72 protein-coding genes, 1 tRNA gene and 1 riboswitch (2 of these 74 cut by a window edge) are annotated in these 54,630 nt (G+C 45.9%); of the genes, 58 read left to right on the top strand and 15 right to left on the bottom strand.

The window, feature by feature from the left end; translation table 11 throughout:
- The 6 genes from pbpA to pstB (ABDB98_RS11835) form a co-directional block, all read left to right on the top strand.
- Window positions 1–31, top strand: partial view of a penicillin-binding protein 2A gene (gene pbpA, locus ABDB98_RS11860; protein WP_060964749.1) — the end only. It extends 2,117 nt beyond the left edge of the window; only the last 31 of its 2,148 coding nucleotides appear in the window; its start codon lies off the left edge, out of view; its stop codon occupies window positions 29–31.
- Between the two features lie 156 nt (window positions 32–187).
- Window positions 188–1,090: a phosphate ABC transporter substrate-binding protein gene (locus ABDB98_RS11855; RefSeq protein ID WP_016938944.1), complete on the top strand. Its 903-nt coding sequence runs from the start codon at window positions 188–190 to the stop codon at window positions 1,088–1,090.
- Between the two features lie 47 nt (window positions 1,091–1,137).
- Window positions 1,138–2,067, top strand: coding sequence for a phosphate ABC transporter permease subunit PstC (gene pstC / locus ABDB98_RS11850; protein ID WP_438420237.1), 930 nt, complete (start codon window positions 1,138–1,140; stop codon window positions 2,065–2,067).
- Window positions 2,067–2,951, top strand: coding sequence for a phosphate ABC transporter permease PstA (gene pstA, locus ABDB98_RS11845; RefSeq protein WP_438420236.1), 885 nt, complete (start codon window positions 2,067–2,069; stop codon window positions 2,949–2,951). The genes pstC and pstA overlap by 1 nt, the downstream gene beginning before the upstream one ends.
- Before the next feature lie 18 nt (window positions 2,952–2,969).
- A complete protein-coding gene (gene pstB, locus ABDB98_RS11840) occupies window positions 2,970–3,776 on the top strand; it encodes a phosphate ABC transporter ATP-binding protein PstB (RefSeq protein ID WP_060964752.1) in 807 nt (268 codons plus the stop codon).
- A gap of 11 nt (window positions 3,777–3,787) precedes the next feature.
- Complete coding sequence (pstB, locus tag ABDB98_RS11835) at window positions 3,788–4,570, top strand: phosphate ABC transporter ATP-binding protein PstB (RefSeq protein ID WP_060964753.1); 783 nt, start codon at window positions 3,788–3,790, stop codon at window positions 4,568–4,570.
- 96 nt (window positions 4,571–4,666) lie between these two features.
- On the opposite strand, the gene ABDB98_RS11830 is transcribed toward pstB (ABDB98_RS11835), so the two are convergent.
- Together ABDB98_RS11830 and ABDB98_RS11825 are read right to left on the bottom strand one after the other, a co-directional pair.
- Window positions 4,667–5,131 carry an endolytic transglycosylase MltG gene (locus ABDB98_RS11830; protein WP_060964754.1) on the bottom strand — a complete coding sequence of 155 codons (465 nt, stop codon included), beginning with the start codon at window positions 5,129–5,131 and terminating at the stop codon, window positions 4,667–4,669.
- On the bottom strand, window positions 5,128–5,481 hold the full coding sequence (locus ABDB98_RS11825) for a hypothetical protein (RefSeq protein WP_016938950.1): 354 nt from the start codon (window positions 5,479–5,481) through the stop codon (window positions 5,128–5,130). Before ABDB98_RS11825 ends, ABDB98_RS11830 begins: the two co-directional genes overlap by 4 nt.
- A 347-nt stretch (window positions 5,482–5,828) precedes the next feature.
- Here ABDB98_RS11825 and rpmG point away from each other — a divergent pair, with 347 nt between their 5' ends.
- The 3 genes from rpmG (at window position 5,829) to ABDB98_RS11810 (ending at window position 6,847) form a co-directional block, all read left to right on the top strand.
- Complete coding sequence (gene rpmG, locus ABDB98_RS11820; protein WP_003153056.1) at window positions 5,829–5,978, top strand: 50S ribosomal protein L33; 150 nt, start codon at window positions 5,829–5,831, stop codon at window positions 5,976–5,978.
- 78 nt (window positions 5,979–6,056) lie between these two features.
- A complete protein-coding gene (locus tag ABDB98_RS11815; RefSeq protein WP_438420235.1) occupies window positions 6,057–6,611 on the top strand; it encodes a 5-formyltetrahydrofolate cyclo-ligase in 555 nt (184 codons plus the stop codon).
- Window positions 6,612–6,673: 62 nt separating this feature from the next.
- Window positions 6,674–6,847 carry a hypothetical protein gene (locus ABDB98_RS11810; protein WP_101605444.1) on the top strand — a complete coding sequence of 58 codons (174 nt, stop codon included), beginning with the start codon at window positions 6,674–6,676 and terminating at the stop codon, window positions 6,845–6,847.
- A gap of 76 nt (window positions 6,848–6,923) precedes the next feature.
- On the opposite strand, the gene nhaC is transcribed toward ABDB98_RS11810, so the two are convergent.
- On the bottom strand, window positions 6,924–8,288 hold the full coding sequence (gene nhaC / locus ABDB98_RS11805) for a Na+/H+ antiporter NhaC (protein ID WP_188154563.1): 1,365 nt from the start codon (window positions 8,286–8,288) through the stop codon (window positions 6,924–6,926).
- Window positions 8,289–8,497: 209 nt separating this feature from the next.
- On the opposite strand from nhaC, the gene ABDB98_RS11800 reads away from it, so the two are divergent.
- The 5 genes from ABDB98_RS11800 (at window position 8,498) to ABDB98_RS11780 (ending at window position 12,320) form a co-directional block, all read left to right on the top strand.
- Window positions 8,498–8,710: a YqgQ family protein gene (locus ABDB98_RS11800; protein ID WP_235588381.1), complete on the top strand. Its 213-nt coding sequence runs from the start codon at window positions 8,498–8,500 to the stop codon at window positions 8,708–8,710.
- Window positions 8,711–8,728: 18 nt separating this feature from the next.
- On the top strand, window positions 8,729–9,691 hold the full coding sequence (gene glcK, locus ABDB98_RS11795; RefSeq protein ID WP_016938955.1) for a glucose kinase GlcK: 963 nt from the start codon (window positions 8,729–8,731) through the stop codon (window positions 9,689–9,691).
- 80 nt (window positions 9,692–9,771) lie between these two features.
- Window positions 9,772–10,896 carry a M14 family metallopeptidase gene (locus tag ABDB98_RS11790; RefSeq protein WP_438420234.1) on the top strand — a complete coding sequence of 375 codons (1,125 nt, stop codon included), beginning with the start codon at window positions 9,772–9,774 and terminating at the stop codon, window positions 10,894–10,896.
- Window positions 10,897–10,968: 72 nt separating this feature from the next.
- Window positions 10,969–12,006: a hypothetical protein gene (locus ABDB98_RS11785; protein ID WP_438420233.1), complete on the top strand. Its 1,038-nt coding sequence runs from the start codon at window positions 10,969–10,971 to the stop codon at window positions 12,004–12,006.
- A 5-nt stretch (window positions 12,007–12,011) separates the two neighbouring features.
- On the top strand, window positions 12,012–12,320 hold the full coding sequence (locus tag ABDB98_RS11780) for an MTH1187 family thiamine-binding protein (protein WP_438420232.1): 309 nt from the start codon (window positions 12,012–12,014) through the stop codon (window positions 12,318–12,320).
- 39 nt (window positions 12,321–12,359) lie between these two features.
- Here the strand turns inward: ABDB98_RS11780 and ABDB98_RS11775 are convergent, their stop codons facing one another.
- Window positions 12,360–12,533, bottom strand: coding sequence for a DUF2759 domain-containing protein (locus ABDB98_RS11775; RefSeq protein ID WP_003153076.1), 174 nt, complete (start codon window positions 12,531–12,533; stop codon window positions 12,360–12,362).
- Window positions 12,534–12,687: 154 nt separating this feature from the next.
- Between ABDB98_RS11775 and ABDB98_RS11770 the strand changes: the two genes are divergently transcribed.
- On the top strand, window positions 12,688–13,326 hold the full coding sequence (locus ABDB98_RS11770) for an MBL fold metallo-hydrolase (protein WP_016938959.1): 639 nt from the start codon (window positions 12,688–12,690) through the stop codon (window positions 13,324–13,326).
- A gap of 39 nt (window positions 13,327–13,365) precedes the next feature.
- Here ABDB98_RS11770 and ABDB98_RS11765 read toward each other — a convergent pair whose 3' ends face one another.
- Entirely contained in the window at window positions 13,366–13,611 is a 246-nt protein-coding gene (locus tag ABDB98_RS11765; protein ID WP_003153078.1) for a DUF2626 domain-containing protein, read from the bottom strand.
- A 236-nt stretch (window positions 13,612–13,847) separates the two neighbouring features.
- Between ABDB98_RS11765 and ABDB98_RS11760 the strand changes: the two genes are divergently transcribed.
- Entirely contained in the window at window positions 13,848–14,228 is a 381-nt protein-coding gene (locus ABDB98_RS11760; RefSeq protein WP_060964760.1) for a Spx/MgsR family RNA polymerase-binding regulatory protein, read from the top strand.
- Between the two features lie 64 nt (window positions 14,229–14,292).
- Here ABDB98_RS11760 and ABDB98_RS11755 read toward each other — a convergent pair.
- Window positions 14,293–14,363 (bottom strand) — tRNA-Gln (locus tag ABDB98_RS11755).
- Between the two features lie 73 nt (window positions 14,364–14,436).
- Between ABDB98_RS11755 and ABDB98_RS11750 the strand changes: the two genes are divergently transcribed.
- A complete protein-coding gene (locus tag ABDB98_RS11750; RefSeq protein WP_438420231.1) occupies window positions 14,437–15,267 on the top strand; it encodes an STAS domain-containing protein in 831 nt (276 codons plus the stop codon).
- A 38-nt stretch (window positions 15,268–15,305) separates the two neighbouring features.
- Here the strand turns inward: ABDB98_RS11750 and ABDB98_RS11745 are convergent, their stop codons facing one another.
- Window positions 15,306–16,607, bottom strand: coding sequence for a hemolysin family protein (locus tag ABDB98_RS11745; protein ID WP_438420230.1), 1,302 nt, complete (start codon window positions 16,605–16,607; stop codon window positions 15,306–15,308).
- 145 nt (window positions 16,608–16,752) lie between these two features.
- Between ABDB98_RS11745 and ABDB98_RS11740 the strand changes: the two genes are divergently transcribed.
- The 9 genes from ABDB98_RS11740 (at window position 16,753) to ABDB98_RS11700 (ending at window position 22,050) form a co-directional block, all read left to right on the top strand.
- Complete coding sequence (locus tag ABDB98_RS11740; RefSeq protein WP_438420229.1) at window positions 16,753–17,703, top strand: magnesium transporter CorA family protein; 951 nt, start codon at window positions 16,753–16,755, stop codon at window positions 17,701–17,703.
- 192 nt (window positions 17,704–17,895) lie between these two features.
- Entirely contained in the window at window positions 17,896–18,966 is a 1,071-nt protein-coding gene (gene comGA / locus ABDB98_RS11735) for a competence type IV pilus ATPase ComGA (RefSeq protein ID WP_045926720.1), read from the top strand.
- Entirely contained in the window at window positions 18,953–19,990 is a 1,038-nt protein-coding gene (gene comGB / locus ABDB98_RS11730) for a competence type IV pilus assembly protein ComGB (protein WP_438420228.1), read from the top strand. Before comGA ends, comGB begins: the two co-directional genes overlap by 14 nt.
- Before the next feature lie 4 nt (window positions 19,991–19,994).
- Window positions 19,995–20,303: a competence type IV pilus major pilin ComGC gene (gene comGC, locus ABDB98_RS11725; RefSeq protein WP_016938966.1), complete on the top strand. Its 309-nt coding sequence runs from the start codon at window positions 19,995–19,997 to the stop codon at window positions 20,301–20,303.
- Window positions 20,293–20,730 carry a competence type IV pilus minor pilin ComGD gene (gene comGD / locus ABDB98_RS11720; protein ID WP_438420227.1) on the top strand — a complete coding sequence of 146 codons (438 nt, stop codon included), beginning with the start codon at window positions 20,293–20,295 and terminating at the stop codon, window positions 20,728–20,730. Before comGC ends, comGD begins: the two co-directional genes overlap by 11 nt.
- A complete protein-coding gene (gene comGE, locus ABDB98_RS11715) occupies window positions 20,714–21,028 on the top strand; it encodes a competence type IV pilus minor pilin ComGE (RefSeq protein ID WP_438420226.1) in 315 nt (104 codons plus the stop codon). Before comGD ends, comGE begins: the two co-directional genes overlap by 17 nt.
- On the top strand, window positions 20,940–21,437 hold the full coding sequence (gene comGF, locus ABDB98_RS11710) for a competence type IV pilus minor pilin ComGF (protein ID WP_438420225.1): 498 nt from the start codon (window positions 20,940–20,942) through the stop codon (window positions 21,435–21,437). Before comGE ends, comGF begins: the two co-directional genes overlap by 89 nt.
- Window positions 21,438–21,815: a competence type IV pilus minor pilin ComGG gene (comGG, locus tag ABDB98_RS11705; protein ID WP_060964768.1), complete on the top strand. Its 378-nt coding sequence runs from the start codon at window positions 21,438–21,440 to the stop codon at window positions 21,813–21,815.
- 55 nt (window positions 21,816–21,870) lie between these two features.
- On the top strand, window positions 21,871–22,050 hold the full coding sequence (locus ABDB98_RS11700) for a YqzE family protein (RefSeq protein WP_022552966.1): 180 nt from the start codon (window positions 21,871–21,873) through the stop codon (window positions 22,048–22,050).
- A 40-nt stretch (window positions 22,051–22,090) separates the two neighbouring features.
- On the opposite strand, the gene ABDB98_RS11695 is transcribed toward ABDB98_RS11700, so the two are convergent.
- Window positions 22,091–22,420 (bottom strand): DUF3889 domain-containing protein, encoded by a 330-nt coding sequence (locus ABDB98_RS11695; RefSeq protein ID WP_438420224.1) that lies wholly within the window; start codon window positions 22,418–22,420, stop codon window positions 22,091–22,093.
- A 258-nt stretch (window positions 22,421–22,678) separates the two neighbouring features.
- Here ABDB98_RS11695 and tapA point away from each other — a divergent pair, with 258 nt between their 5' ends.
- The 3 genes from tapA to tasA all read left to right on the top strand — a co-directional run bounded on the left by tapA (window position 22,679) and on the right by tasA (window position 24,755).
- The gene (gene tapA, locus ABDB98_RS11690; protein WP_438420223.1) at window positions 22,679–23,350 is read left to right on the top strand and encodes an amyloid fiber anchoring/assembly protein TapA; all 672 of its coding nucleotides are present in this window, start codon (window positions 22,679–22,681) and stop codon (window positions 23,348–23,350) included.
- Window positions 23,322–23,906, top strand: a complete 585-nt coding sequence (gene sipW, locus ABDB98_RS11685) for a signal peptidase I SipW (RefSeq protein ID WP_049627012.1) — start codon at window positions 23,322–23,324, stop codon at window positions 23,904–23,906. The genes tapA and sipW overlap by 29 nt, the downstream gene beginning before the upstream one ends.
- A gap of 63 nt (window positions 23,907–23,969) precedes the next feature.
- On the top strand, window positions 23,970–24,755 hold the full coding sequence (gene tasA, locus ABDB98_RS11680; RefSeq protein ID WP_047475632.1) for a biofilm matrix protein TasA: 786 nt from the start codon (window positions 23,970–23,972) through the stop codon (window positions 24,753–24,755).
- 47 nt (window positions 24,756–24,802) lie between these two features.
- Here the strand turns inward: tasA and sinR are convergent, their stop codons facing one another.
- The 4 genes from sinR to ABDB98_RS11660 all read right to left on the bottom strand — a co-directional run bounded on the left by sinR (window position 24,803) and on the right by ABDB98_RS11660 (window position 28,008).
- Window positions 24,803–25,138 carry a transcriptional regulator SinR gene (sinR, locus tag ABDB98_RS11675; RefSeq protein ID WP_003226345.1) on the bottom strand — a complete coding sequence of 112 codons (336 nt, stop codon included), beginning with the start codon at window positions 25,136–25,138 and terminating at the stop codon, window positions 24,803–24,805.
- Window positions 25,139–25,171: 33 nt separating this feature from the next.
- Complete coding sequence (gene sinI, locus ABDB98_RS11670) at window positions 25,172–25,345, bottom strand: anti-repressor SinI (RefSeq protein WP_016938977.1); 174 nt, start codon at window positions 25,343–25,345, stop codon at window positions 25,172–25,174.
- A gap of 176 nt (window positions 25,346–25,521) precedes the next feature.
- The gene (locus ABDB98_RS11665; RefSeq protein WP_438420222.1) at window positions 25,522–26,316 is read right to left on the bottom strand and encodes a YqhG family protein; all 795 of its coding nucleotides are present in this window, start codon (window positions 26,314–26,316) and stop codon (window positions 25,522–25,524) included.
- Between the two features lie 21 nt (window positions 26,317–26,337).
- Window positions 26,338–28,008 (bottom strand): DEAD/DEAH box helicase, encoded by a 1,671-nt coding sequence (locus tag ABDB98_RS11660; protein ID WP_060964772.1) that lies wholly within the window; start codon window positions 28,006–28,008, stop codon window positions 26,338–26,340.
- Between the two features lie 144 nt (window positions 28,009–28,152).
- Window positions 28,153–28,253, top strand: a riboswitch (glycine riboswitch).
- Between the two features lie 178 nt (window positions 28,254–28,431).
- Here ABDB98_RS11660 and gcvT point away from each other — a divergent pair.
- The 3 genes from gcvT to gcvPB are packed head-to-tail and all read left to right on the top strand — an operon-like array spanning window position 28,432 to window position 32,361.
- On the top strand, window positions 28,432–29,532 hold the full coding sequence (gene gcvT / locus ABDB98_RS11655) for a glycine cleavage system aminomethyltransferase GcvT (RefSeq protein WP_438420221.1): 1,101 nt from the start codon (window positions 28,432–28,434) through the stop codon (window positions 29,530–29,532).
- Between the two features lie 14 nt (window positions 29,533–29,546).
- Entirely contained in the window at window positions 29,547–30,893 is a 1,347-nt protein-coding gene (gene gcvPA, locus ABDB98_RS11650; protein ID WP_438420220.1) for an aminomethyl-transferring glycine dehydrogenase subunit GcvPA, read from the top strand.
- Window positions 30,886–32,361, top strand: a complete 1,476-nt coding sequence (gene gcvPB / locus ABDB98_RS11645; RefSeq protein ID WP_438420219.1) for an aminomethyl-transferring glycine dehydrogenase subunit GcvPB — start codon at window positions 30,886–30,888, stop codon at window positions 32,359–32,361. Before gcvPA ends, gcvPB begins: the two co-directional genes overlap by 8 nt.
- 48 nt (window positions 32,362–32,409) lie before the next feature.
- Here the strand turns inward: gcvPB and ABDB98_RS11640 are convergent, their stop codons facing one another.
- Entirely contained in the window at window positions 32,410–32,793 is a 384-nt protein-coding gene (locus ABDB98_RS11640; protein WP_013352854.1) for a rhodanese-like domain-containing protein, read from the bottom strand.
- Between the two features lie 192 nt (window positions 32,794–32,985).
- On the opposite strand from ABDB98_RS11640, the gene ABDB98_RS11635 reads away from it, so the two are divergent.
- The 3 genes from ABDB98_RS11635 (at window position 32,986) to ABDB98_RS11625 (ending at window position 35,339) form a co-directional block, all read left to right on the top strand.
- Complete coding sequence (locus ABDB98_RS11635; protein WP_438420218.1) at window positions 32,986–33,822, top strand: lipoate--protein ligase family protein; 837 nt, start codon at window positions 32,986–32,988, stop codon at window positions 33,820–33,822.
- A gap of 99 nt (window positions 33,823–33,921) precedes the next feature.
- The gene (mntR, locus tag ABDB98_RS11630) at window positions 33,922–34,350 is read left to right on the top strand and encodes a transcriptional regulator MntR (RefSeq protein WP_013352852.1); all 429 of its coding nucleotides are present in this window, start codon (window positions 33,922–33,924) and stop codon (window positions 34,348–34,350) included.
- A gap of 113 nt (window positions 34,351–34,463) precedes the next feature.
- On the top strand, window positions 34,464–35,339 hold the full coding sequence (locus ABDB98_RS11625; RefSeq protein ID WP_438420217.1) for a patatin-like phospholipase family protein: 876 nt from the start codon (window positions 34,464–34,466) through the stop codon (window positions 35,337–35,339).
- On the opposite strand, the gene ABDB98_RS11620 is transcribed toward ABDB98_RS11625, so the two are convergent.
- Window positions 35,336–35,731 carry an SA1362 family protein gene (locus ABDB98_RS11620; protein ID WP_438420216.1) on the bottom strand — a complete coding sequence of 132 codons (396 nt, stop codon included), beginning with the start codon at window positions 35,729–35,731 and terminating at the stop codon, window positions 35,336–35,338. The two genes, ABDB98_RS11625 and ABDB98_RS11620, sit on opposite strands and share 4 nt — an antisense overlap.
- 36 nt (window positions 35,732–35,767) lie before the next feature.
- Window positions 35,768–36,724, bottom strand: a complete 957-nt coding sequence (locus tag ABDB98_RS11615) for a DUF1385 domain-containing protein (protein WP_438420215.1) — start codon at window positions 36,722–36,724, stop codon at window positions 35,768–35,770.
- A 220-nt stretch (window positions 36,725–36,944) separates the two neighbouring features.
- On the opposite strand from ABDB98_RS11615, the gene ABDB98_RS11610 reads away from it, so the two are divergent.
- The 23 genes from ABDB98_RS11610 to ahrC all read left to right on the top strand — a co-directional run.
- Window positions 36,945–37,475, top strand: a complete 531-nt coding sequence (locus ABDB98_RS11610) for a YqhR family membrane protein (RefSeq protein ID WP_438420214.1) — start codon at window positions 36,945–36,947, stop codon at window positions 37,473–37,475.
- Between the two features lie 131 nt (window positions 37,476–37,606).
- Window positions 37,607–38,668, top strand: coding sequence for a M24 family metallopeptidase (locus tag ABDB98_RS11605; protein ID WP_060964780.1), 1,062 nt, complete (start codon window positions 37,607–37,609; stop codon window positions 38,666–38,668).
- Window positions 38,669–38,692: 24 nt separating this feature from the next.
- The gene (gene efp / locus ABDB98_RS11600) at window positions 38,693–39,250 is read left to right on the top strand and encodes an elongation factor P (protein ID WP_003153123.1); all 558 of its coding nucleotides are present in this window, start codon (window positions 38,693–38,695) and stop codon (window positions 39,248–39,250) included.
- Window positions 39,251–39,401: 151 nt separating this feature from the next.
- Window positions 39,402–39,683, top strand: a complete 282-nt coding sequence (locus tag ABDB98_RS11595) for a YqhV family protein (protein WP_016938990.1) — start codon at window positions 39,402–39,404, stop codon at window positions 39,681–39,683.
- A 76-nt stretch (window positions 39,684–39,759) separates the two neighbouring features.
- Window positions 39,760–40,683, top strand: a complete 924-nt coding sequence (spoIIIAA, locus tag ABDB98_RS11590; RefSeq protein WP_060964782.1) for a stage III sporulation protein AA — start codon at window positions 39,760–39,762, stop codon at window positions 40,681–40,683.
- Window positions 40,677–41,192, top strand: coding sequence for a stage III sporulation protein SpoIIIAB (gene spoIIIAB, locus ABDB98_RS11585; protein ID WP_016938992.1), 516 nt, complete (start codon window positions 40,677–40,679; stop codon window positions 41,190–41,192). The genes spoIIIAA and spoIIIAB overlap by 7 nt, the downstream gene beginning before the upstream one ends.
- 22 nt (window positions 41,193–41,214) lie before the next feature.
- A complete protein-coding gene (gene spoIIIAC / locus ABDB98_RS11580; protein ID WP_003153142.1) occupies window positions 41,215–41,421 on the top strand; it encodes a stage III sporulation protein AC in 207 nt (68 codons plus the stop codon).
- Between the two features lie 12 nt (window positions 41,422–41,433).
- Window positions 41,434–41,823, top strand: a complete 390-nt coding sequence (spoIIIAD, locus tag ABDB98_RS11575; protein ID WP_076982559.1) for a stage III sporulation protein AD — start codon at window positions 41,434–41,436, stop codon at window positions 41,821–41,823.
- A gap of 26 nt (window positions 41,824–41,849) precedes the next feature.
- Entirely contained in the window at window positions 41,850–43,061 is a 1,212-nt protein-coding gene (gene spoIIIAE / locus ABDB98_RS11570; RefSeq protein ID WP_064777768.1) for a stage III sporulation protein AE, read from the top strand.
- A 16-nt stretch (window positions 43,062–43,077) separates the two neighbouring features.
- A complete protein-coding gene (spoIIIAF, locus tag ABDB98_RS11565; RefSeq protein ID WP_438420213.1) occupies window positions 43,078–43,698 on the top strand; it encodes a stage III sporulation protein AF in 621 nt (206 codons plus the stop codon).
- Window positions 43,691–44,383 carry a stage III sporulation protein AG gene (gene spoIIIAG / locus ABDB98_RS11560; RefSeq protein WP_438420212.1) on the top strand — a complete coding sequence of 231 codons (693 nt, stop codon included), beginning with the start codon at window positions 43,691–43,693 and terminating at the stop codon, window positions 44,381–44,383. The genes spoIIIAF and spoIIIAG overlap by 8 nt, the downstream gene beginning before the upstream one ends.
- Before the next feature lie 3 nt (window positions 44,384–44,386).
- The gene (locus ABDB98_RS11555; RefSeq protein ID WP_438420211.1) at window positions 44,387–45,037 is read left to right on the top strand and encodes a SpoIIIAH-like family protein; all 651 of its coding nucleotides are present in this window, start codon (window positions 44,387–44,389) and stop codon (window positions 45,035–45,037) included.
- 151 nt (window positions 45,038–45,188) lie between these two features.
- Window positions 45,189–45,668: an acetyl-CoA carboxylase biotin carboxyl carrier protein gene (accB, locus tag ABDB98_RS11550; protein WP_016938997.1), complete on the top strand. Its 480-nt coding sequence runs from the start codon at window positions 45,189–45,191 to the stop codon at window positions 45,666–45,668.
- Window positions 45,669–45,682: 14 nt separating this feature from the next.
- Complete coding sequence (gene accC / locus ABDB98_RS11545) at window positions 45,683–47,035, top strand: acetyl-CoA carboxylase biotin carboxylase subunit (RefSeq protein ID WP_438420210.1); 1,353 nt, start codon at window positions 45,683–45,685, stop codon at window positions 47,033–47,035.
- Between the two features lie 21 nt (window positions 47,036–47,056).
- Window positions 47,057–47,464, top strand: a complete 408-nt coding sequence (locus ABDB98_RS11540; protein ID WP_016938999.1) for an Asp23/Gls24 family envelope stress response protein — start codon at window positions 47,057–47,059, stop codon at window positions 47,462–47,464.
- A gap of 264 nt (window positions 47,465–47,728) precedes the next feature.
- Window positions 47,729–48,121 (top strand): transcription antitermination factor NusB, encoded by a 393-nt coding sequence (gene nusB, locus ABDB98_RS11535; protein WP_016939001.1) that lies wholly within the window; start codon window positions 47,729–47,731, stop codon window positions 48,119–48,121.
- An 11-nt stretch (window positions 48,122–48,132) separates the two neighbouring features.
- A complete protein-coding gene (gene folD / locus ABDB98_RS11530; RefSeq protein WP_016939002.1) occupies window positions 48,133–48,984 on the top strand; it encodes a bifunctional methylenetetrahydrofolate dehydrogenase/methenyltetrahydrofolate cyclohydrolase FolD in 852 nt (283 codons plus the stop codon).
- A gap of 123 nt (window positions 48,985–49,107) precedes the next feature.
- Entirely contained in the window at window positions 49,108–50,451 is a 1,344-nt protein-coding gene (gene xseA, locus ABDB98_RS11525) for an exodeoxyribonuclease VII large subunit (protein ID WP_049627001.1), read from the top strand.
- Entirely contained in the window at window positions 50,451–50,705 is a 255-nt protein-coding gene (locus ABDB98_RS11520) for an exodeoxyribonuclease VII small subunit (RefSeq protein ID WP_007408352.1), read from the top strand. The genes xseA and ABDB98_RS11520 overlap by 1 nt, the downstream gene beginning before the upstream one ends.
- Complete coding sequence (locus ABDB98_RS11515; protein ID WP_438420209.1) at window positions 50,695–51,585, top strand: polyprenyl synthetase family protein; 891 nt, start codon at window positions 50,695–50,697, stop codon at window positions 51,583–51,585. Before ABDB98_RS11520 ends, ABDB98_RS11515 begins: the two co-directional genes overlap by 11 nt.
- A 142-nt stretch (window positions 51,586–51,727) precedes the next feature.
- Window positions 51,728–53,629, top strand: a complete 1,902-nt coding sequence (dxs, locus tag ABDB98_RS11510; protein ID WP_016939005.1) for a 1-deoxy-D-xylulose-5-phosphate synthase — start codon at window positions 51,728–51,730, stop codon at window positions 53,627–53,629.
- A complete protein-coding gene (locus ABDB98_RS11505; RefSeq protein WP_438420208.1) occupies window positions 53,626–54,471 on the top strand; it encodes a TlyA family RNA methyltransferase in 846 nt (281 codons plus the stop codon). The genes dxs and ABDB98_RS11505 overlap by 4 nt, the downstream gene beginning before the upstream one ends.
- Window positions 54,472–54,567: 96 nt before the next feature.
- A protein-coding gene (gene ahrC, locus ABDB98_RS11500; RefSeq protein WP_003153173.1) for a transcriptional regulator AhrC/ArgR crosses the window boundary here: on the top strand, window positions 54,568–54,630 show its beginning. The gene runs 387 nt beyond the window's last position; only the first 63 of its 450 coding nucleotides appear in the window; its start codon is at window positions 54,568–54,570; its stop codon lies beyond the right edge, outside the window.

Genomic DNA, 54,630 nt, shown 5'->3' with positions numbered 1-54,630 from the left:
AGACGCTGCTAACGGCAATACAAATAACTGATAGATGAAACGCTCACAGTCTGTGGGCGTTTTTTTTATACAAAAAAACATCCGGATTTACAAAACCTTAACATTCGATTTATACGCATTTTACACGAACCCTTTACTCTATACGTGTAGGACAAATTACACATTAAACGCAGGGGGAATTCAGGAAATGAAAAAAAACAAATGGATGCTTATGCTTCTGATGGCTGCTGTTATGATCGTCGCTGCAGCATGCGGAAATGCAAAGGAAAGCGGCAAGACGGACGGCCAATCTGCAAGTGAGGATAAAAAAGCATCAGGTTCTTTAACCATTTCTGGTTCATCAGCCATGCAGCCGCTAGTACTGGCAGCGGCGGAAAAGTTTATGGAAAAACATCCGGATGCTGATGTGCAGGTGCAAGCGGGAGGTTCAGGAACAGGTCTTTCGCAAGTGTCTGAAGGCGCAGTGCAAATCGGCAACTCAGACGTCTTTGCTGAAGAAAAAGAAGGCATTGATGCGAAAGCCCTGAATGATCACCGTGTAGCGGTAGTTGCGATGGCGGCTGCGGTCAACCCGGGTGCGGGCGTAAAGGATATAACCAAAAAACAGCTGGCAGACGTCTTTACAGGCAAAATTAAAAACTGGAAAGAGCTTGGCGGCAAAGATCAAAAGATTACACTCGTCAACCGTCCTGATTCATCAGGCACACGCGCTACGTTCGTCAAATACGCGCTTGACGGAGCGGAGCCGGCAGAGGGCATCACAGAGGATTCCTCCAATACAGTCAAAAAAATCATTGCGGAAACACCGGGAGCAATCGGTTATCTGGCTTTCTCTTATATAAACGATGACAAAGTAACGCCTTTATCAATCGGCGGCATCAAACCTGAAGAGAAAAATGTCGTCACAGGCGAATATCCGATTTGGGCTTACGAGCACTCTTATACGAAAGGCGAAGCATCTGGCCTGACCAAAACATTTCTTGACTATTTGAACAGCGATGAAGTACAGAAAAGTATCGTGAAAGATCAGGGCTACATTCCGATCTCTGATATGAAAGTCACACGTGACGCAAAAGGCAAGCAAAGCTGAGGGGAGGGCGGGCTCCCCGTCCTTCTTCTTTATAGGAGTGTAAACAAATGATAAATCACAGAGAAAAAGAGTCTGTAAGCGAACGCTTAATAAGCTCAAAACAAAACAGGCAATTGGATGAAGTCCGCGGAAGAGTGATTGTGTCTGTATGTGCGGCGATTATCATTGCGGCATCAGCGGCAATCACAATCTTTCTCGGCATAAAGGGGCTGCAATCTTTTGTTGTAAATGGTGTAAGCCCGATTGAATTCTTAACAAGTCTGAATTGGAATCCAACCCAGGCAAAGCCTGAGTTCGGCGTGCTGCCTTTTATTTTCGGCTCATTCGCGGTCACGGTTCTTTCCGCTTTGATCGCGGCGCCCCTCGGGATTGCGGGTGCCGTGTTTATGACGGAAATTGCGCCGACTTGGGGAAAAAAGGTGCTGCAGCCGGTAATCGAGCTGCTTGTCGGCATTCCGTCCGTCGTTTATGGATTCATAGGTCTTACAGTATTGGTTCCGTTTATCGGATCTTTTAAATCAAGCGGAACGGGTCACAGTCTTCTGGCGGGAACGATCGTACTTTCGGTGATGATTCTGCCGACCATTACGTCGATTTCCGCTGATGCGCTTGCGTCATTACCGAAACATCTTCGTGACGGTTCATATGCGCTCGGTGCGACGAGATGGCAGACAATCAGGAAGGTGCTTATTCCGGCGGCGTCTCCGACATTGCTGACCGCTGTCGTGCTTGGAATGGCAAGAGCGTTCGGAGAAGCTCTCGCCGTACAGATGGTTATCGGAAATACAAAGCTTCTCCCGGAAAGCCTGCTTGATACGGCGGGGACATTAACGACGATTATCACGTTAAACATGGGCCATACCACATACGGAAGTATCGAAAATAACACGCTGTGGTCGATGGGGCTTGTTCTTCTTATCATGTCGTTTCTGTTTATACTGCTCATACGCTACTTGTCATCTAGGAGGAAAGTATAATGAACCGGAAAATAACGGATAAATTGGCCACCGGTGTATTCGGTTTATGCGCCGCTGTGATTGCGGCGATTTTGGCAGGATTGTTTTTGTATATTCTGATTCACGGCGTCTCAGAAATCACATTGCATTTTCTTACGTCAAAATCAAGTGCTATCGCGTCAGGCGGCGGGATACGGGATCAGCTTTTTAACTCCTTTTACATTCTGTTCATCACCATGCTGATTACGATACCGCTTGGTGTGGGGGGCGGCGTCTTTATGGCTGAATATGCGCCGCAAAATAAAATTACTGATTTTATCAGAACATGTATTGAAGTTCTGTCGTCGCTTCCGTCGATTGTCATCGGGATGTTCGGCATGCTGATGTTTGTGAACCTGACGGGGTGGGGATACACGATTATCGGGGGCGCACTCGCCTTAACAGTCTTTAACCTTCCCGTAATGGTCCGGGTGACAGAAGGCGCGCTCACTGCAGTTCCTAAAGAACTGAAAGAAGCTTCTCTCGCTTTAGGCGTATCGAGATGGCATACTGTCAAAACGGTGCTGATTCCGAGCGCGATTCCTTCAATTTTAACCGGAGCCATTTTGGCATCAGGAAGAGTGTTCGGAGAAGCGGCGGCATTGTTATTTACAGCGGGGCTGACAACGCCGCGGCTGAATTTTACCGATTTAAACCCGTTTTCTGAAGCATCTCCTTTAAATATTTTCAGGCCGGCTGAGACGCTGGCGGTTCATATATGGAGTGTCAATACCCAGGGGATCATTCCCGATGCAGAAGCAATAGCAAACGGAGGCTCGGCAGTGCTGGTGATTTCAGTGCTCTTATTTAACCTTTGTGCAAGATGGATCGGATCTGCTATTTATAAAAAGCTTACGGCAAATTAATCGGAAAGAGGCGAAAATATGATTGATCACATCGTCAGGGAACAAGCGGAACAGACAGAGCGTTCGCCGGGGCCGTCGATTTTGGAAGTGAATCATTTGTCCATTTACTACGGAGACAAACAAGCGGTTAAGCGTGTGAATATGGATATTGAAAAACATGCGGTGACGGCTCTGATCGGCCCGTCCGGCTGCGGAAAATCAACATTTCTGAGGCAGATTAACAGAATGAACGATGCCATCCCTTCTGCAAGAAGCGAGGGGGAAATCCTTTATGAAGGACTGAATATTTTGGGGGAAGAGATTAATGTCGTGTCTCTCAGACGGGAGATCGGTATGGTGTTTCAAAAACCGAATCCGTTCCCCAAATCCATTTACAATAACATCACACATGCGCTGAAGTATGCGGGTGAACGAAGAAAAGCCGTTTTGGACGAAGCCGTAGAGGAAAGCTTAACGAAAGCTGCGCTTTGGGATGAAGTCAAAGACCGTCTTCATTCATCGGCTCTTTCATTATCAGGCGGCCAGCAGCAGCGCCTTTGCATCGCCAGGACGCTTGCGATGAAACCTGCCGTGCTTCTTTTAGATGAACCGGCCTCAGCTCTGGACCCCATCTCAAACGCCAGAATCGAGACGCTTTTGACAGAACTGAAAAAAGATTATTCGATTGTTATCGTTACGCATAACATGCAGCAGGCGCTGAGAGTGTCTGACCGCACGGCTTTCTTTTTAAACGGAGAAGTGGTGGAGTACGGACAGACAGAACAGATTTTTACAAGTCCTAAAGAGCAAAAGACGGATGACTATATTAACGGAAAGTTCGGATAGGGGGAAGGACCGTGAGCGTTGTAAAAGAAGCGGTGCACACACAGAATCTATTTGATATTCAAGGCATGAACGTATGGTACGGAGCTCATCAGGCCTTGAAAAATATTACGATCGGATTTGAGGAGCGGAAGGTCACTGCCATCATCGGTCCGTCCGGCTGCGGGAAATCCACGTTTATTAAAACATTAAACTTAATGCTGCAAATGGCTCCGAATGTCAAAGTGACAGGCGATATGATTTATAACGGGCGCAATCTGCTGAAAGAAAAGACGGATGCGGCAGAATTAAGAAAGCAGATCGGTATGGTGTTTCAAAAAGGCAATCCGTTTCCGCAGTCCATATTTGAGAATGTCGTGTACGGACCGAGAATACACGGCGAAAAAAATAAAAAGAAACTGCTTGAAATCGCCGAAGAATCATTAAAGGCAGCAGCGCTCTGGGATGAAGTGAAGGATCGTCTCCATCAGCAGGCGCTTTCCCTGTCAGGCGGACAGCAGCAGCGGCTGTGCATCGCAAGGGCGCTCGCCACAAAACCGGATGTCCTATTGATGGATGAACCGACGTCTGCTCTTGATCCCGTGTCCACCCGGAAAATAGAAGAGCTGATTCTGACCTTAAAAGAGAAGTATACCATTGTCATTGTGACGCACAACATGCAGCAGGCTGCGAGAGTTTCTGATCAAACCGCGTTTTTCTATATGGGCGAACTTGTAGAGCGGGGCGACACGGGCAAAATCTTTTCCCAGCCGGATCATCAAAAAACACATGATTATATCAGCGGAAAATTCGGATGAAAAAACGGACCCGGCCATTGACCGGGTCCGTTTTATATTGTCTATTAAAAAAGCCTGCCGGCCGTATCCATGAATGGACGATGCCTGCAAGCTTTTTTAGCGGGTTAATGTTTTGACGATTTTTTTGAAGCTCATATCTGAGTCGACTTTGAAATGGCCGGCGCGGATTTCTTTGTGGTAGCCTGCGTCGATTACGTAATCATTAAAGTCCTTCGCTGAAGGAATAATTCCTTCTTTTTCAAGGATGGATGACACATCAGCCGTGCTCATTCCGTCTTTGATCGTCAGTTTGTATGTGACCTTTTTCTTTTTGGCGTCCGTGTTTTGATCGTTGTTTAACGATTTTTCTTTAGCGTCAAGCAGTTTTTGATAGTCATCCCGTTTGACGGAGACTTTTTGCTGAGAGTCGAGGTAGCTGTTTACTTCTTTTTCTGTCAATGCTGTTTTTTCAGTTTTAACGGCAGCTGCCCGGTCATGGTCAGTCAAATAGAAGACAGCGGCGAGGACGGCCGTCGCTAAAATCATACCTGCTGCAAAAGCCTGAATGCCCCGTTTTGTCATACGAGCACCTTCTCATTATCTTTAATAATGGTATTGACGTCCTCGACAGACACGTGTTCCGCTTTTGCGATGGCTTCGGCAGACATCCCGTTGTTATATTTTGAAATGATTTGTTTGGCGATTTTTTGGTTAATGCCGCTGCTTTTGGTTTTGCGGATGACGAGGTTGGTTTCCAGCAATTCTTCTTCAAGCACCGTCATTTTCTTTTTTAACTTGTAAATTTCCTGCATGGCGGAAAGCTGAAGCGTTTCAAGCTCCTGTTCCACGTCTTTCATCGGATCTCTTTGAGAATATGAGAATGCAATAAGCGCTATACTGACGATAAACAACGCAATAATAGCAATTTCCACGTTTCATCACCTTCTATTATTAATTTGCCCTTCTTTTTTATACCATAAAACGCCGCCATTCTAAAGGAAATAGAGAAAAAAACAGAATTTTGTCGGAAAATCTTTTTTATTCGGGGGGCAAACGGATATTTCTCTATAGATTTCGCATATGAAAGCCCTTTTTTGTCCTGTTTCGTCATTTTTTGTATGCGTCTTGCGCAAGACCATTCAGAGGATCAGAAACATAAACTGATGTTTTCTGCATTTAAACAACATTTCATGTAAATCAGCTCTAGCATTCCGTGCATTATAGTGGTATTATGTATAAGTCTGAATAAGTAAATGATATTTAGTTTGGAGGGAAAATAATGCGCGTTAATATTACTTTGGCTTGCACTGAATGTGGTGAGCGTAACTATATTTCTAAAAAGAACAAACGCAACAATCCGGACCGCGTTGAATTTAAAAAATATTGCCCACGTGATAAAAAATCTACGTTACACCGTGAAACAAAATAAGCTGTTTCAAACGGCGGAAAAAGCTGGAGCTTTCAATAAAGTTCTGGCTTTTTTGTCTTTCAGGGAGGTTTGAGAAACGTGAAAGCACAAATCAGAACCGATATAAAAGCAAAGCTTTCCGGCATAACAGAAAGTGAATGGGAGGCAAAAAGCCGCAGCATGCACAAAACGCTGTTTTCTTTAAAAGAATGGAAACAAGCCCGCATGATTGCCGTCACCATCTCGAAACGCTTGGAAATTCCGACACGGCCTATTATTGAACAGGCTTGGAAAGAGGGAAAACAAGTCTGTATCCCGAAATGTTTCCCCCAGACGGGAGCGATGGAATTCCGTACATTTTCTGCTGATGATCAGCTGGAAACCGTATATGCCGGTCTCAGTGAACCGATCGAAAGCCTGACTGAAAAAGCGGCTCAAAAAGACATTGATCTTGTTATTGTGCCCGGTGTGGCTTTTGACCGGGAAGGCTTCAGAATCGGATACGGCGGCGGATATTATGATCGGTTTCTGACAGATTATGAAGGCCGTACCGTGTCGCTTCTCTTCGACTGCCAGCTGACAGACCGCATTCCCCGCATGCCCCACGATATCCCGGTCGATATGATCGTGACTGAATCTGAAACCATCGCATAAAAAACTTCTTGCACCCGAATAATTCTCGCTGTTTGACAAACGATAGGGGCAGGAGGGATAAAATGAAAAAATTGTTGATCTACTCATTATGCGCCGTATCTGTTTTAGCCGTTTACCAAAACCGCTACCGTCTGATGAACACCGTGCTCAGCCAGCCAGGGATCAGACGGCCATTTATTCATTTCTTTTTAAAAATACCGTTTATCAGAAATAAGTTCATTCAGCAGGCCTTTTAAACAAATCCCGTTTTTTCAGCGGGATTTTTTGCATGAAAAAACCTGCCTGTAATGACGGCAGGTTTTTCTCGTAATATCAGTTTTTTTTCAGGAAACCGAGAAGGATTGAAATGATCGGTGAAATGTACAGGAAAAAGGTAAACGGCAGGTAGTCGATGACAGAAACCCCTAACGCGCTTGCCATGAAAGCGCCGCTTACTCCCCAAGGAATCAGCGGATTGATTAATGTTCCGCCGTCCTCAATCGATCGTGCAAGGTGAAGCCGCTTAATGCTGAGCTTGTCATATAAAGGTTTATAAGACTGACCCGGAATTAAGATCGACAAGTATTGCTCGCCTGTCGCAAGGTTTACGCCAATGCTTGAGAAGACGGTCGCCATGACAAGACGTCCTTTCGTATGCACGCCTTTTATCAATCCTTGAAGCAGCGCTGCGATCAGGCCTGTTTTTTCCATCAGGCCGCCGAGCGCAAAGGCGATCATGATCAGAGAGACTGACCCCATCATGGATTGGAGTCCGCCTCTGTTGATAATGCTGGCTACAGCCTGGTCTCCGGTTTTAAAAGCCGTGCCGCTTTGCAGGGCGGATATAAATCCTTGAATACTGCTGTCAGGAATAAAAACGGCAGTCAGAAGCCCTGCGGAAATAATACCAGCGGTAAGCACCGGAATAACAGAAACCCGTCTGACCGCCAAAATGATCACCAAAAGAGGTGAAAGAAGCGACCAAGGCGTAACGTGCACGGCCTCTTTAATTCCGGAAATGACCGCCTCAATATTTTGCGTTGAAGCGGCATTTATTGAAACGGATGAACCGAGAATATAAAAAAGAACGATTGTGATCAAAAGGGCCGGAACGGTCGTGCCCATCATATGGCGGATATGCTTAAAAATCGGAATTTCGCCGATACCGGCGGCAAAATTCGTCGTGTCGGACATCGGTGACATTTTATCACCGAAACAGGCCCCGCAAATGACTGCTCCCGCCGTCCATTCGAGCGGAACTCCCGCCGCGCTTGCCACCCCTAACAGCGCGACGCCGATTGTACTGACAGTTGTCAGACTTGAGCCGACAAGCGTGCTGATAATCATGCATGAAAATAATGCGGTCAATAGCAGCTGACTCGGCTGTATAATCGATAAAGCGTAAACAGTGACGGCGGGAATGGCCCCGCTGTACATCCAAGCGCCGATCAGCACACCGATCAAAGCCAGCACGATAATCGGCTGTACACCGTTTTTCAATCCGCTGACAATTCCTTTTTCAAGACTGCCCCACGAGAAACCGAGCCGCAAACCTGCCAGAGACAGAATAATGACACAAAAAAACAGCGGCATATGCGGCTCCGTATGAAAGAAAAACAGGCAGGAAATAATGACTGCTAACATTAAAACAAATAAACCGATGGCTGAAATGAATGTCAGCCTTTTTTCTTGTTTCAAAACAACACCCCATCAAACTTTAATCCTTTTGTGCTTTTGGGCACGAAAGTATTGTAACAGAAAAACGCATAAATGAGTGTTTTTTTACAATTATGAATATAGATTTTACCAAAATGACACAAGGATATTTTATCCAATTGTTTTTTGCTTGACGCCTGCTTTAGAGATGAAATACGCTTATACTGAGAAGAAAAGAAATGGTGAAAAAGATGAATTCATTTTATGACGTACAGCAGCTGTTTAAGTCATTCGGACATATCGTGTATTTCGGTGACAGACAAGCTGAAATTGACTTTATGAAAGATGAATTAAAGGAAATGTACTTGTCAAACGTGATTGAAAGAGACTTATGGCTGAAGGCCTCCGGAGTTCTACAGCAGGAATCAGAGAGGATCAAAGGAAGAGACAACAGCAGGATTTAATAAGAAAAGGAGATCATTATGGAAGAGACATGGTTTGCGGGGATTGATCTTGGCGGAACAACTATCAAGCTGGCCTTTATCAATATGTACGGTGAAATCCAGCATAAATGGGAGGTTCCGACCGATAAGACAGGAAACACTATAACGGTCACGATTGCAAAAGCGCTTGACCAGAAGCTGGAAGAATTGAACAAGCCGAAACGAATCTTGAAATGGATCGGCATGGGAGCGCCCGGACCCGTGGAAATAGCGACGGGGATGGTTTATGAGACGACTAATATGGGATGGAAAAACTATCCTTTGAAAGACCATCTTGAGGCGGAAACGGGTATTCCGGCCGTTATTGAAAACGATGCCAATATCGCGGCGCTCGGAGAAATGTGGAAAGGCGCAGGTGACGGAGCCAAAGATGTCATTTTAGTGACGCTCGGAACCGGTGTCGGCGGAGGCATCATCGTCAACGGCGAAATCGTTCACGGTAAAAACGGGGCCGGCGGAGAAATCGGTCATATTTGCAGCATTCCGGAAGGCGGAGCTCCGTGCAACTGCGGAAAATCCGGGTGTATCGAAACGATTGCGTCCGCAACCGGCATCGTCCGCATCGCAAAAGAAAAACTTGCGTCGGTTTCCGACTCTTCGCTCTTGCAGGTGCGTGATCTGACAGCACGTGACGTGTTCGATGCGGCAAAACAGCAGGATAAAACTGCGCTTGAAGTCGTTGATTATGTCGCAAAACATTTAGGCCTCGTGCTCGGAAATCTGGCAAGCGCTATGAATCCGACGAAAATCGTGCTCGGCGGAGGCGTGTCTAAAGCAGGCGAAATACTGCGGTCAAAAGTGGAAGAGACCTTCAAAATCACCGCGTTCCCGCGTTCTGCGGAAGCGGCCGATATTTCGATTGCGGCACTGGGAAATGACGCCGGAGTCATTGGCGGAGCGTGGATTGCCAAAAATGAATGGCTTAAATATCAAAACTGCTGAGAAAGTCTGCCTGCCCATATAGCGGGCGGCTTTCTTTTTTTATCTCCCCTGTCATATAGTTTTAAAAAAGGGGGATGAACATGGCGGGAATTCGTGTCAAACCTGAAATAAAAAGGCATATGAAAGATGTCGCACAGGTGCTTTCAATTGATGAAAAACTGTTGGAAGAAGCCAATAAAACGGCGGAAAGCGATGAATTATTTTGTCCCGGCCTCCTCGTGAGCGGTCAGCCAGAATGTCCGATAGAAACGCTTAACGGGCTTTCGCAATACATCCGGCAGTGTAAGAGCGTTCTTTCTTCTGATCAATGGGTGAAGGAAGAAAAGGTGTACGGCGCTCAGTTGCTCTATGAAGAAATTGAGAAAATAATCGATGTCTTTCCATTTGTCACGTGCCGTAAAATCGGCAGTTCCGTTTTGGGAAAACCGCTCTATGAGCTGAGAATAGGCGCGGATAAGGCCGAGAGAAACGTGCATGTAAACGCCTCTTTTCATGCCAATGAATGGATTACCACGTCGGTTGCGATTAAATGGTGCAAAGAATATTGCGCGGCATTATGCGAAAATAAAACCGTTTTCGGACATTCCGCCATTGATATATTCAGCCGGACATCCTTATCATTCGTTCCGCTCGTAAATCCCGACGGTGTGGATCTCGTACTTTACGGATGTGCAGATTTATCAGAAAAAAATGAATTTCTCAACGGATTAAATGAGCAACGCCCGGATTTCCGCGAATGGAAGGCGAATATAAACGGCGTTGATTTAAATAAACATTTCCCATCGAATTGGGAGATTGAACAGAGGCGCAAACCGAAGGCTCCCTCGTACCGTGATTTTCCGGGCACGGCGCCGCTCACTGAACCGGAGGCGCAGGCGATGCACCGGCTGATAACGGAGCAGCCGCCTGACAGGCTGATCGCGCTTCATACACAGGGAGAAGAGATTTATTGGGGGTACGAAGGATGTGAACCGGAGCAATCATCTGAGGTCATCCGGGAGTTTGAAGCGATAAGCGGAAACCGCTATCAAGGTGTAAAAACCATTGACAGCCATGCCGGTTTCAGGGATTGGTTTATACAGCAATACGGAAAAGAGGGCTATACCGTTGAGCTCGGAAAGGGAAAAAATCCTTTGCCTTTTCATCAGTTTTCTGATATCTATCAAGCGACGGAAGGAATATTGTGGAGGGCGCTTATTTTTTGAGACATCTGTGAAATTTCTCATTTGTTTATATTAACAAATATGGGACAATAGAAAAGAATGGAGGGAAGGCTGGTGAGATACTTGTGTTGTGTTCTGCTGTCCGCATTCGTTCTGTGTTTAGCGGCCTGTGAACCATCTCATCAGCAGCCTGACACAGACGTCTCAGCAAAAGCAGCAGAACAGAAAATCGTTCCGCTCAGTAAAAATGAAGCGGAGAAAACGGAAGGATGGCTGGATAACAGGACCATTTTGTATACAGCACATGATCAGCTGATGAAATATGACCTTTTCAGCGGAAAATCCGAACGGCTCTGCGAAACAAAGGGCCATATTGTCAATGTAAAGATCAGCCTGAAAAAAAAGCTGATTCTCGTTCAGGTGACAAACAGCGGACAGACTGAGCTTGTGCTCATGAACAAGCAGGGGAAAAGACTTTATCACAAAGCCTTTAATTCTTATGAGCTGGAGACGGCTTGGAATCCATATGACCCGTACAAAATGATGATTACCGTTTTTTCTGAAACATGGGACTTCACAACCTATACAGCCGATATGAAACACGGCATTTTAAAAATAAGTCCCGTTCAGGCCCCTTTTGTCCATTGGATGTCCTCCGATGAATTTCAATATATTAAGCAAGGAAAAACGGAGGAAGAGGGCCCTTTATATTCCTATGATCTGGAGACGGCAAAAGAAAAAAGAGTGCTTCAGCATGTCATCTGGGCAGATTCCCGCCCGGGTATGACGCTTGCCGTCAGACAAGCGGATAAACCGGACGGCGACGGCGAGTTCCTTTTCCAAAAGCCGGCATCCGTGACACACCGTTTTCCTCTTCAAAAAAAGTATGAGAGCTTTGCGCCGATGGAATATGATTACGATCAGACCCACAAGCGGTTTTACACGTTTAAGCCGGAGGGCCGGTTATACAGGCTGATCAGCTTTGACTTGGGGGACAAACAGGAGCGGACGGTGCTTAACAATACGGAAATGGAACCGATTCAGATCTCTCCGAACGGGGAATACGCTTTATACGGCTTTACGTATGACCGGCTGATATCTCTGAAAACAGGACTGACAGAACCAATCATAACAAATGAAAAAGGAGTTTGAATCAAATGGCAATTGCAGATGTGACAATCATTCCGATCGGAACAAAAACACCGAGCGTCAGTGAGTATGTAGCGGATGTGCAAAAGATTTTGGAAGGCTACAAAGCAGCCGGCAAAATCAAATTTCAGCTCACACCGATGAACACTTTGATTGAAGGAGAGCTGAGCGACTTGTTCGCGGTCATTCAGGAGATTCACGAAGCCCCGTTCCAAAAAGGGCTGCACAGAGTGGCGACCAATATCCGCATTGATGACAGGCGTGATAAAGAAACGACGCTGGAGAGCAAAATCAAAAGTGTCAGCAAACATTTGTAGCAATAAAAAATAAGCCTGTATCCTAATGGATACAGGCTTTTAATGTGCAGTCGGATAGCCGCTTGTAACAACGGTCATTACGGTAAACCAGCCGAACACGCCCAGTGTGGCGGCGGCTAACAAAAATCCCAGGATATTTCTCTGTCTGACAGCCCGCAGGACTCCTAACACAGCTAATAATGCGACAAGGCCGAAGATTACAACAAGTAACATCATGCTCCCCCTTTGTCATTGGAACCTGAAAATCTTTCCATTTTATTTTAACCGTTTTCATTTTGTTTGTCGATAGTGTTTTCCCAGCCGCATTCATTGAATCTTCGGCAGAAAACCTTCATAATAAGGGCATATACATAAAGAGGTGATGAAAGTGAAATGGAGACGAATGCCGGCCGGTCCGATTCAGGCAAACGCCTATTTTCTCGTCAGTGAGGATCAGTCCTGTCTGATTTTCGATCCGGGCGGGGAAGCGGACAAACTCAACAATTACATAAAAGAAAACAATTTGAAGCCGCTTGCGATCTTGCTGACGCACGCCCATTTTGACCATATCGGCGCGCTTGACGAGGTAAGAGACAGATGGGATGTTCCCGTATATCTTCACAAAAATGAAGAAAAGTGGCTGGAGGACTCTTCCTTAAACGGATCAGGCATATTGCGCGGCATCGCTGTCACGGCACGGCCCGCCGATCGGCTGATTGAAGGCGACGGCATCTTAGACATCGGTCCTTTCCATTTGGAGACGCTGTTTACGCCGGGTCATTCGCCTGGAAGCGTTTCTTATTATGTGAAGGACGCTGATTTGGTGATTTCAGGCGATGTGCTCTTTCAGGGAGGCATCGGCCGGACGGATTTACATGGAGGAAATCAAGACGTATTGCTTGATTCCATTCATCAAAAACTGCTCACGCTTCCCGGGCATACACTTGTGTTAAGCGGTCACGGCGCGGAAACGGACATCCAGACAGAGCAAGAGCGAAATCCGTTTATTAATGGATTTTCATTGTAAACGAAAAAAGACAGACCGTAATCGGTCTGTCTTTTTCAGTCAGTGGGTTCCGCCGCCCGGTGTCATAATAAAAATAGAGTAATATGTAAATCCGGCGAAAAATACGGTTAAGTACGCTCCGAAAATATAAATATACATCCGCTCAGTCAGATTCAAATAAGAAAGAAATACGAAGAAGATCGTCTGTCCAAAAAACAAAAGAGATGCGTCTTTCATGCCGCCTAAAAAAAACATGACTGCAAAAATCCCCGTCCAAAATCCTAACACCCGGAACATGCGATTCATTCCTTATCCCCTCCCGAGAGTCTATCTGAAGTTTATTATAATAGATCGGCAGTTAAAATGTAAACATTTTCATGATTATATTTATTGTGGAATTTATGTCTTTCCCTGTGTTTTATATCTTATGCCGTTCTCTAAAAAAGATCCGAAAAATCTTTTTGAAATACGTTTAGCGAAAAAAAGTTCAGGGTACTTATGTTAACAAAGAGACGGATTATCCGAGGGAGGAATTTTTAAAAATGAAAGAACTTATTTTTTATTCATACCCGAGCTGCACATCTTGCCGAAAAACGAAACATTGGTTAAAAGCCCACAATATTGACTTTCAAGAGCGCCACCTATTCAGGGAGACACCGTCAATTGATGAATTGAAGCAAATCTTATCCTTAACAACCGAAGGAATTGATGAAATATTAGCGACGAGGAGCCAAACATTTAAAAACCTCAACCTGAACATTGAAGAAATGACTGTAAATGAAGTGCTGAAGCTTTTGACTGAAAATCCGAAGCTGCTGCGGCGTCCGATCCTGATCGATCGCAAAAAGCTCGTTATCGGATATAATCCAGGAGAATTGATGAAGCTGACGAAGAAAAAAACGGTGCATCAATCTGTATCATAAGAAAAAAACGAAGATCCGCTGATCAAATATCATCAGCTAATCTTCGTTTTTTGCGGTTCCAGGACTGGGCTAGCTGGATTCGAACCAACGATCACGGAGTCAAAGTCCATTGCCTTACCGCTTGGCTATAGCCCATCGAATGCTAATTACAGTATGTGCATCCGGCGCCGGTTTATACATACAAGTCAGATTTGAATGGAGGAAACCCGTGAAACATTTAAATGAAGTATTATCTCAAGTATTAATTGAAGAATCAGGCGAAATCATACGTCAATGGCTGCTCATCCCCGAACCGGGGCGGCCTTCAGAGGATCAGAAAGCGGAAACGCAGCAGCGCCTGTTAATTGAAATCGTTGCTGGCATTTTATCAGGGAAAGACGGCGGAGAAGAGGAGCTGACAAAGTGGGCGCTGCAGTTTGCAAGAGACCGGGCCGTGCATGAAATCCATGTCTATGAAAGCGTCGCAAGCTTTAAAGAATTCCGGAGATTGGTCTGGAACCGCATACAGACATGCAGTGAAACGATGTCTGAGAAGCCTGATACAAATGCGGTATTTACATGGGGAGAGAAGCTGAACAAAGCAATTGACCATATGATTGAAGTATTTACAGAGGAATATCATAAAGTGACAATAACGCAATTAAACGCCCAAAAAGAAATGATTAACGAACTAAGCGCGCCGATTATGCCGATTGCCGACGGTATTGGAATTTTGCCGCTTGTCGGCGAAATTGACACTTACCGGGCAAAAATGATTTTGGAATCGGTGCTTGACCAATGTTCTTCGCTCCGGCTTTCTTATTTATTTCTAGATATATCAGGTGTGCCGATTGTGGATACGATGGTCGCTTATCAAATTTTTAAAGTGATTGACAGCACAAAACTTCTTGGCATAGAAACGACAATCTCAGGCATCCGGCCGGAAATCGCCCAAACCGTCGTGAAGCTTGGCATCGACTTTTCTCATGTGAAAACGGAGCAGAGTCTGGCGAAGGCGCTGGCAAAAAACGGTTTTGTCGTAAAAGAATCATTAAGATGATATAAAGCTGAATGGCCGAGGGGGATTCCCCCCCTCAGCTATTCAGCTTTGTCAGCTTCAATCGTAATGATATGATGGCTGTCGATTTCTTTTACCGTAAATGTGTACCCTTCAAAATCAATGGTGCTTCCGGGTTTTGCATCAATATGCTGAGTAAGGAACCAGCCCCCGAGTGTATCGACTTGATCAGCCGTAATCTCAGTTCCGAGTACGTCATTGACGTCACTGATCAGCAATTTGGCGTTCAGAAGATAACGGCTGTCTCCAAGCTTTTGAACGGAAGGTGTCTCATCCGTATCAAATTCGTCCCGGATCTCGCCGACGATCTCTTCAATGATGTCTTCCACGGTTACTAATCCCGCGGTTCCGCCGTACTCATCAATGAGAATGGCCATATGGGCGTGTTCCCGCTGCATTTTAACGAACAATTGATAAATCGGGATCGTCTCAATCACGTGGATGGCCGGCTGAATGTAAGGGGTGAGCTCGTGTTTTGTAAATGATGCCCCTTCAGACAGGAATCTGAATAAAACTTCTTTTATATTGATGATGCCGACAACATGATCTTTATCTCCCTTTACGACAGGATACCGGGTATATTTATTTGTTTTGATAATGTCGCGGAGCATATGTCCTAATCCGCTGTCTAACGGCAGGCTCACCATTTCATTCCGCGGCACCATGATTTCTTTCGCTGTGCGCTTATCAAATGTGAAAATGTTATTTACGTAATGCAGCTCGCTTTTTTTAATCATGCCGCTTCGATAGCTTTCAGCAAGCAGCACCCGCAATTCTTCTTCCGTATAAGCCATTTCATGTTCTGAAGCCGGCTTCAAGCCGAACAGGGCTGTAATCAGGCGGGCGGAATGATTAAGCAGCCAGATGAACGGAAACATTAACTTATAAAACAAAATGATCGGTCTGGCAAACAAAAGCGTAATCCGCTCGGCTTTTTGAATGGCAAAACTTTTCGGCGCGAGTTCACCGATGACAACATTCACATATGTAACAAGCAGAAATGCGATAATCAGTGACAGTATATGGGAAACCGCTTCATGAAGCCCGGTTTTTAAAAATAACGGCTGAAGCATTGCTTTGACTGTCGGTTCACCAAGCCAGCCGAGTCCCAAGGCGGTTACAGTGATGCCCAATTGGCACGCCGATAAATATTCATCAAGGTGTGTAATAACATGCTTGGCTGCTTTTGCCCCTTTCACACCTTCCTGAATGAGCTGATTGACGCGGGAGCGCCTTGCTTTAACGATTGAAAACTCGATGGCGACAAAACACGCCGTTAATAAAATAAATAGTACGATGGCAGTCAGTTTGATGATATACAATGTAACGCCTTCCGCGAAGGAAGGCTTGCACCTCCCTTTTTTCGGAATAATACCACTCTGGAAAGCTGCTCAAACATCAAACCTGGTTTAGCCTGCTTCATTTACGGTAATTAAAAAAGAAAGCGAAACTGGAGGCTGACAAGAGATGAAGGTACATTCAGGGACGGACTGGTTTTGGTACCAGCTCGGTCCGCATGAAAAAGCAGAAGCAAAAAAAATGATCCACCACAATCACTGGCCGCAATGCGAAAAGTGGTTTGAACATGAAAATCATATAAACTTTCTGCGCGCAGATACAAATGATCAGAATAATGAAGCGGTTTTCGGCTCTTTAATCTATCATCAAGGATTAGATGATGAAAAAAACCATACCGTATTTCACTTTTATATTACGAGAGACTTCTTTTTTACGATTAATTTTGATTTTTCGCTGCTGCGCGGTGTAAAAGAAAAGCATGCCACACAGCAGATTCAAACCTGTGAAAATCCGATTGAAGGCTTTTTTGTTCTGCTGGGAGAGCTGATGAATTCCTATCTGATCGGACTGGATGAATTTGAAGTCAAGCAGCGGACGCTCAAATGGCAGATTCATGATGACAACAGCAAAGGAATCTTGGAAAACGTGCATAAGCTGCGCCACGAGCTGTTCATTTGGAAAGGCCTGATACTGGGGGCTAAAAAAGTGGAAATGGCTTTAAAAGAAGCGTTTCTTCCGAAAAATGACAGGCAAAAAGATTACCTCAGGGCTCATCAAAAGATGGAAAGAGGGATTACATATATCAATGAATTCGATCAGGAGCTGAGCAATCTGCTGCATGCCGAGGAAGTCATTACCTCTCAAAGAGGAAATGAAATTGTAAAAGCATTGACGATCTTTACAACTCTCTTTACACCGATGACGGCGCTTGGCGCTCTCTGGGGGATGAACTTTGATAATATGCCGGAGCTTCATTGGAAATATTCGTATATTTGTTCCATCCTGATTATTATCGTATCAACCCTGCTGATTTACATTTATCTGCGGCAGAAGGGCTGGACAGGGGATATTCTGCGGGAGAATCAAAAGAAATATTTGCGGAAAGAAAAGAAACGCTAAGAAGAGCAGGCACACGCCTGCTTTTTTGGCGGCCGAAAATGACTGAATGGTTCCCAATTTCATTCAGTAAATCAATATCATGCAGCTGATTTTTGATTTTTTTACGTTTTACACTGTGTAAAAAGCATCATTTCTCTTTTGCCGGCTCTTGTCTATTTGATTTACAATACGTGTCGGAAGGAGGGAAATCTTATGGAGAATATTGAAACATACAGCAGGAACATTATAAACGAGGCCTATACGGCAAGAGCTTCAGATATACACATTGTGCCGCGTGAAAGGGATGCTTTCATTCATTTTCGCATTGGTCATGCTCTTGTGAAAAAAAGAGTCTTAAAAAAAGAGGAATGCGTAAGGCTTATTTCTCATTTTAAGTTTTTATCGGCGATGGATATAGGAGAAAGACGAAAGCCGCAAAACGGATCATTGTCTCTGCCGCTTCCATCCGAAACCGTTCATTTAAGGATGTCAACCTTACCGACAATGAATGATGAAAGTCTTGTCATCAGGCTGTTGCCTAAGCGGCAGATTCCCCCTCTGGATAAACTGTCCTTATTTCCGGGGGCAGGCGCCGCACTATTGTCCTTTCTGAAGCATTCCCACGGCCTGATTCTTTTTACCGGTCCGACCGGATCTGGAAAAACGACCACTCTCTACTCGCTTGTCAATTATGCAAAACGTCATTTCAACCGGCGGATTGTCACACTTGAAGATCCCGTAGAAACGAGGGATGAAGATGTTTTACAAGTTCAGGTGAATGAAAAAGCCGGAGTCACATATTCCGCCGGTTTGAAAGCGATTTTAAGACATGACCCCGATATGATCATTTTAGGGGAAATCAGGGATGCCGAGACGGCTGAAATTGCAGTCCGCGCGGCTATGACGGGGCACCTCGTTCTTTCAAGCCTGCATACAAGAGATGCTAAAGGCGCTATATACAGGCTGCTGGAGTTTGGGGTGAACATGACGGAAATTGAACAAACCGTTATTGCCATTGCCGCTCAGCGTCTGGTTGATTTAACGTGTCCGTTTTGCAAAGCGGAAAACTGCTCCGTGTACTGCCGGCTTTACAGGCAGACGCGCCGTGCGGGAATCTATGAACTGCTTTACGGGAAAAATCTCACCCAATGCTTTCAGGAAGCAAAAGGAGAGCACGCCAATTTTCAATATCAGACGCTCCGCAGGCTGATCCGAAAAGGAATCGCGCTCGGCTATGTCACGACTGACAACTACGATCGGTGGGTGTATCATGAAGCGGATTAAAAGAACCTGGCCGTTGAAAGATCAAGCGGCTTTTTTGAAAAGGCTCGGTGAAATGGCCGAAAAAGGGTACAGTCTGATCGAAGGGCTCAGACTGCTGAAACTCCAGCTTCATAAACGCCAGCTTGCAGAGCTGACGGACGGAATCCGCCGGCTGAGGGAGGGCGATGCGTTTTACGAAGTGCTTGAGGCATTGTCTTTTCATAAAGAAGCCGTCTCTATCTGCTATTTTGCGGAAAAACACGGAGAATTGCCCGGGGCAATGAAACAAAGCGGCGAATTGTTACAGAGAAAGCTCATGCAGACGAATCAAGTCAAAAAAATGCTCCGGTATCCGATGTTTTTAATCTGCTCCGTCTGTGTCATGTTTTATATCCTGCAAAGTTTAATTATTCCGCAGTTTTCTGGGATTTATCAATCAATGAATATGAATACTTCCGGTGCGACTGCTTTCATCTTTGCGTTTTTTCAGCATTTTCATGAAGCCTGCGCACTGGCGCTGTCCGCCGCTTTCTGCTTGTTTTTGTACGTTTGGTTCTTATGTAAAAAAAAATCCCCGCAAGACAAAATGCTTATTATTGTGAAAATCCCCTTAATAGGAAAAGCAGCCGTTCTTTTTAACAGCTACTTTTTCTCTTTACAGCTCAGCAGTCTTCTGAAATCCGGTCTTTCTATCTATGACAGTTTAACGGCTTTTAAGGAACAATCTTTTCTGCCTTTTTATCGTGAAGAAGCAAAGATGCTCATTACACGTTTGAAAGCAGGTGAGACAATAGAATCCGCTCTTTCCGGGCATCCGTGTTATGAAAAAGATCTAGCGGCTGCAGTCAGCCACGGACAGGCAAACGGCAGGCTTCATCGCGAGCTTTATACGTACAGTCAGTTTATGATGGAGCGCCTTGAACAAAACGCGGAGAAGTATACAGGCATTCTCCAGCCTGTCATTTACGGCGTCGTAGCCGGTATGATTCTGATTGTCTATATGTCAATGCTGATGCCGATGTACCAGATGATGAACCAAATGTAAGGGAGTGCTTCGTCTGAAAAATCAAGATGGATTTACTTTAATTGAAATGCTGATTGTGTTATTTATCGTTTCAATTCTGCTTTTAATAACGATTCCTAACGTTACAAAACATAATCAAAGCATACAGCATAAAGGCTGTGAAGGACTGCAGAATATGGTGAAAGCCCAAGTGACGGCGTACGAAATCGACCATGAAGGAAAAATGCCGGATATGAAAGACTTACAGTCAGAGGGATATATCAAAAAGAATACTGCCTGTCCGAATGGAAAACAGATCTTAATTAGCGGCGGGGAAGTTACAGTTGAACAATAACAGGCTGACAGAAAGCGGATTCACGCTTCTTGAAAGCCTGATTGTGTTAAGCCTGGCGTCCGTTCTGCTGACGGTCTTGTTCACGGCGCTTCCTCCGGTTTATACCCATCTGGCCGTTCGGCAAAAAACAGAACAGCTCCAAAAAGATATTCAGCTTGTTCAGGAAACGGCTGTCGCAGAGCATAAAAGAACAAAAATCATTTTTCTCCCCAAAGAGCATAAATACAAGTTCCAGTCAGCCGGAAAGGCAGTCGAGCGTTCATTTGATTCGCTTCATATGACACTTATGACCTTGCCGGAGAGCCTTGAATTTAATGAAAAAGGCCATCCCAATTCCGGCGGAAAGATTCAATTGAAGCACGCAGGGGTCACTTATGAAATAACAGTTTACCTAGGGAGCGGAAATGTCCATGCAGAACGGAAGTAAAGGATTCTCTACTATTGAAACACTATCAGCAATGGCCATTTGGCTGTTTCTTATGATTTCTATCGTTCCGGTCTGGACGGACCTGCTGACGGATAATCTGAAAACAGAGGAACGCCAAAAAGCGCGCCAGCTTCTCCAGGAACACATCAGCGCTTATATGATGTCCGGAAAAAAGCAGCCGTCTCCCGGTGTGACGTGGAAGGAGGAAGGTGATTATTACAAAGTCTGTGCGGCTGTCCGCGGCGAAAAAGAAATGTGTCTCAGCATTCTCAAAACAGACTGGCTTTACGCTTCTTAATGTTTTGTTTTCCTTGGCAGTCTGTCTCTTCTTATCAAGCACCCTGAGCCCGATTTTACATTTGTTTTTATCCGTCCAAAGCGATCACGGCGGAATAGACAGCCGGGAGTATCATATTGCCGTTCAGCAGATTATGAATGAATGTAAACAGGCCGAGACTGTAAAGCCGGCGGACGGCGGACAGGCATTAAGCTGCCGGAAAGCAGGAGGCGAAGAAGTGCGTTTTGAAATCTACCATACGATGATAAGGAAAAGAGTGAACGGAAAAGGCCACGTGCCGATCCTGCATCATGCGGCTTCTTTAACGGCTGGTGTGAAAAACGGCCTGCTTTTATTAGAGGTCTCAAGCGATACAGGTAAAAAGAATCAGTCGGCCATTCCGATTTACAGCTCTTTAAAAGGTGATTAAATGTACAAATCTGACGGGTTTATATATCCCGCGGTTCTGTTTGTTTCTGCCGCGGTTTTACTTGTCATCAGCTATACTTCATCTGATTTCATCACCCGAAAAACCTTTGCAAAAGAGGCCGGGGAGTACTGGATCGGTGAGAACCTGCTTCAAAACGGCGCGCTGCTGTCAAGCCGTCATGTGATACAGGGACAAAAGGGCCGAACCGGTACACATCGTTTTCCATACGGAACCGTTTCCTTTCAGATCACCGAAAGCGGTAAGCGGGAAACGGTTCAGGTTACAATTCAGGCGGAAACAGCGTCAGGGACGAGACGGGAGGTTCACCTTTTGTTCAATCAGAAGAAGAAACAGCTGATTCAATGGACAGAAGTATAAAAAAGAGGCGGCGGGACAACACTTCATAGTAAGACAGCAATATGAGGTGAGAGCCGTGAAAACAAACGATTATGTAAAATATATGACTGAGCAATTCGTTAAATATTTCGATACGCCGAAACAGGAACGGAAAGAGCGAAAAGAAGTGCGGAAAGAAAAGAAAGTGCCGGCTTCCCAGCACTGGTTCGGAATATTGCCGTATAGTTTTAAGCTGTGGATGCAGCGGAAAAAATAAAGTGTAGCACACGAAAGGTCCTCCTGATACAGGAGGGCCTTTATTGGTATTCCTCAATGACGGCAATTTTATTTACTTTTTGGCTGTAGGGATTAAAAGAAATCGTAACAAACACACCAAATTCTTTAGCGCCTTCCCGCAATGTCAGGTGGTATTGTTTTACCGCTTCATCTGTTCTTTTACGGTCCCACACCTTTTGAATAAATAACGTTTGCGAAAGCGGATATCTTTTTTTAGCTTCTTTTTCCGCGATTTTTTCCCATTTTGATTTATGGTGAACAGCATAATAAGGCGCCGCTTCCGCCTGATCCATTCCTGAAACCCCGAAAACAAGAAGAGAAAGGCAAATCAGACTTTGTTTGATCATCATTCTTCGTCCTTTCGCTGTATATTATTCCCAATTTTTTTTGAACACTTCATTATTTTCTCACGTTTTATTAGAAAAAATTCCAAAAAGGTGTGTAATTTGGAGCAAAACGATGTTTTTAAAAGATTATATTCTTAAAAACGAACAATTTGACCGTTTTTGACATTTTTCAAGATGATAAACCTTGATTATACTTTGTTTGTGCAGTTCTTTAAAAAGAACGATTGTTATATTTATTAACAGTTTTACAGGGGGTAAGGCATGTTCCGATTGTTGCGAATGGAGAAAAGCGGTAAGGGGAGATGGAGGATCATGCTGTTTTTGCGGCTTTCATTCATTTTCTGTCTGTCCGTGACGATATGTGCTCAGTTTACGGGTGACACGAGTTCCTCCTTTAATGATGTGAAAAGCTACAGTCTTCCGGTCCAAACGTGCGGAGATTTTCGATATACAGATGACAATTGCCGTTATGACGAACGCTGGGATCAAAGTGATTTACATATAACAAATCAAACTGATACGTCGGGCGCCGTGTGTGCGCCGCTTCAACTCTATGCTGAGCTGGAGAATAGGGGAAAAGAGCGGACTGTTTCTGACTGGAAATGGGAACTTCATAAAATCGCCTCTCAGCAACAGCCTCTGCAAAACGGAAATGTTGTGGATAAAGGGCTTATTACTGATAAAAAAAGCAAAACGATTTATAAAATTGAGTCAAAGCGGGCCTTGCAGCCAGGCATATACGCATTCAAGGTTTACAAGCCTGAAGGATATCCTGCGGATGATGAAAAGTATGAGTGGTCAAAACCGATGAAGCTTGTCAAATGCCAGGAAAAGGCGACGGCTTCCGATCAGATGAAAACAGAAAAACAACCGGCTGAGCCGGTAAAAGAAAGCGGGGAAGAACATGAAAAGAACGCTGAAACTGATCAGTAATATTTTGTATGCCGTCATTTTCAGTTTGATTATTGTGCTGACCTTAACGGTGATCTCGACCCGGGCTTCCGGCGGTGAGCCGGCAATCTTCGGCTATACGCTTAAATCCGTGCTGTCGGGTTCAATGGACCCGGAATTTAAGACGGGTTCGCTCATAGCGGTAAAGAAAATTTCTGACGTGAATGATTTAAAAAAAGGCGATGTCATCACTTTTACACAAAATGACGGATCAGCCGTAACACACAGAATTATCGGGATCACAAAAAAGGGCGGGCACCTGATGTTTGAGACAAAAGGAGACCATAATGCCGCTCCGGATGCCGCTCCTGTTCAAGCTGAAAACGTGGTGGCTCAGTATACGGGATATCAGCTTCCGTATGCGGGATATGTCATACATTTGGCAAGCCAGCCGATCGGAACGGCGATTCTGCTAATCGTTCCCGGCGTCATGCTGTTGATTTACTCAATAACTGTTATTGTCAGCGCTCTCCGCGATATCGAGCGGAAGACGAAAGCGCTGGAAGAACATGCTAAAAACGGGACGATGTCCACATGAATACGGTTGCAACCTGGCGACAGGATTTGATAACAAAAAAGAAAAAGTAGGGGGAATACAAACATGGGTATGAAAAAGAAATTAAGCTTGGGCGTTGCCTCAGCCGCACTCGGTTTAGCATTAGTGGGAGGAGGCACATGGGCCGCATTTAATGATGTGAAGTCGACGGACGCCACATTTGCGTCAGGAACGCTTGATTTATCGGCTAAAGAACAATCAGCCAATGTCAATTTGTCAAACTTAAAACCAGGTGATAAATTGACGAAAGATTTTGAATTTAGAAATAATGGCTCACTTGCCATTAAAGAAGTGCTGATGGCTTTGAATTTTACTGACTTCAAAGGAGCGAAAAAAGGAAACGAATCTGCGGAAGATTTCCTCAGCCAGTTTGAAATTACGGTTCTGACAGTCGGCAAAGAAGGCGGTAACGGCTATCCTAAAAATATCATTTTGAAGGCAGCCAGCCTGAAAGACTTATACTTAATGTCAACAAAACAGGATAAAGCAGCTGCCGAAGCGATCAGCAAACACATTGATCCGAAATTCTTGAGTGCAAGCGGAAAAGTCAATGTGGCAACCATTAACGGCAAGACGGCGCCTGAGTATGACGGAGTTCCGAAAACGCCTGTTGATTATGATCAGGTGCGGATGGAAATCCAATTTAAAAATGATACTGCAAAAGGTGCGGACGGACTGAGTGTCCAAAACAAATTCCAAGGCAATGCGATTTCTCTTCAATTCTCTTTTGAAGCGACGCAATGGAACGGCTTGACCATTACAAAAGATCATACGGATAAAGACGGTTACGTGAAGGAAAACGAAAAGGCTCACAGTGAGGATAAAAACTAATCCGAACGTCGGGCAGATAAAAGAGGAGTTGTGCACATATGGCGGCACTACTCCTCTTTTTGCGATTTTCTCCATTTTTGATAATCTAAAAATTCACGAAATTGTTTTTTTGATACCCCGGATGTCATCGCATCACGAACTAATTTCTCCCATTCACTATCTAATTGACCATCGTATTCGGTTTCATGTTTTTCATCAAGTAAAGTATGAACCGAGACGTCCAGAACAGCGGAGACTTTTTCTAGAAATTGAATGGAGGGGTTCGTCTGTAAATTTCGTTCTATTGAGCTTAAATAAGACTTCGCTACCCCAGCTTTTTCAGCTAGTTCTGATAGTGAGTAGCCTTTTTCTTTTCGGTATTGTTTAATACGCTGGCCAATCAATGTCATCACCTTCCTTGTGATATTATAGCACATTCAGAAAGGATTTACGGTATGACTTCTGGCGGCCTGGATATGTTGAGAAGACTTTTTATGCGAATGCAGGTATTTGCGTATTTCTTCCAGGCTGATATTTGCTTTTTGAGCTTCTAATATCAGCTCAACCCATTCCTTATCTAATTGCGAAAATTCCATTTTTGCATTTTTCATGCATTTTCTCCTCCTAAAATACTTGTTTATGTATTTCAGCCAATCCGCCCATGACCTTATCTTTACATGTCTGGAAGTGATTCATCGCATGCGAAACGCCAGAAATTTTTTCTGTATACTTTTATTATAATATAGAATTTCTAGAAAAAACGGGAAAGGTGTCGAATGGATAACGCTTATCCAGAAAAATTACTTTGCAGGAAAAATAAACCGCCATTTTCGATCTGAATGTGGATTTTCGGCTGATATAAGGCTTTCAGCGCTTGTTTTTCCAAGTGGTATTCCTCAGGTTTTTCCTCTGTCTGCTCGTAAAACTGATCGAGCAGCCTGAGATCCTTCTTCCATCTGGCGACCGCGCTGTCGGCCCAGTCTGACGGTTCTTTGGCGGCGGCGTTTTTTAAGTAATGCTCCATCCTTTTAATCCCGCTTTCCGGCTTAATCATCGGCGATATGGTAAAGCAATAGTCTGATATTTGTGATGTCATCGGCAGCGGTGCAAGCTTCTGTTGAAATCCTTCAACGATTGTTCCAGAAACAAGATGCAGGCCTAAAGACAAAAGTCTGTCTTTTTTCATGTCGGATTGGTATGAAATCACTACATTTAATCCAAGCCAGGGCTGAAGCGGCACTCTGGCTCCGGCTGATACAATTTTCTCATATATTCTTGTAAATCTCCCATTTTGTTTAACTGCTTGAAAGATTTGAAAGAGGCGCGGGGCTCCAAAGTAAATAAACTCGCCGTCCATATCCTCCGGAGCCGTTTCTTTATCAGTGATGAACGTGATCTTCATCGGGTTTGGTTCGCCGCCCGTTTTTTCACGCCAATGCCAATAAAACGGGCGGTTCATAATTTGTTTGTCCATCTCGACCGTCAACTGAACCGTCATAAAACCCGGCCCGTGTTCAGTAATCGGGCAGTGGTTCGCTTCAAAAAAGCGCAGTAAAAATTGGTGAACCTCCTGCTGTCTCATGTCGCGCTTCCTCCTTTTAGATTAAGAGCCTTTTTTTCTGGCGGGTTTTTCCGTACCGTACGATAAGAAAGAGGTAAGGTTGTCCATTTTGATCCGCATTTCTTCCTCTGTCAGCGAGTGGCATAAAATGTCATGTAAATGATCTTCAAAATTGCTCACTTTGATTTTTGTTAAAATGTCATCTAGTTCTCCGACGACATTTTCAAATAAATGAATTTTGTCATACAAGAGTTTTAAGATATGCTCTTCCACCGTATGTTTTGTCGCCATATTGTAGATGTGGACATCTCTTTCCTGACCGAGTCTGTGAATCCTTCCGATTCTTTGTTCAAGCCGCATCGGGTTCCACGGAAGGTCATAGTTGATAATATGGTTGCAAAATTGCAGGTTGATTCCTTCCCCTCCGGCTTCTGTAGCGATCAGGACCTGCACTTTGCCGCGGAAGAGATCCTTCATCCAGTCTTTTTTCCCGCGCTTAAATCCGCCTCTGAACGGAACGGAGCTTATGCCGTTCTGCTGGAGGAACCATTGCAGATAAATCTGTGTCGCCCGATACTCAGTAAAAATAATGACCTTGTCATTAATCTTTTTAATCAAGTCAACAACTTGAATCGCTTTTGAGTTTTGCGTGACTTGATTGATGCGGTCCATTAAATTGGCAATCGTCTGTTCATCGAAAGCGGGCGCTTGTTTGTCTTTTTGATCAAGCATTTTTTTTAGCGTCATATACACGGCTTCCCTGCTTGAACAGCACTCCCGTTGCAGCGTCATAATGGAAAATGCGCTTGCGGGCTTTTCCGTGCCGTTTTTCAGTGCGTTAATGTCATCGTAGAGCGCCTGTTCCGTCGGTGAAAAGGTGATAGGCACTGTTTCCACGTGGCGTTTCGTCCATGTAAGCCCTGTGTCGCTTCGCGTGTTGCGAATCATCACTTTATTGACGAGCTCTTTCAAATGCTCATGAGCGTCAATCCCGTCCTTTTGATTGAACGTTTCTTGAAATCCGCTTTCATTTCCTAAGTGGCCGGGTTTTAACAGTGACACTAAATTGAAAATTTCTTCGATCCGGTTTTGAATCGGGGTCGCCGTCAGAAGCAGGCAATATTTCTTCACAAGACTTCTCGCAAATTCATAATTTTTCGTTTTGCTGTTTTTGAGCTTATGCGCTTCGTCAATAATGACGAGATCATACGGAATCGAAAGCACAATGTCCTTGTGTGGCGAGCGTTTTGCCGTATCAATAGAAGAAACGACGATGTCGCACTGTTCCCACACATAGCTTTTCTTCTGTTCAACAGCGGGTATTAAAAACTTCTCCTGAAGCTCTTTCACCCACTGGGAAACGAGTGATGCAGGCACAAGAATCAGGATTTTTTTGGCCAGCCCGCGAATCATGTATTCTTTTAAAATCAGTCCCGCTTCGACTGTTTTTCCGAGCCCCACTTCATCAGCCAAAATCGCTTTGCCGTTCATTTTTTCAACGACTTTCTGCGCGACTTCAAGCTGATGGGGAAGCGGAGTGAAATCGGGCAGGTATAAAGGAGCCCTCAACCCTTCGAATTCAGGAATGGCAAGGGTCTGCTGGACTTCAGCCGACAGTTTGTACATCTCCCAATTTGACCAGGGACCGTCGGTTTTCAGCCGCTCAGAAAACTCTCCCGGCCAGTTTGCATCAAATATGATCTCTGCTGTCATATGTAACAAAACCGCCTTTCTTTTAAAAAACTGATTTATCATCATTTTTGTTGCCGGACGTATGTGAGGGTGGTAGGATATAAGTAATCATTTCACCTAAGATATTGCTTTAGTATGTCCATAACAATTGGTAAATATGAGCGAATGACAGCAAGGGGAGAGACTCGGACGAAAAATGTGCATCCGGGCGCCGAAGGAGCAAACTGCGGAGTGAATCTCTCAGGCAAAAGAACTCTTGCTCGACGCAACTCTGGAGAGTGTCTGCGGTTTGAAGCAGCAGACCACCAAAGGGGACGTCTTTATGATGTTTTCATAAAGTAAACTTTCAGGTGCCGGGACAGAGAAACCTTCATTTTTATGAGGTGTTTCTCTGTCCTTTTTTATATGTCTTTACAATGCGCCAATGACTGAAGGGGGAAGATGATGCTGAAACGAACACCGCTTTATGACGTGTATAAAGAATACGGCGGAAAAACGATTGATTTTGGAGGATGGGAGCTGCCGGTTCAATTTTCTTCTATTAAAGAGGAGCATGAAGCCGTCCGCACAAAGGCGGGTCTGTTTGATGTATCTCATATGGGAGAAGTCGAAGTCTCCGGTAAAGACGCCCTGTCTTTTCTGCAAAAAATGATGACAAATGACGTTGCCGATTTAAACCCGGGAAGCGCGCTCTATACCGCCATGTGTTATCCTGACGGCGGTACGGTCGATGATTTGCTGATCTATCAGAAAAGCGAGAGCTGCTATCTGCTCGTGATTAACGCGTCCAATATTGAAAAAGACATCGCTTGGCTGACAGAACACGCGGAAGGGGATGTCACGCTGACGAATCAGTCTGACGGGATTTCACTGCTAGCCGTTCAAGGGCCGAATGCTCAGGCGGTTCTTGTGAAGCTGACTGAACGTGATGTGTCTTCCTTAAAACCGTTTGCGTTTATTGATGGAGCTGACGTTGCCGGCCGCCAAGTTCTGCTTTCAAGAACAGGCTATACCGGTGAAGACGGGTTTGAACTCTATTGCAAAAATGAAGATGCGGTGCATCTGTTTAAGGAGATTCTTACAGCGGGAGAGAATGAAGGAATCGTTCCGTGCGGTCTCGGTGCGCGTGATACGCTGAGATTTGAAGCGAAGCTCGCTTTATACGGTCAGGAATTGACGAAAGACATTACGCCGATTGAAGCCGGAATCGGATTTGCCGTAAAACATAAGAAAGATTCCGATTTTTTTGGGAAGTCTGTATTGAGTGAACAGAAAGAAAAAGGAGCACCGCGTAAGCTGGTCGGGCTTGAGATGATTGAAAAGGGGATTCCGAGACACGGATACGCCGTGAAAAAAGACGGCGTTCCGATCGGTGAAGTCACGACAGGCACACAATCTCCGACTTTAAAGAAAAATATCGGCCTTGCCTTAATCAAAACGGAATTCAGTGAAATCGGAACGGAAGTCGAAGTGGAAATCCGCAAAAAAACGGTAAAAGCAAAGATTGTCCGCACACCGTTTTATAAACGCCCAAAACAGAGCTGAAAAAGGAGAGTCATATGAAGCATCGATATTTGCCCGCGACAGAACAGGATAAAAAAGAAATGCTGAAAGCCATCGGCGCAGATTCAATTGATGAACTGTTTGCCGATATTCCGGAAGATGTGAGGTTTCAAAAAGACTACCAAATTAAAAAAGCAAAATCAGAAACAGAGCTGACGAGAGAGCTGACAAAGCTTGCGGCGAAAAATAAGGACGCTGTTACATATGCATCTTTTCTGGGGGCAGGAGTGTACGATCACTATCAGCCGGTTATCGTCGATCATGTGATTTCCCGGTCAGAGTTCTACACGGCATATACGCCTTACCAGCCTGAAATTTCACAAGGAGAGCTGCAGGCAATTTTTGAATTTCAAACGATGATTTGCGAATTAACAGGTATGGATATTGCAAACTCCTCCATGTACGACGGGGGAACGGCGCTGGCAGAAGCGGCGATGCTTGCGTCAGGACATACGAAAAAGAAAAAAATCGTCATTTCCGCCGCCGTGCATCCGGAAGCACGGGATGTCCTGAAAACATACGCAAAAGGCCAATATATTGAAGTTGTAGAGGTGCCTGCAAAAAACGGCGTCACAGACCTTGACGCATTAGAACATGCCGTCTGTGATGAAACGGCCGCAGTGATCGTCCAGTATCCGAACTTCTTCGGACAAATTGAGCCGTTAAAGGACATTGAGCCGCTCGCACATAAAGGGAACAGCCAGCTGATTGTTTCTTCTAACCCGCTCGCTCTCGGTATTTTGACTCCGCCCGGAGCATACGGAGCTGATATCGTCATCGGGGACGCGCAGCCTTTCGGCATACCTGCGGCGTTCGGCGGCCCGCACTGCGGCTATTTTGCAGTAACGAAAAAACTGATGAGAAAGGTGCCGGGCCGGCTTGTCGGCCAAACGGAGGATGAAAACGGGCGGAGAGGTTTTGTTCTCACCCTTCAGGCACGCGAGCAGCATATCAGAAGAGACAAAGCCACCTCTAACATCTGCTCAAACCAGGCGCTGAATGCGTTAGCAGCTTCAGTCGCGATGACGGCGCTCGGAAAAAACGGCGTCAAAGACATGGCCCGCCAAAATATACTGAAAGCCGATTACGCGAGACGCCAAGCGGAAAAAGCCGGCTTGCACGTAGCATTCGACGGCCCGATGTTTAATGAATTTGCCGTCAGGCTGAACCTCCCCGTCAAAGAAGCAAACCGGCGGCTCCTGCAAGACGGCATCATCGGCGGATATGACTTAGGCCTTGCGTATCCGGAATTGAATCAGCATATGCTCATTGCCGTCACAGAGCTGAGAACAAAAGAAGAGATCGATTCGCTTATTGCGGGATTGGGGGATCAACATGAATAATCAAGATCAGGCGCTTATTTTTGAAATGTCCCGCGAAGGGCGTATCGGTTACAGCCTTCCGGAGCTTGATGTGCCGGAAACAGAGCTTGAAAGCCTTCTTCCCGGTGACTGCATCCGCGATGAAGACGCAAAGCTGCCGGAAGTATCAGAGCTTGATATTATGCGGCATTATACCGCTCTTTCCAGAAGAAACCACGGAGTTGATTCAGGTTTTTATCCGCTCGGCTCCTGTACGATGAAATACAATCCGAAATTAAATGAAAAAGTTGCCCGGTTCCCAGGCTTTTCCGCCATTCATCCGCTTCAGGACGAGGACACGGTCCAGGGAGCGCTTGAGCTTTTATACGATTTAAGCGGACATTTGGAGGAAATTACGGGCATGGACGAGGTGACGCTGCAGCCTGCCGCGGGGGCTCACGGCGAATGGACCGGCCTGATGATGATCCGCGCCTATCATGAAGCGCGCGGGGACTTCGGACGGACGAAGGTCATTGTCCCTGATTCAGCCCACGGCACGAATCCGGCATCCGCTACGGTCGCCGGTTTTGAAACAATTACCGTCAAGTCGAATGAACACGGACTGGTTGACATTGAGGATCTGAAAAGAGCGGTAAATGAAGAAACAGCGGCACTGATGCTGACGAATCCGAACACCCTCGGATTATTTGAGGAAAACATTACGGAAATGGCTGAAATCGTCCATCAGGCCGGCGGAAAACTTTACTATGACGGAGCGAATTTAAATGCCGTTTTAAGTAAAGCAAGACCGGGAGATATGGGATTTGATGTTGTTCACCTTAATCTGCATAAAACATTTACCGGGCCGCACGGCGGGGGAGGACCGGGTTCGGGGCCGGTCGGAGTAAAAAAAGAATTCATTCCATATCTGCCGAAACCCGTTCTCACGAAAAAAGAGGGCCGTTTGACTTTTGACGATGACCGCCCGCAATCGATCGGACGCGTAAAGCCTTATTATGGCAACTTCGGCATTAATGTCAGAGCCTACACGTATATCCGTTCCATGGGGCCTGACGGCTTAAAAGCTGTGACCGAAAACGCGGTTTTAAATGCAAATTATATGATGAGAAGACTCGCGCCTTATTATGATCTCCCGTATGACCGTCATTGCAAGCATGAATTTGTGTTATCGGGAAGAAGGCAGAAAAAGCTCGGCGTAAGAACGCTTGATATTGCCAAACGGCTTTTAGATTTCGGTTATCACCCGCCGACTGTGTATTTCCCGCTGAATGTTGAGGAAAGCATCATGATCGAACCGACGGAAACGGAATCCAAGGAAACGCTTGATGCGTTTATAGATGCGATGATTCAAATTGCGCGGGAGGCGGAGGAATCGCCTGAAATCGTTCAGGAGGCGCCGCATACTACGGTTGTTAAAAGAATGGATGAAACCAAGGCCGCAAGAAAGCCGGTTTTAAAATACGAACATACATCTGACGGCAGCCGCTGACGGGGTGTAAAAAAAAGAGCTTCCGTATAAACGGAAAGCTCTTTTTCATTATTGGTTCTTTGCTTTAATTTTTCCGCCCCATTTTTTAAAGCCGCCTTTCAGGTTGTAAATATCCTTGCAGCCGTGTTTGCGGAGCGTCTGTGCTGCGCGTCCGCTGCGGACATTGTTTTGGCAGTACAGATAAACGGGTTTATCAGGACGGATTTCGCTTTTGCGCTGTTTCAGCTGTGACAGCGGAATGTTGCGCGCGCCGAGAATATGGCCGCCTTCAAATTCATTCGGTTCACGGACGTCAATCAGCTGCGCTTTTCTGTAGCCAGCGCGGAATTCCTCTTCCGTAAGTGTTTTCATTAAACGCTGTTGGTAAAAATACGACACGATCATATAAACGATAAACGCCGCAACAATAATTAAAGCAATCATATTAGACAATGCGATTCTACTCCTTTAGCTTATAAAATCAAAACCCTGCTTCTGAAAACAAGGCTTACCGGACGTTTTGGGACAAATACTATTATAGTAAAGCATGGAGCGATTGTCATCCTTAATGAAACGAAATATTTTTCATTTTCACGGCAGTTTGATAAACTGATTTTATTAAAACGATAAAGAAGGGTTCAGTTTATGGAAAAAGAAACATGGCGGTTTATTGACTCAGGGAACGAAAGCCCGGCATTTAACATGGCGCTGGATGAAGCGCTTTTATATTGGCACAGCCAAAAGAAAATTCCCCCGGTGATCCGTTTTTACGGGTGGAATCCGGCAACATTGTCTGTCGGATATTTTCAAAATATTAAGAAGGAAATTAACTTTGACGAAGTACATAAACACGGCCTCGGGTTTGTCAGAAGACCGACAGGCGGACGGGGTGTTCTGCATGATAAAGAATTGACATACAGCGTCATCGTTTCAGAGGATCACCCGGAAATGCCGGCCACGGTGACAGAGGCGTACCGGGTCATTTCAGAAGGCATCCTGCAGGGATTCAGAAATCTTGGGCTTGATGCCTACTTTGCGATTCCGCGCACGGAGAAAGAAAAAGAAAGCCTGAAAAATCCGCGCTCGTCCGTTTGCTTTGATGCGCCTTCGTGGTATGAGCTGGTCGTCGAAGGACGGAAAGTTGCGGGAAGCGCCCAGACACGCCAAAAAGGCGTTATTCTTCAGCACGGCTCCATCCTGCTTGACATTGATGAGGACAAGCTGTTTGATCTGTTTTTATATCCGAGCGACAGAGTCCGTGAGCGCATGCAGCGGAATTTCAAAAACAAAGCGGTAGCCATCAACGCCTTAGCCCAAAAACCGGTTACGATGGATGAGGCCAGAACCGCTTTTAAAGCCGGTTTTGAGGAAGGCCTGAACATTCATCTTGAACCTTACACGCTCACTCCTGAAGAGCTTGCGTTTGTCAATGATCTGGCCGAGACGAAATACGCGTCTGACGAATGGAATTATAAGCGCTGATTAAGGCTTGACAGACCGGAAGCATCCTTGTTTTTTCATAACCGTTAGTGTAAACTTGTAATGGTTTATTAAGTTAAGGTGCTTTTTGGGAGGGGTACGATGACAACACCAAGTATGGAAGATTATATTGAACAGATTTATATGCTGATAGAAGAAAAAGGATATGCGCGGGTTTCTGATATCGCGGAAGCTTTGGCAGTCCATCCCTCCTCTGTAACGAAAATGGTTCAAAAACTAGATAAAGACGAGTATTTGATTTATGAAAAATATCGCGGGCTCGTATTGACGTCAAAAGGTAAAAAGATCGGCAAACGGCTCGTATACAGACACGAATTGCTTGAGCAGTTTTTACGAATCATTGGTGTTGATGAAGAGAAGATTTACAATGATGTAGAAGGAATCGAACATCATCTGAGCTGGAACAGCATTGACCGCATCGGCGATCTCGTCCAGTATTTTGAAGATGACGACAGCCGGAAAAAAGAATTGAAATCCGTACAGAAAAAAACCGAAAATCCCGGTGAATAAAAGGGCGGCCCAAATAGGGCGCCCTTTTTTTAATGTCTTCATTCTTTGGTCTATTTCCCCAAGCCGTTTCTTAAAATAATAATACACCTTGGATGGAAGGGAGAGGGCGCGCTATGCAGATTGACGGCGTATTTTCGGGCGGGGGAATAAAAGGGGTGACGCTTGCCGGCGCTTATGAAGCGCTGGAAGAAAAGGGCTTTCGCTTTGAAAGGCTCGCCGGAACAAGCGCCGGCGCGATTATTGCCGCATTGATCGCTGCGGGCTACACGAGCAGAGAGGTTCATGCGATCATCGATGATGTGGACGGAAGGCAATTGCTTGATCAGAGATACTCATTCCTCCCGCTGAAAATCCTGCAGTGGGTGTCGATATATTGGCGCCTCGGATTGTACAGAGGCGATGTGCTGGAAAAGTGGATTGCGGATAAATTAAAAGCGAAGGGCATCATCGCGTTCGGCGATATGAAAAAAGGATCGCTCCGTCTGATCGCTTCAGATCTGACGAACGGAACGATGATCGTGCTTCCCGACGACCTTCCCCGCTACGGATTAAATCCGGAGGTGTTCCCGGTTGCCAGAGCTGTCAGAATGAGCTGCAGCATCCCTTATTTTTTTGAACCGATTAAACTGAAGACCGAAAAAGGCATTTCAACAGTTGTTGACGGCGGCGTGTTAAGCAATTTTCCGATTTGGCTGTTTTCAAAAGAGCGCAAGCGGCCGGTCATCGGAATTTCGCTTTCCCCTAATGAAAAAGAGCGTCCGAAGAAATCAATCCGGAACGCTTTTGAGCTGTTCGGCGCTTTGTTTGAAACGATGAAAGACGCTCATGATGCCAGACATATCGCGACAAAGTACGAACAGAATATTATTTTTATTCCCGTGGAACATGTGATGGCGACGGAGTTTCACCTCACACCGCAAAAAAAACTAGCTCTCATTGAGCTAGGAAAAAGCAAAACAGAGCAATTTTTGAAGCAATGGAGCTATTAAAAAAGCGCTCTGTTTTTCTTTTTATTCTTTTTACCTTCTATGACGGTAAGCTGGGTCTGGCTTTTTTTCTTCAGAATCATCGGCTTCGGTCTGCTGCTGCTCGGCACGCTCCGCAAATGGCTGACCCGCCCCCTGTGGCCGGCGCGGTGCTTCGCTTTGTGCTCCTTCATTCGGAGCCGCGATTGTTTGGCCGCTTTTCTGAAAGCGGTTCCGTCACGTCCGGTGCGGCGGTTCAGGACCGATCTCACGATAAAATAAATAATGATGCCTGCGATAATGACGGTGATCGCTCTTGAGATCATCTGCCCGGGGTTTGTGACCGCCGCATAAATGAAACCGAATGCGCCAAGCGCTATTAATACAGCAAAAAAAGGTTGTACACGATGATTCATAACTGCCCACCTCCGAAAATAATAACAGGTAACGGTTCAGATTGCGTTGTGAGACGGCTTTTCGCTCTGTTCTGAAATGTCTTCCAGTCTGAGAAGCTCGTTAAAGCTTTCTATGGCAACCTCGACCTGGTCATCTTCCGGTTCCTTTGTCGTTAAAAGCTGCAGCCACAGGCCGGGATAACCGAGCACCTTCAAAACGGGGATATTCCGAACCCTGTTCGTCAGCTGGAGCACTTCAAAGGAGATGCCGAGGACGGCCGGTATAAGCGCAATCCTGTCTAAAATCCGCACCCAAAGCGGATCTGTCGGAACGAGTAAATAGACAAACATGCCGACAATGATCGTAAATAAGATAAAGCTTGAACCGCATCGGTAATGAAGCCGCGACTGTTTCTGAACATTTTCTATCGTAATTGGTAAATTCTGTTCATAACAGTTTATGACCTTATGTTCGGCTCCATGATATTGAAACACTCTTTTAATTAACGGCGTCATTGATAAAAAATAAATGTAGCTGAGAAGCAGGATTAGCTTAAACAGGCTTTCGATGCCGATCTGCGCGGCGTCTGAGGAAAAAACGGGCCTTACAAGCTCAGCTAAAAAGACCGGGACGAGCGTAAAAACGAATTTGCTGAACAAAAACGATAGAACGCCGATCACCGCCAGGCTGAAAAACATCGATAATCCCGAACCCTTCTTATCTTCCTGTTCCAGCTTGGCGTCATCTTGGGGGTCAAGCCCGTAACGCTCGCTGGAGAAGTTTAAATGCTTTGTGCCGTTGGCGCTTGCCTCGATAATTGCGACGATTCCCCGTAAAAAAGGAATCTTTTTTAAAACCGAAAGCTTGGGGTTCGGCACTCTCGGAAGCTTGAAAAAATCAATGCTTCCGTCATTCCTGCGGATGGCGGTAACATAATTTTTTCTGCCGCCGAACATAACCCCTTCAACGACAGCCTGACCGCCGTATGCGGGCGGCGTTTTGTGTTTGGACATTGTTTATCAACCTGCCTGTTTTCTTAGGATTTACTAACCATTTCCTTTCACTCTATTGTACAGGAAACAGCGGTAAACCTCTAGTTTGACAGCCGGAAAATCAATGCTTTTTCTACAAGCAGTATACCCGGTTTCCTAGAATTTACTCATTAAATGAAAATATGGCGGAACTTTTTATGACTTTTCAATTTTGGGGCATTCTATGACTGGAGGTGCCATGATGACCAGCGAAAAACATTCAGAACAGGAAGGAAAAAAGAAGCAGGATGATGATCAGCAGCCTGTTTCATTTACCGGCAGAATTTGCGGTATCGGATTTGCCGGCGGTGTATTTTGGAGTTTGATCGGCTATCTCGGATATATCTTTCATTTTTCAGAGATCAGTCCTAACATGATTCTTCAGCCGTTTATGATCGGAGAATGGAAAAAACAATGGCTCGGCACGATGGTCAGCATCGTTGTCATCGGATTCATTTCGATTGCCGGGGCATTTATATATTTCGTCTGTCTGAAGCGTTTTAAAACGATGTGGCCGGGGATGGTATACGGTGTCATTTTATGGTGTGCGGTTTTTTTCTTATTCAATCCGATTTTCGAAGACGTGAAATCTGTCACTGAATTGAAATCAGATACAATCGTGACGACGATTTGCCTTTACATTCTGTATGGTTTGTTTGTCGGCTACTCAATTTCTTTCAACTACAATGAACTTACATCTGACAAGCTTGCCAGGGCGCTCGGCAACAAGTGAATAAGTGTATAATCCCTGTCCGGTATGGTAAAATGTTCACGAGAAGTGAACATTTTTTATGCTGAAAACCGGATGGGGATGCTCCCGCGGTGTCAGGCGGCAGTCAAGAATCGGCGAGGAGGAGAAAGGGAATGAAACTTGAGAAATTGCGAAATCTGTTCGGTCAGCTGGATATAGACGGAATGTTGGTGACAAGCTCCGCCAATCTGCAGTACATGACGGGATTTACGGGTTCGTCAGGCCTTGCGGTCATATCGAAAGAACGCGCGGCATTTATCACGGATTTCCGTTACACCGAGCAGGCGAAGGCGCAAGTAAAGGGCTTTGATATAATCGAGCACGGCGGAAGCTTAATCCAAACGGCTGCGGATACGATTCTTGAGTACGGCATTAAAAAACTCGGCTTTGAGCAAAACAGCATGACGTACGGAACATATGCATCCTGCCAAGCGGTGCTGCAGGAAGCGGAGATGGTTCCCGTCGCGGATTCCGTTGAAAAGTTGCGCTTGATTAAGTCAAGTGAAGAGATTAAGATATTAGAGGAAGCTGCGAAGATTGCGGATGATGCGTTTGAACATATTCTGACGTTTATCAAACCGGGCATCTCAGAGATTTCAGTTGCAAATGAGCTTGAATTTTATATGAGACGTCAGGGAGCAGACGGTTCTTCCTTTGATATGATCGTCGCCTCGGGAGTGAGATCCAGCCTTCCGCACGGAGTGGCAAGCGGCAAATTGATTGAAAAGGGAGACTTGGTCACGCTCGATTTCGGCGCGTATTATAAAGGCTATTGTTCTGATATCACACGCACCATCGCGGTCGGAGAGCCAAGTGATAAACTGAAAGAAATTTATCAGGTCGTATACGATGCCCAGGCGCTTGGCGTTTTGCATATTAAACCCGGCATGACGGGAAAAGAAGCGGATGCCCTGACGAGGGATCACATCACCGCAAAAGGCTACGGACAGTATTTCGGCCATTCAACAGGACACGGATTCGGAATGGAGGTCCATGAATCACCGGGGCTGTCTTTCAGGTCATCGGCCGTTCTTGAGCCGGGCATGGCTGTAACGGTTGAGCCGGGCATATACATACCGGAAGTTGGGGGCGCAAGAATCGAAGATGATATCATCATCACAGAGGACGGCAACCGGACAATTACGCATTCCCCTAAAGAATTAATTATTTTGTGATTGGAATATAGGAGGACATCAAACATGATTTCAGTTAACGATTTTCGTACAGGATTAACGATTGAAGTAGACGGCGGCATTTGGCGCGTCGTTGACTTCCAGCACGTAAAGCCGGGAAAAGGCGCGGCATTTGTCCGTTCTAAACTTCGCAATCTGCGCACGGGCGCTATTCAGGAGAAAACATTCCGTGCAGGTGAAAAAGTGGCGAAAGCGCAAATCGAAACAAAAACGATGCAGTATCTTTATGCCAACGGAGATCAGCACGTGTTCATGGATACAAGCTCATATGAACAGCTTGAATTGAACGAAAACCAAATCGAAGAAGAATTAAAATATCTTTTGGAAAATATGTCTGTGCATATCATGATGTATCAATCTGAAACGCTCGGTATTGAACTGCCGAACACAGTTGAACTGAAAGTTGTTGAAACAGAACCGGGAATTAAAGGCGACACGGCGTCAGGCGGCACAAAACCTGCCAAAACGGAAACAGGTCTTGTCGTAAACGTACCGTTCTTCGTGAACGAAGGCGATACGCTTGTTGTAAATACATCAGACGGCTCTTACGTGTCAAGAGCGTAGTCAAAGACATACGAAGTCTGCTCCTTTTTAAGGGGCAGGCTTTTTTTGCGTTCTGAAACAGAATCTTTCTTCTATATGAAAATAGTGAGACTACTTCCGTCAGCTAGAGCATATAGTGTAACAAAATGCTTGAAGTTGGGGGATTATTGCAATGAAATTTTTGTTTGGTTCAATCAATTCTACTGTTTTAACGATGGCCGGTTTACGAGTTTTGTCCTCTCTCATTGAATTATCGGCCGCCATTATCATGCTTGTTACAAATGACATCAGAAAAGCGGTTGTGGTGAATAGTATTTTGGCAATCGTCGGCCCGCTGATCTTTATCATCACGATGACGATCGGCATTTATCAGATTGCCGGACAGCTTTCATATGCAAAATTGATTTTGATTTTCGCGGGGGTTGTGCTGATTCTAGCCGGTGTTCACAAATAGGGGTCCGGGTGTCATAAAGTCTGTCCCGGATCATACATTTTAAAGAAGCCAATCGGTAAAAAAGGAGGAGACTCTATTGAATGAAATTACAGAGGTTCTCCCTGAATTATTGAGAGATGCCATCTCCGCCATGTCTGAAGAAACGCGCCGGGATACAGAGGAAATCAGAATCCGCGTCGGCAGGCCGGTTGAACTGATCCGAAAAGGACAACCTTTGTTTTTGTCATATATCTGTACAGCCGGCGACGCACAGCTGATCCTCAGCCGGCTCAGCAATTACAGTATGTACACGCTGGAAGAAGAGCTGAAAAAAGGATATATCACAATCAGAGGAGGCCACCGTGTGGGGCTCGCCGGAAGAGTCATCGTTGAAAACGGAGCCGTCAAAGGACTCCGGGATATTACTTCCTTTAATATTCGAATCGCCCGGGAGAAGCTTGGCATTGCAGAACCGCTCATCCCTTTCTTATGGAAAGAAAACTGGCTGAATACGCTGATCATCGGCCCTCCGCAAACGGGGAAAACGACTTTGCTTCGTGATTTGGCCCGGCTTTCAAGCACCGGATCGAAACGCATTCCGGCGAAAAAGACCGCTATCGTAGATGAACGCTCAGAAATTGCCGGCTGCCTGCGGGGCATTCCCCAGCACAGTTTCGGCCGCAGAGTGGATGTCCTTGACGCCTGTCCGAAGGCGGAAGGGCTGATGATGATGATCCGCTCTATGAGTCCCGATGTCATGATCGCGGATGAGATCGGGAGAATGGAAGACTCAAAAGCGCTGATGGAGGCGCTCCATGCCGGCGTAACCGTTATCGTATCCGCGCACGGATGGAATATGAAAGACTTGGTCAAAAGGCCGTCGCTTAAAATGCTTTGGGAGGAAAAAGTGTTTGACCGGTATGTTGAGCTGTCAAGACGCCGCGGTCCGGGAACGATCAGCAGGATGTATGGAAAGGACGGGGAACCGGTTCCGCATGCTGAAAGCGTGATGACATGCTGAAGCTTTTGGGTGCCGTGTTCATTCTGACGGCGACGACATGGACGGGATTTGAGATCGCCAAAATCTATATTGAAAGGCCGAGACAGATCCGTCAGCTGCGCGCGGCGCTGCAATCGCTTGAAGCGGAAATTATGTTCGGGCATACGCCGCTGCACATAGCTTCGGGACAAATCGCCGCACAGCTTTCCAAGCCTGTATCGTCATTGTTCCAAGCTTTCAGCAGGAGGCTTGAGCAGGGAAGCGATTCCGCCAAAACAGCCTGGGAACAGAGCTTGAAACATAACTGGCCCTCCATGGCGATGAAAAAAAGCGAATACGATGTGCTGAAGCAATTCGGAGAGACGCTCGGGCTCCATGACCGCGTTTCTCAGCAGAAACATATCAAGCTTGCGCTTACACATTTGGAAGCGGCGGAAGCGGATGCCGGACGGGCGCAGGCGAAAAATGAAAAAATGGTGAAAAGTTTAGGGTTTTTAGCCGGACTGTTACTCATTCTTCTATTGATGTAAACATGAGGGGAGCAAACATAAAATGGGAGTCGACGTAAATGTCATTTTTCAAATCGCCGGAGTCGGTATCGTGGTTGCGTTTCTGCACACCATACTTGACCAAATGGGAAAAAAAGAATACGCCCAATGGGTGACGCTGCTTGGCTTTATCTATATCTTATTTATGGTGGCGACGATTGTCGATGACCTGTTCAAAAAGATCAAAGCTGTGTTTCTATTCCAAGGATAGGGGGGCTTACAGATTGAGATTGTTCAAATTGTAGGTTTAGGCCTGATCGCCACGTTTCTCTCCCTGATCGTAAAAGAACAGAAACCGACTTTCGCGTTTATGATTGTCGTCTTCAGCGGCTGCGTGATCTTTCTTTATCTCGTCGACCAGATTTACGACATTATCAGAATGATAGAAAAAATAGCCGTCAATGCAAATGTCAATATGGTCTATGTGGAAACCATTTTAAAAATTATCGGCATCGCCTACATCGCTGAATTCGGAGCACAGCTGACAAAAGATGCGGGCCAGGGAGCGATTGCTTCGAAAATAGAGCTGGCCGGGAAGATTTTGATTCTCGTGATGGCCGTGCCGATACTGACCGTTATTATTGAAACGATTCTCGGACTTATTCCTTCTTAATCATAAAGGGAAAGGGGGCGCAAAAAATGAAGCGCTTTCGGTGGGCGGGGGCTTTTTTGTTCATCCTCCTCTTAATTTTTCAGACTGAATGTGTACAAGCTGCCGGAACAGACGGTGCGGCGCAGGAAACCGCAGTTCACCAAGAAACGGCTGATGAAGTGGCGAAAAAGCAGGCCGAAGCGCTGAAAACAGAAGGCATCGGAAAATTCTGGGACGACATTATGACAGAATACGGCGGCCTTCTGCCGGAAAGCCAAAAGGGAAGCATCATCGACTTTATTAACGGAGAAAAAACGTTCTCGCCTGAGGCGTGGCTGAAGGCCTTATTTTCCTATCTGTTTCATGAAGTGCTCGCAAACGGAAAACTTCTAGGAACTTTGATCCTTCTCACCATTTTTTGCGTCATTCTTCAGCTGCTGCAAAATGCGTTCCAGCAGAGCACCGTCAGCAAAGTGGCTTATGCGATTGTTTATATGGTACTGATTATTCTCGCTTTAAACAGCTTTCATGTTGCCGTCAATTATGCCAGTGAAGCGATTCAGACGATGACAAGCTTCATTCTCGCGCTGATCCCGCTTTTGCTCGCGCTTTTGGCATCTTCCGGGGGGGCCGTTTCTGCTGCCTTTTTTCACCCCGTTATTTTATTTCTGATGAATACGAGCGGCCTGCTCATTCAAAACATCGTCATGCCGCTTATCTTCCTGTCAGCGATTTTAAGCATCGTCAGCACGATGACAGATCAATATAAAGTCACACAGCTTGCCAATCTCCTCAGAAATATCGCGATCGGCGCGCTTGCCGTATTCCTCACCGTGTTTCTCGGCGTCATCTCCGTTCAGGGGGCTTCGGCTGCCGTGACAGACGGGATCACCCTCAGGACTGCAAAATTTATAACGGGCAATTTTATTCCCGTGCTCGGCCGAATGTTTACGGATGCGACCGATACGGTCATCAGCGCCTCACTCTTATTAAAAAACACTGTGGGAATCCTCGGTGTCGGAATTTTGATCTGCATCTCCGCATTTCCGGCGATCAAAGTGCTTTCTCTCGCTTTTATTTATAAGCTCGCGGCCGCCATTCTGCAGCCGCTCGGAGGCGGGCCCGTCATTACGTGTCTCGGCGTCATCAGCAGAAGCGTGCTCTATATTTTTGCGGCGCTCGCCATTGTCTCTCTCATGTTTTTCCTCAGCATCACAGTCATTATTACAGCAGGCAATCTCACCATGATGATGAAATAAAGGAGGCCCATTGGATATGAGCTTTTTAACAGAATGGCTGACAAGCATTATTTTGTTTATCTTATTTGCCATCGTCATCGACATGCTGCTGCCCAGCTCCAGTATGCAAAAATACGCAAAGATGGTTGTCAGCCTGCTGTTAATCATTGTCATGCTCAACCCGATATTCAAACTTTTCAAAACAGACCCGGAGATCATCTTCGATTATTTGACAAAACAAGAGCAATCTCACTCCGCTGACATAAAAAATCAAATCAAATCAGAAAAAAAAGAAATACAAGCATCAAACCGCGCATATGTTTTAGAAGAAATGGCTGTCCAACTAAAAAAGAAAGCGGAGGAGATGTTCAGTCATGACGAATACAAAATAGACGACATCCGCCTTACAGCGGAAGAACAGGTTCGTTCAGAAGAAGATGTAAAAACGATCAGCGTGTATATGGCCCCATCTTCTGAAAAAACCGTGCAAACCGTCGCACCGATCGACATCCGCACAGACCGCAAATACGAACCCGAAGGCGCAGCCGACAAAAAGGAGGCCGCAGTCATCAAAGAAAAACTTGCGGATATATGGGAAATCGGCAGTGAGAAAATTACGGTTTATATGGAAGGCGGGGAGAAAAACGGCCATGAATAAAAACGGACTATGGACCATACTCAAAAAACAGCTGATGATCGGACAGGCGAAAGACGGAGAAAAACCAAAACTGACAAAATATCATTACTTTCTGTTCGTGTTTGTGCTCGGCGTATCTTTTATGCTGGTCAGCCAGATGTTCTCTTCACCGGAAAAAACCGGGAGGGGCGAAACGGCGCAGACCGTCATGTCCGGCCGTACGGACGATAAGAGCGGGCAAAAAAGCGCACCCGTTTTTAAAGCATCAAAAGACAGCAGCGCCAAAAACACGATTGATGATTACGAGAGAGACTATGAAAACCAGCTGAAAGAGATCCTTGAAACGATTATCGGCGTGGAGGATGTATCAATAGTCGTAAACGTAGACGCCACATCTTTAAAAGTGTTTGAGAAAAATAAAACGAAAAAAGACACCACCACTGAAGAAACCGATAAAGAAGGCGGCAAAAGAAGCGTAACCGATCAAACCTCTGAAGAACAAATTGTCATGATTCGAAACGGGGATCAGGAAACCCCGGTCGTCGTCCAGACGAAAAAGCCCGATATCCGCGGTGTACTCGTTGTCGCTCAAGGAGTGGACAACGTTCAAATAAAAAAAACCATCATTGATGCCGTCACAAGGGTGCTTGATGTCCCGAGCTACCGTGTAGCGGTTGCCCCTAAAAAAATCAAGGAGGATTCATAAATCATGCTGAAAAAACAAACGGTTTGGCTTTTAACAATGCTCAGTCTCGTCGTGGTATTAAGTGTTTATTATATTATGTCGCCGGAAAGCAAAAATGCCGTGCAGATGAAAACCGAAAAAAGCAGCGGGGAAATCGCCACAGAAAAAACGCCGGCTCCTAAAACGGAAGAAAAGAGCGAAAGCGGCACAGAAAAAGAAGACGGAACAAAAGGAACGAAAGATTCTAAAGGCACAAAAGAGGATAAAGAAACGTCAGCCGAAGCATCGGAAAAAGACGGATCGGTCGCCACAGAAACAGCTGATGAAAATTTATTTACCGCATACCGCATGGAACTTGAAGACGCGAGAAGCAAAGAAAGAGAACAGTTAAACAGCATCGTTTCAAGCGATGATGCGACAGCAAAAGAAAAAAGCGAAGCCTACGATAAAATGACGGCGCTCGGCAAAGCGGAAGGGACAGAAAAACAGCTGGAAACGCTCATTAAAACGCAAGGCTACAAAGATGCGCTCGTGGATGCTGAAGGTGACAAAATCAACATTACGGTCATGTCTGACAAACATTCAAACGCAAAAGCTTCCGCCATCATTGACCTGGTGGAAAAAGAAATCAAGAATATGAAAGACGTCGCCGTTACGTTTGAACCGACAAAATAAGAGCCTGAACCGCCCGCACCCGCTGCGGGCTTTTTTGCTGTCATTTTAGATCAGTGTTGAATTTACACAACCGCTCCTGTAAGATAAACATAGTATGTACTTTTAGTAGCAACCCATAAATTTCTATTTTTTATACATAGGAGTGGAACTGATGTTAAAAATCAACGAAATTCATGAACTGATAAAAAGAATCGATGAATCTTCCATTGACGAATTTGTTTACGAGATGGAAGGCGTAAGTCTGAAGCTGAAAAAAAATGAAGCGCCGGCAGTGAATATAACGGGACAAGCTCCAGCTGTTCCCGCCGCTTACGCACCTGCTCCGCAGGCTGCAAAACCGGAAGCGCGCGAAGCCGATCCTGTTCAGGAAGCGCCGAAACAAGATGAAAACCTGCACAAAATTACGTCTCCGATGGTCGGAACGTTTTATGCTTCTTCATCACCGGAAGCCGGCCCTTACGTAAACCAAGGTTCAAAAGTGAACGAAAATACAGTGGTTTGTATCGTAGAAGCAATGAAACTCTTTAACGAGATTGAAGCGGAAGTAAAAGGAGAAATCGTTGAAGTGCTAGTTGAAAACGGCCAGCTGGTCGAATACGGACAACCTCTATTTCTTGTAAAAGCTGAGTAAGGAGACCTGCTATTATGATTAAAAAGCTATTGATCGCCAACCGAGGAGAAATTGCCGTCAGAATCATCCGGGCCTGCAAAGAGCTTGGCATTGAAACTGTAGCCGTTTATTCTGAGGCAGATAAAGAGGCCCTGCATGTCCAAATGGCCGATGAGGCTTTTTGTATCGGGCCGAAAACATCAAAAGAGAGCTATTTAAATGTAACGAACATCGTCAGCGTCGCAAAGCTGACCGGTACGGATGCGATTCATCCGGGATACGGATTCTTAGCTGAAAACGCCGATTTTGCCGAACTGTGCGAGGAATTAAACGTGACGTTTGTCGGCCCTTCGGCTGACGCCATTTCGAAGATGGGGACAAAAGATATCGCACGTGACACGATGCAGCAGGCGGGCGTGCCGATTGTGCCCGGTTCAAAAGGAATCATAAAAAATACCGAAGAAGCGGTTTCGCTTGCGGGTGAAATTGGGTATCCTGTGATTATAAAAGCCACTGCGGGCGGAGGCGGAAAAGGCATCCGGGTCGCACGCACAGAAGAAGAGATGATTAAAGGCATCGAAATCACCCAGCAGGAGGCCGCTACGGCATTCGGAAATCCGGGTGTGTACATCGAGAAGTACATAGAAGATTTCCGCCATGTTGAAATTCAGGTGCTTGCCGATAATTACGGAAACACGATCCATCTTGGAGAGCGTGACTGTTCTATCCAAAGACGTCTGCAAAAACTTCTTGAAGAGTCGCCGTCACCTGCGCTTGACTCTGAAATCAGGGAGCAGATGGGTGAAGCAGCGGTAAAAGCAGCGAAGGCCGTCGGTTACACGGGAGCCGGTACAGTAGAGTTCATTTATGACTACAGAGAACAGCGCTATTACTTCATGGAGATGAATACGCGTATTCAAGTAGAGCACCCTGTCACAGAAATGGTGACGGGAACGGATCTGATCAAAGAACAGATCAGAGTGGCATCCGGACAGGAGCTCTCGCTCAGACAGGAAGACGTTGAATTTAACGGCTGGGCGATTGAATGCCGCATTAACGCTGAAAATCCTGCGAAAAACTTCATGCCTTCACCTGGTAAGATTAACATGTACCTGCCGCCGGGCGGACTCGGCGTGCGCGTGGATTCAGCCGCATATCCGGGCTATTCGATCCCGCCGTACTATGACAGCATGATTGCCAAAGTCATCACATACGGAACAACGCGTGATGAGGCGGTCGCACGGATGAAACGCGCGCTGAGCGAATTTGTGATTGAAGGTATTGAAACAACGATTCCGTTCCATCTGAAACTGCTTGAACATGAAACATTTGTCAGCGGAGAGTTTAATACAAAGTTTTTAGAAACATATGATGTAATGGGCTCATAATTTTTGCGGGAGGTGAATTGAATGGAAGACAACAGTGTGCTTAAAATGGATCATGATGAGGGTCATTTAGGCAAAGTTGAAATTGCTCCTGAAGTCATTGAAGTCATTGCCGGCATCGCCGCTTCCGAGGTTGAAGGAATAGCTGAAATGCGCGGCAATTTCGCCACGGGCGTCGTAGAACGCTTCGGCAAAATCAATCACGGCAAAGGCGTAAAGGTCGATTTAGCCGATGACGGGATTACCATTGACGTCTATTGCGTCGTTCAATTCGGGATTTCGATCCCGAAAGTGGCGGCAAGCGTTCAGGAGAATATCCGCCAAACCTTATTAAATATGACGTCTCTGACCATCAATGAAATCAATATTCATATCGTCGGCATTCAATTTGACACGAAAGCCCAAGAAGTCGAAATCGACGAAGAAATGTAATGAGCGTATAAAAACCAAGGGGATGGGCAGCCCTTTGGTTTTTTATACGTTTCCCTTCTTTTCAGGCATGAAGAAAGCCGGCTTACAAACGGCAGCCGAGTTTCTTCATGCTGTGAAATCCGAATGAAATTCAAAGGGTTTGTGAAAACATTCGGTATTAGGGTGAAAAAACCTAAATTTCGACATGCGATTGGGAAAAAAATATGTTATGATCTCTTTAGGCTTAACGACAAGCGGATAAAGCGGATCTGAAGGAGAAAGAAAATGAAAAGAAGAACAGCTAGAGAAAAAGCTTTGCAGGCACTTTTTCAGATTGATGTCAGCGATATTGCACCGAACGAGGCCATCGAGCACGCGCTTGATGGCGGAAAAACAGATGACTTCTTTGAACAGCTGGTGTACGGAGTGCTTGAACATCAGGTGCAGCTTGATGAAATGATTTCCGGCCATCTCGTCAATTGGAAGCTTGACCGGATTGCAAACGTAGACCGCGCGATCCTCCGTCTGGCGGTGTATGAAATGGTTTATACTGACGACATTCCTGCTAACGTGTCATTAAACGAAGCCATCGAGCTGGCAAAACGGTTCGGCGACGATAAAGCTGCAAAATTCGTAAACGGGGTTCTTTCTAACATCAAAACTGATATTGAATCATAGGAGGAAAGAAAATGACTGCAACAATCATCGACGGAAAAGAAACGGCTAAAGAAAAACGCGAACAATTGGCAAAAGAAGTAGAAGAGCTGAAAGCACAAGGCGTAGTGCCGGGCTTGGCGGTCATTTTAATCGGCGACGATCCCGCCTCTGTTTCATATGTGACAGGCAAGAAAAAAGCCGCTGAAACAATGGGGATGAAGTTTAAGCTTGACCGCTTTGACTCAAGCTTAACCGAAGCGGAGCTTTTAACAGTGATTGATGAGTACAATCAAAATCCGGAATTTCACGGCATTCTCGTCCAGCTGCCGCTCCCGGATCATATTTCTGAAAAAGCCGTCATCGAGCGGATCTCCCCTGATAAGGATGTTGATGGTTTCCACCCTCTCAACGTCGGGAAAATGCTGCTTGGAGAAGATACATTTCTGCCTTGCACACCGCACGGAATTGTCGAGTTATTGAAAAAGACGAACGTAGATCTTTCCGGCAAAGAAGTTGTTGTAGTCGGACGAAGCAATATTGTCGGTAAACCGGTCGGCCAGCTGCTGCTGAACGAAAATGCGACCGTCACATATTGCCATTCCCGTACAAAAAATATGTCTGAGCATACGAAAAAAGCAGATATTCTTGTGGTTGCGGTCGGTAAAGCGAACTTTATCACAGCTGATCAAATCAAAGAGGGCGCCATTGTCATTGATGTCGGCGTCAACCGTCTCGAAAGCGGAAAACTCTGCGGAGACGTTCAGTTTGATGAAGCGAAAGAAAAAGCATCTTTCATTACGCCGGTCCCGGGCGGAGTAGGTCCGATGACCATCACGATGCTTGCGCATAATACTGTTAAATCTGCCAGACGTACGTTATCATAGATAACCGGAGGCAGTCACAAAAAGTGTGACAATGAGCACGATACCCGCTTCTTAAGGCTCCTTTCAGCCAGAGCGGGTTTTCTTAGTTTAGGGCAAAAAGCCTTTATGAAAGGAGTGCAGGATGTGAGTGAAGCGGCATATGTCACGGTTTCCGCACTGACCAAATATATTAAACGAAAATTCGATGTAGACCCTCATCTTGAAGACATTTGGATTAAAGGTGAGCTGTCCAACGTTAAAATCCATACAAGAGGCCACATCTATTTTACTTTAAAAGATGAGCATGCCCGCATGCAGGCCGTCATGTTTCAAAGGCAAAGTTCAAGGCTTGCGTTTAAGCCTGAGGACGGAATGAAGGTCATCGTAAGAGGCGGCATCTCCGTCTATGAACCGAGCGGAAGCTATCAGCTGTACGCGAAAGAAATGCAGCCGGACGGTGTTGGGGCGCTTTACTTAGCCTATGAAGAATTAAAGAAAAAACTTGCCGGCGAAGGGTTGTTTGATGACCGGCATAAGCAGGCCATCCCCGCATTTCCAGCCACAATCGGGGTTGTTACGTCACCGACGGGAGCGGCCGTCAGAGACGTCATTACCACACTCAAAAGAAGATACCCTCTGGTGAAAGTCATTGTGCTTCCCGCGCTCGTTCAGGGTGAAAACGCCAGCAGATCGATTGTGAAGCGCATTGAAGAAGCCAATTCGCAAAAGATGTGTGACGTTCTGATCGTCGGAAGGGGAGGGGGCTCGATCGAAGAATTGTGGGCGTTTAACGAAGAAATCGTCGCCCGGGCGATTTTTGCTTCCGCCATTCCGGTTATATCGGCTGTCGGACATGAAACAGACTTTACAATCAGTGATTTCGTCGCGGATATCCGGGCTGCAACGCCGACGGGAGCGGCAGAAATCGCCGTTCCTCACACGACGGACTTAATGGAACGGACAAAAACGGCGGAAGTCCGCCTGACAAGAGCGATGCAGCAGCATATCGGCAAGAAAAAAGAACGGGTTCAATCGCTCCAGTCATCTTACGCATTCCGTTTTCCGAAACGATTGTATACCCAAAAAGAACAGCAGTTTGACCTTTTGTATCAGCAATTCCAAGCACAGCTCACAGGGCTTACGGAGCGGAAAGAAAGGCAGCTGGAGCGGAATACGTACAGATTAACGGCGCTTCACCCTGAAACCCAGCTGAAACAGGCGAAAAAACGGTACGAAGAGCGCTCAAATCAGCTGACGCGGAGCATGAATGTCCAGCTGAAGCAGCTTCATTCGCAGTTTCAGACGGTTCTTGGTAAACTGAATGCATTAAGCCCCCTTCAAGTTATGGAGAGAGGATACAGTCTGGCCTATAAAGACAAAGAGCTGATCAAAAGCGTTGATCAAGTGGAACAACATGATACGCTTGAAGTAAAGATGACAGACGGCGTTTTGACGTGTGAAGTATTGCAAAAGAGAGGCGAACGATAATGACAGAAACCAAAAAAAGTGAAGAGCTGACATTTGAAGAGGCGATGAAAGGCCTTGAAGGCATTGTCGCAAAGCTTGAAGAAGGGGACGTGCCGCTGGAGCAGGCGATTAATTATTTTCAGGAAGGAATGGCCCTTTCAAAAATGTGCCATGAAAAGCTTCAGCATGTCGAAAAACAAATGGACTTTATTTTAAAAGATAACGGAGAACTTGCGCCTTTCAGCGTTCAGGAGGAAGACGAAGGTGACAAATAAACTGGACGCATTTTTAGCATCGCGCAAACAACTGATTGAACGGAATCTTTCCTTGTATACAGAACGGCTCGCCATGCCGGAAATCCTCAAAAAATCTATGCTGTATTCTTTGGAAGCGGGCGGAAAGAGGCTGCGCCCCCTCGTTGTCTTAGCCGTTTTGAATGCTTACGGAAAAGATGAAAAAGACGGGATTCCGGTCGGATGCGCTGTTGAAATGATTCATACGTATTCCTTAATCCATGATGATCTGCCTTGCATGGACGATGATGATTTGCGCCGGGGAAAGCCGACAAACCATAAAGTCTTCGGAGAAGCGGCAGCCGTATTGGCCGGAGACGGGCTTCTGACAGAAAGCTTTAAATTAATCACATCTCACGTGTCTGACGCGGTTTCAGCGGAAAAACGGCTCCGCCTCGTCGAGGAGCTGATCAAAGCGGCAGGAACGGAAGGAATGGTCGGCGGGCAGGCTGCCGACATGGAAGCGGAACAAAAGCAGGTAACGCTTGAGGAGCTGGAATCCATCCATGAGCGGAAAACGGCCAAGCTCCTCGGCTTTTCCGTGACGGCAGGCGCTATTTTGGCAGATGCGCCGGAGGATGAAATCGAAAAGCTGCATCTGTTCAGCAGCCATATCGGCATCGGATTTCAAATCAGAGACGACATCCTTGATATTGAAGGACATGAGGAGAAGATCGGCAAACCGGTCGGTTCAGACACGACGAATGAAAAGTCAACGTATCCGTCGCTTTTAACGCTTGAAGGTGCGAAAGAGAAGCTTTCATACCATATCAGCGAGGCGAAACGGATCATCAGCGGCCTATCTCTTCAGAAAGAACTGCTGCATGACCTCTGCGATTTAATAGCGGCGAGAGATCATTAAAACGATCCTGATTTGAAGGGGCTGCCGCTCCTATGGTAAAATGTAAGCAGTTTCGATGAAAATAAAAAGAGAGTCTTTTTCTTTTTTCAAAAAGACACTGTTTAATTTGCAGAAATTCATGCTGAAAGTGAGTTGATCCGCTTTGGATCTTTTATCAATACAGGACCCGTCATTTCTTAAAAAGATGTCAATTGAACAGCTGGAAGAGCTGGGTGAGGAAATCCGCAATTTTCTCATCACATCGCTGTCTGCCTCAGGCGGCCATATCGGGCCGAACCTCGGGGTTGTCGAGCTGACGATTGCGCTTCACAAAGAATTTGACAGTCCGAAAGATAAATTTTTATGGGATGTCGGACATCAGTCCTATGTTCATAAACTGTTAACCGGACGCGGCAAGGAGTTTGAAACCTTGCGCCAATATAAAGGGCTTTGCGGTTTCCCGAAACGCAGCGAAAGCGAACATGACGTATGGGAAACAGGCCACAGCTCAACATCGCTCTCAGGCGCGATGGGAATGGCTGCCGCCCGCGATATTAAAGGGACGAAAGAATATATCATTCCGATTATCGGGGATGGCGCTTTAACCGGAGGAATGGCGCTTGAAGCACTGAACCATATCGGCGATGAGAAAAAAGATATGATTGTCATCCTGAATGATAATGAGATGAGCATTGCGCCGAATGTCGGGGCGATTCATTCTATGCTCGGCCGGCTTCGCACGGCCGGCAAATATCAATGGGTAAAAGACGAGCTGGAATATTTATTTAAGCGCATCCCGGCCGTCGGCGGAAAATTGGCCGCCACGGCTGAGCGGATAAAAGACAGCTTAAAATATATGCTTGTGTCAGGCATGTTTTTTGAAGAGCTTGGGTTTACGTATTTAGGCCCGGTAGACGGTCATTCCTACCACGAGCTGTTTGAAAACCTGCAATACGCCAAAAAAACAAAAGGCCCAGTCCTTTTACATGTCATCACGAAAAAGGGCAAAGGCTATAAACCGGCAGAGACCGACACAATCGGGACATGGCACGGGACCGGCCCGTATAAAATCAATACGGGTGATTTCGTCAAGCCGAAAGCCGCGGCGCCTTCATGGAGCGGGCTCGTCAGCGGCACCGTCCAGGAGCTGGCGCGCGAGGATGACAGAATTGTCGCGATTACACCGGCCATGCCGGTCGGTTCTAAGCTGGAAGGGTTTGCGAAAGAATTTCCGGAGCGCATGTTTGATGTCGGAATCGCAGAACAGCATGCGGCGACGATGGCCGCGGGAATGGCGCTTCAAGGCATGAAGCCGTTTCTCGCGATCTATTCGACCTTTTTGCAGCGGGCGTATGATCAGGTCGTCCATGACATCTGCCGTCAAAACGCGAATGTATTTATCGGCATTGACCGCGCGGGTTTGGTCGGCGCTGACGGGGAGACGCATCAAGGCGTCTTTGACATTGCCTTTTTGCGTCATATACCGAACCTCGTTTTAATGATGCCGAAGGATGAAAATGAAGGCCGCCATATGGTCAATACAGCTCTTGCTTATGAGGAGGGTCCGATCGCGATGCGCTTCCCGCGCGGAAACGGGCTCGGCGTAAAGATGGATAAAGAGCTGAAAACCATTCCGATCGGAACATGGGAAGTGCTCCGTCCCGGAAAAGACGCGGTAATTTTAACGTTCGGAACGACCATTGAAATGGCGCTGGAGGCGGCTGAAGAACTGCAAAAAGAAGGGCTGTCCGTGCGTGTCGTCAATGCGCGGTTCATAAAACCGATTGATAAACAAATGATGAAGGCGATTCTTAATGAAGGTCTGCCGATTTTAACGATTGAAGAAGCCGTGCTTGAAGGCGGATTCGGAAGCACGATTCTTGAATTCGCTCATGACCTCGGCATGTATCATACGCCGATTGACAGAATGGGCATTCCTGACCGGTTCATTGAGCACGGAAGCGTAACCGCGCTGCTTGAAGAAATCGGTCTCACAAAGGCTGAGGTTATGAACCGGATTAAACTGCTGATGCCGCCGAAGACACATAAAGGAATTGGATCATGACAGCAAAAAAAGAACGATTAGATGTACTTCTTGTAGAAAAAGGCCTTGCGGAAACGCGGGAAAAAGCGAAACGCGCCATTATGGCGGGCATCGTATACTCAAATGAAAACCGATTGGACAAACCGGGTGAAAAAATCGCCCGGGATCTTCCGTTAACGGTAAAAGGAAACCCTCTTAAATACGTCAGCAGAGGCGGATTAAAGCTTGAGAAAGCTCTTGAGGTGTTTCCCGTCTCAGTAAAAGGCAAAATAATGATTGATATCGGCTCGTCTACTGGAGGATTTACAGATTGCGCCCTTCAAAACGGCGCCGAACGTTCCTATGCAGTAGATGTCGGCTATAATCAGCTCGCTTGGAAGCTGAGACAGGATGAGAGGGTCGTCGTCATGGAACGGACGAATTTCCGCTATTCCGAGCCTTCCGATTTCACTGAGGGTCTGCCGGAATTCGCGACGATTGATGTTTCTTTCATCTCACTCCGTCTTATTCTGCCGGTTTTAAAAACGCTGCTTGTGCCGGGAAGCGATTGTATCGCCCTGGTGAAGCCGCAATTTGAAGCCGGACGTGAATCAGTCGGAAAAAAAGGCATTGTCAGAGATCCCGGCGTTCATGCTGACGTTCTCCGCCGTATGAATCAGTTTGCCGCTTCTGAAGGATATACAGTGAAAGGACTGTCCTTCTCACCGATTACAGGGGGAGACGGCAATATCGAGTTTCTGCTTCATTTGAAGTGGGAGGGAGAAGGCGGAAACGGCGCTGAACTGCCGGAAGAAGATATTCTCCGTACCGTCCGCGAAGCACATGAAACATTAAAAGCCAAAAAGACAGATGTACCGGAATAATAGGGGGCTATTATTCCTTTTTTCTGCCATCATGTACTTTTTATCAAGAAGCGGTTAACATAATGACAAGAACAGCTTGAAAACAGAGGTGCTTACATGACAAAAGGCCAAAGGCATATAAAAATCAGAGAGCTTATTACAAGCCATGAGATTGAAACG

The organism is Bacillus siamensis (assembly GCF_051628075.1).
In the GTDB taxonomy this organism is placed as follows: Bacteria; Bacillota; Bacilli; order Bacillales; family Bacillaceae; genus Bacillus; species Bacillus siamensis.
The sequence above is the reverse complement of the archived record's forward strand: the minus strand, read 5'-3'. Positions and strand labels throughout refer to the sequence as shown.

Coding starts and splice junctions, on each gene's coding strand:
- spoIIIAB (WP_016938992.1), top strand. CDS start 40,677: ATGCTGAAGCTTTTGGGTGCCGTGTTCATTCTGACGGCGACGACATGG.
- ABDB98_RS11790 (WP_438420234.1), top strand. CDS start 9,772: ATGGCGGGAATTCGTGTCAAACCTGAAATAAAAAGGCATATGAAAGAT.
- sinI (WP_016938977.1), bottom strand. CDS start 25,345: ATGAAAAATGCAAAAATGGAATTTTCGCAATTAGATAAGGAATGGGTT.
- pstC (WP_438420237.1), top strand. CDS start 1,138: ATGATAAATCACAGAGAAAAAGAGTCTGTAAGCGAACGCTTAATAAGC.
- pstA (WP_438420236.1), top strand. CDS start 2,067: ATGAACCGGAAAATAACGGATAAATTGGCCACCGGTGTATTCGGTTTA.
- mntR (WP_013352852.1), top strand. CDS start 33,922: ATGACAACACCAAGTATGGAAGATTATATTGAACAGATTTATATGCTG.
- accC (WP_438420210.1), top strand. CDS start 45,683: ATGATTAAAAAGCTATTGATCGCCAACCGAGGAGAAATTGCCGTCAGA.
- comGB (WP_438420228.1), top strand. CDS start 18,953: ATGAAGCGGATTAAAAGAACCTGGCCGTTGAAAGATCAAGCGGCTTTT.
- efp (WP_003153123.1), top strand. CDS start 38,693: ATGATTTCAGTTAACGATTTTCGTACAGGATTAACGATTGAAGTAGAC.
- ABDB98_RS11740 (WP_438420229.1), top strand. CDS start 16,753: ATGAAGGTACATTCAGGGACGGACTGGTTTTGGTACCAGCTCGGTCCG.
- spoIIIAG (WP_438420212.1), top strand. CDS start 43,691: ATGAATAAAAACGGACTATGGACCATACTCAAAAAACAGCTGATGATC.
- ABDB98_RS11855 (WP_016938944.1), top strand. CDS start 188: ATGAAAAAAAACAAATGGATGCTTATGCTTCTGATGGCTGCTGTTATG.
- spoIIIAE (WP_064777768.1), top strand. CDS start 41,850: ATGAAGCGCTTTCGGTGGGCGGGGGCTTTTTTGTTCATCCTCCTCTTA.
- ABDB98_RS11605 (WP_060964780.1), top strand. CDS start 37,607: ATGAAACTTGAGAAATTGCGAAATCTGTTCGGTCAGCTGGATATAGAC.
- spoIIIAF (WP_438420213.1), top strand. CDS start 43,078: ATGAGCTTTTTAACAGAATGGCTGACAAGCATTATTTTGTTTATCTTA.
- ABDB98_RS11520 (WP_007408352.1), top strand. CDS start 50,451: ATGACAGAAACCAAAAAAAGTGAAGAGCTGACATTTGAAGAGGCGATG.
- ABDB98_RS11635 (WP_438420218.1), top strand. CDS start 32,986: ATGGAAAAAGAAACATGGCGGTTTATTGACTCAGGGAACGAAAGCCCG.
- ABDB98_RS11610 (WP_438420214.1), top strand. CDS start 36,945: ATGACCAGCGAAAAACATTCAGAACAGGAAGGAAAAAAGAAGCAGGAT.
- ABDB98_RS11625 (WP_438420217.1), top strand. CDS start 34,464: ATGCAGATTGACGGCGTATTTTCGGGCGGGGGAATAAAAGGGGTGACG.
- ABDB98_RS11765 (WP_003153078.1), bottom strand. CDS start 13,611: ATGAATCGCATGTTCCGGGTGTTAGGATTTTGGACGGGGATTTTTGCA.
- ABDB98_RS11695 (WP_438420224.1), bottom strand. CDS start 22,420: ATGATGATCAAACAAAGTCTGATTTGCCTTTCTCTTCTTGTTTTCGGG.
- comGE (WP_438420226.1), top strand. CDS start 20,714: ATGCAGAACGGAAGTAAAGGATTCTCTACTATTGAAACACTATCAGCA.
- ABDB98_RS11780 (WP_438420232.1), top strand. CDS start 12,012: ATGGCAATTGCAGATGTGACAATCATTCCGATCGGAACAAAAACACCG.
- tasA (WP_047475632.1), top strand. CDS start 23,970: ATGGGTATGAAAAAGAAATTAAGCTTGGGCGTTGCCTCAGCCGCACTC.
- gcvPB (WP_438420219.1), top strand. CDS start 30,886: ATGAATAATCAAGATCAGGCGCTTATTTTTGAAATGTCCCGCGAAGGG.
- glcK (WP_016938955.1), top strand. CDS start 8,729: ATGGAAGAGACATGGTTTGCGGGGATTGATCTTGGCGGAACAACTATC.
- ABDB98_RS11620 (WP_438420216.1), bottom strand. CDS start 35,731: ATGAATCATCGTGTACAACCTTTTTTTGCTGTATTAATAGCGCTTGGC.
- ABDB98_RS11540 (WP_016938999.1), top strand. CDS start 47,057: ATGGAAGACAACAGTGTGCTTAAAATGGATCATGATGAGGGTCATTTA.
- rpmG (WP_003153056.1), top strand. CDS start 5,829: ATGCGCGTTAATATTACTTTGGCTTGCACTGAATGTGGTGAGCGTAAC.
- ABDB98_RS11505 (WP_438420208.1), top strand. CDS start 53,626: ATGACAGCAAAAAAAGAACGATTAGATGTACTTCTTGTAGAAAAAGGC.
- sipW (WP_049627012.1), top strand. CDS start 23,322: ATGAAAAGAACGCTGAAACTGATCAGTAATATTTTGTATGCCGTCATT.
- ABDB98_RS11665 (WP_438420222.1), bottom strand. CDS start 26,316: ATGAGACAGCAGGAGGTTCACCAATTTTTACTGCGCTTTTTTGAAGCG.
- tapA (WP_438420223.1), top strand. CDS start 22,679: ATGTTCCGATTGTTGCGAATGGAGAAAAGCGGTAAGGGGAGATGGAGG.
- nusB (WP_016939001.1), top strand. CDS start 47,729: ATGAAAAGAAGAACAGCTAGAGAAAAAGCTTTGCAGGCACTTTTTCAG.
- spoIIIAC (WP_003153142.1), top strand. CDS start 41,215: ATGGGAGTCGACGTAAATGTCATTTTTCAAATCGCCGGAGTCGGTATC.
- ABDB98_RS11555 (WP_438420211.1), top strand. CDS start 44,387: ATGCTGAAAAAACAAACGGTTTGGCTTTTAACAATGCTCAGTCTCGTC.
- comGA (WP_045926720.1), top strand. CDS start 17,896: ATGGAGAATATTGAAACATACAGCAGGAACATTATAAACGAGGCCTAT.
- folD (WP_016939002.1), top strand. CDS start 48,133: ATGACTGCAACAATCATCGACGGAAAAGAAACGGCTAAAGAAAAACGC.
- ABDB98_RS11810 (WP_101605444.1), top strand. CDS start 6,674: ATGAAAAAATTGTTGATCTACTCATTATGCGCCGTATCTGTTTTAGCC.
- ABDB98_RS11615 (WP_438420215.1), bottom strand. CDS start 36,724: ATGTCCAAACACAAAACGCCGCCCGCATACGGCGGTCAGGCTGTCGTT.
- ABDB98_RS11775 (WP_003153076.1), bottom strand. CDS start 12,533: ATGTTACTTGTTGTAATCTTCGGCCTTGTCGCATTATTAGCTGTGTTA.
- ABDB98_RS11760 (WP_060964760.1), top strand. CDS start 13,848: ATGAAAGAACTTATTTTTTATTCATACCCGAGCTGCACATCTTGCCGA.
- comGG (WP_060964768.1), top strand. CDS start 21,438: ATGTACAAATCTGACGGGTTTATATATCCCGCGGTTCTGTTTGTTTCT.
- accB (WP_016938997.1), top strand. CDS start 45,189: ATGTTAAAAATCAACGAAATTCATGAACTGATAAAAAGAATCGATGAA.
- gcvT (WP_438420221.1), top strand. CDS start 28,432: ATGCTGAAACGAACACCGCTTTATGACGTGTATAAAGAATACGGCGGA.
- gcvPA (WP_438420220.1), top strand. CDS start 29,547: ATGAAGCATCGATATTTGCCCGCGACAGAACAGGATAAAAAAGAAATG.
- ABDB98_RS11595 (WP_016938990.1), top strand. CDS start 39,402: ATGAAATTTTTGTTTGGTTCAATCAATTCTACTGTTTTAACGATGGCC.
- pstB (WP_060964752.1), top strand. CDS start 2,970: ATGATTGATCACATCGTCAGGGAACAAGCGGAACAGACAGAGCGTTCG.
- ABDB98_RS11830 (WP_060964754.1), bottom strand. CDS start 5,131: ATGACAAAACGGGGCATTCAGGCTTTTGCAGCAGGTATGATTTTAGCG.
- ABDB98_RS11660 (WP_060964772.1), bottom strand. CDS start 28,008: ATGACAGCAGAGATCATATTTGATGCAAACTGGCCGGGAGAGTTTTCT.
- ABDB98_RS11800 (WP_235588381.1), top strand. CDS start 8,498: ATGAATTCATTTTATGACGTACAGCAGCTGTTTAAGTCATTCGGACAT.